At 63.4% G+C, this 55,701-nt stretch carries 50 protein-coding genes (2 of these 50 cut by a window edge); 28 read left to right on the top strand and 22 right to left on the bottom strand.

What is annotated here, in order from left to right:
- Together glgX and msrB are read left to right on the top strand one after the other, a co-directional pair.
- On the top strand, positions 1-1,237 hold the 3' portion of the coding sequence (glgX, locus tag ACZ9IL_RS14100; RefSeq protein WP_476004071.1) for a glycogen debranching protein GlgX. It extends 905 nt beyond the left edge of the window; the window shows 1,237 of its 2,142 coding nt (coding positions 906-2,142); the start codon falls outside the window, past its left edge; the stop codon is at positions 1,235-1,237.
- A gap of 145 nt (positions 1,238-1,382) precedes the next feature.
- Entirely contained in the window at positions 1,383-1,772 is a 390-nt protein-coding gene (msrB, locus tag ACZ9IL_RS14095) for a peptide-methionine (R)-S-oxide reductase MsrB (protein WP_476004070.1), read from the top strand.
- A gap of 79 nt (positions 1,773-1,851) precedes the next feature.
- Here the strand turns inward: msrB and chrA are convergent, their stop codons facing one another.
- The 4 genes from chrA to ACZ9IL_RS14075 form a co-directional block, all read right to left on the bottom strand.
- Complete coding sequence (gene chrA, locus ACZ9IL_RS14090; protein WP_476004069.1) at positions 1,852-3,015, bottom strand: chromate efflux transporter; 1,164 nt, start codon at positions 3,013-3,015, stop codon at positions 1,852-1,854.
- 115 nt (positions 3,016-3,130) lie between these two features.
- Positions 3,131-3,574 (bottom strand): nucleotide triphosphate diphosphatase NUDT15, encoded by a 444-nt coding sequence (locus ACZ9IL_RS14085; RefSeq protein ID WP_476004068.1) that lies wholly within the window; start codon positions 3,572-3,574, stop codon positions 3,131-3,133.
- A gap of 412 nt (positions 3,575-3,986) precedes the next feature.
- Positions 3,987-4,991: an NADP-dependent oxidoreductase gene (locus ACZ9IL_RS14080; RefSeq protein WP_476004067.1), complete on the bottom strand. Its 1,005-nt coding sequence runs from the start codon at positions 4,989-4,991 to the stop codon at positions 3,987-3,989.
- On the bottom strand, positions 4,988-5,416 hold the full coding sequence (locus ACZ9IL_RS14075) for an organic hydroperoxide resistance protein (RefSeq protein ID WP_476004066.1): 429 nt from the start codon (positions 5,414-5,416) through the stop codon (positions 4,988-4,990). Before ACZ9IL_RS14075 ends, ACZ9IL_RS14080 begins: the two co-directional genes overlap by 4 nt.
- Before the next feature lie 142 nt (positions 5,417-5,558).
- Here ACZ9IL_RS14075 and ACZ9IL_RS14070 point away from each other — a divergent pair, with 142 nt between their 5' ends.
- Entirely contained in the window at positions 5,559-5,984 is a 426-nt protein-coding gene (locus tag ACZ9IL_RS14070; protein ID WP_476004065.1) for a MarR family winged helix-turn-helix transcriptional regulator, read from the top strand.
- A gap of 256 nt (positions 5,985-6,240) precedes the next feature.
- On the top strand, positions 6,241-6,558 hold the full coding sequence (locus ACZ9IL_RS14065) for a hypothetical protein (protein ID WP_476004064.1): 318 nt from the start codon (positions 6,241-6,243) through the stop codon (positions 6,556-6,558).
- A 106-nt stretch (positions 6,559-6,664) separates the two neighbouring features.
- On the opposite strand, the gene ACZ9IL_RS14060 is transcribed toward ACZ9IL_RS14065, so the two are convergent.
- Both ACZ9IL_RS14060 and ACZ9IL_RS14055 read right to left on the bottom strand, forming a co-directional pair.
- Positions 6,665-7,141: an Lrp/AsnC family transcriptional regulator gene (locus ACZ9IL_RS14060; protein WP_033129694.1), complete on the bottom strand. Its 477-nt coding sequence runs from the start codon at positions 7,139-7,141 to the stop codon at positions 6,665-6,667.
- A gap of 308 nt (positions 7,142-7,449) precedes the next feature.
- The gene (locus ACZ9IL_RS14055) at positions 7,450-8,070 is read right to left on the bottom strand and encodes a helix-turn-helix transcriptional regulator (RefSeq protein WP_476004063.1); all 621 of its coding nucleotides are present in this window, start codon (positions 8,068-8,070) and stop codon (positions 7,450-7,452) included.
- Positions 8,071-8,258: 188 nt separating this feature from the next.
- On the opposite strand from ACZ9IL_RS14055, the gene ACZ9IL_RS14050 reads away from it, so the two are divergent.
- Positions 8,259-9,497: an MFS transporter gene (locus tag ACZ9IL_RS14050; protein ID WP_476004062.1), complete on the top strand. Its 1,239-nt coding sequence runs from the start codon at positions 8,259-8,261 to the stop codon at positions 9,495-9,497.
- A 164-nt stretch (positions 9,498-9,661) separates the two neighbouring features.
- A complete protein-coding gene (locus ACZ9IL_RS14045; RefSeq protein WP_476004061.1) occupies positions 9,662-10,483 on the top strand; it encodes a Cof-type HAD-IIB family hydrolase in 822 nt (273 codons plus the stop codon).
- Between the two features lie 232 nt (positions 10,484-10,715).
- Here the strand turns inward: ACZ9IL_RS14045 and ACZ9IL_RS14040 are convergent, their stop codons facing one another.
- Entirely contained in the window at positions 10,716-11,279 is a 564-nt protein-coding gene (locus ACZ9IL_RS14040; RefSeq protein ID WP_476004060.1) for a DUF2799 domain-containing protein, read from the bottom strand.
- Between the two features lie 195 nt (positions 11,280-11,474).
- Between ACZ9IL_RS14040 and ACZ9IL_RS14035 the strand changes: the two genes are divergently transcribed.
- The 3 genes from ACZ9IL_RS14035 to ACZ9IL_RS14025 all read left to right on the top strand — a co-directional run bounded on the left by ACZ9IL_RS14035 (position 11,475) and on the right by ACZ9IL_RS14025 (position 15,588).
- Complete coding sequence (locus tag ACZ9IL_RS14035; protein ID WP_476004059.1) at positions 11,475-12,314, top strand: isopenicillin N synthase family dioxygenase; 840 nt, start codon at positions 11,475-11,477, stop codon at positions 12,312-12,314.
- A gap of 211 nt (positions 12,315-12,525) precedes the next feature.
- Entirely contained in the window at positions 12,526-13,839 is a 1,314-nt protein-coding gene (locus ACZ9IL_RS14030) for a sodium-dependent transporter (RefSeq protein ID WP_476004058.1), read from the top strand.
- A gap of 435 nt (positions 13,840-14,274) precedes the next feature.
- Positions 14,275-15,588, top strand: coding sequence for a sodium-dependent transporter (locus ACZ9IL_RS14025; protein ID WP_476004057.1), 1,314 nt, complete (start codon positions 14,275-14,277; stop codon positions 15,586-15,588).
- Positions 15,589-15,734: 146 nt separating this feature from the next.
- On the opposite strand, the gene ACZ9IL_RS14020 is transcribed toward ACZ9IL_RS14025, so the two are convergent.
- Together ACZ9IL_RS14020 and ACZ9IL_RS14015 are read right to left on the bottom strand one after the other, a co-directional pair.
- Complete coding sequence (locus ACZ9IL_RS14020; RefSeq protein ID WP_476004056.1) at positions 15,735-16,199, bottom strand: hypothetical protein; 465 nt, start codon at positions 16,197-16,199, stop codon at positions 15,735-15,737.
- A gap of 28 nt (positions 16,200-16,227) precedes the next feature.
- Entirely contained in the window at positions 16,228-17,601 is a 1,374-nt protein-coding gene (locus ACZ9IL_RS14015; RefSeq protein WP_476004055.1) for an aminotransferase-like domain-containing protein, read from the bottom strand.
- A gap of 117 nt (positions 17,602-17,718) precedes the next feature.
- Here ACZ9IL_RS14015 and ACZ9IL_RS14010 point away from each other — a divergent pair, with 117 nt between their 5' ends.
- From ACZ9IL_RS14010 to ACZ9IL_RS13995, 4 genes are all read left to right on the top strand, one after another.
- On the top strand, positions 17,719-18,315 hold the full coding sequence (locus ACZ9IL_RS14010) for a LysE family translocator (RefSeq protein WP_476004054.1): 597 nt from the start codon (positions 17,719-17,721) through the stop codon (positions 18,313-18,315).
- A gap of 102 nt (positions 18,316-18,417) precedes the next feature.
- The gene (locus ACZ9IL_RS14005) at positions 18,418-19,008 is read left to right on the top strand and encodes a LysE family translocator (RefSeq protein WP_476004053.1); all 591 of its coding nucleotides are present in this window, start codon (positions 18,418-18,420) and stop codon (positions 19,006-19,008) included.
- A gap of 74 nt (positions 19,009-19,082) precedes the next feature.
- Entirely contained in the window at positions 19,083-19,775 is a 693-nt protein-coding gene (locus tag ACZ9IL_RS14000; protein ID WP_476004052.1) for an aspartate/glutamate racemase family protein, read from the top strand.
- Positions 19,776-20,049: 274 nt separating this feature from the next.
- Entirely contained in the window at positions 20,050-20,928 is an 879-nt protein-coding gene (locus tag ACZ9IL_RS13995) for a hypothetical protein (RefSeq protein WP_476004051.1), read from the top strand.
- A 59-nt stretch (positions 20,929-20,987) separates the two neighbouring features.
- Here the strand turns inward: ACZ9IL_RS13995 and ACZ9IL_RS13990 are convergent, their stop codons facing one another.
- On the bottom strand, positions 20,988-22,778 hold the full coding sequence (locus ACZ9IL_RS13990; RefSeq protein WP_476004050.1) for an AMP-dependent synthetase/ligase: 1,791 nt from the start codon (positions 22,776-22,778) through the stop codon (positions 20,988-20,990).
- A 182-nt stretch (positions 22,779-22,960) separates the two neighbouring features.
- On the opposite strand from ACZ9IL_RS13990, the gene ACZ9IL_RS13985 reads away from it, so the two are divergent.
- Positions 22,961-23,506, top strand: coding sequence for a thioredoxin domain-containing protein (locus tag ACZ9IL_RS13985; protein WP_476004049.1), 546 nt, complete (start codon positions 22,961-22,963; stop codon positions 23,504-23,506).
- 117 nt (positions 23,507-23,623) lie between these two features.
- Here the strand turns inward: ACZ9IL_RS13985 and rimI are convergent, their stop codons facing one another.
- Positions 23,624-24,085 (bottom strand): ribosomal protein S18-alanine N-acetyltransferase, encoded by a 462-nt coding sequence (gene rimI / locus ACZ9IL_RS13980; RefSeq protein ID WP_476004048.1) that lies wholly within the window; start codon positions 24,083-24,085, stop codon positions 23,624-23,626.
- Between the two features lie 137 nt (positions 24,086-24,222).
- Positions 24,223-24,624: a DNA polymerase III subunit psi gene (locus ACZ9IL_RS13975; protein WP_476004047.1), complete on the bottom strand. Its 402-nt coding sequence runs from the start codon at positions 24,622-24,624 to the stop codon at positions 24,223-24,225.
- Between the two features lie 229 nt (positions 24,625-24,853).
- On the opposite strand from ACZ9IL_RS13975, the gene ACZ9IL_RS13970 reads away from it, so the two are divergent.
- Both ACZ9IL_RS13970 and viaA read left to right on the top strand, forming a co-directional pair.
- The gene (locus tag ACZ9IL_RS13970; RefSeq protein WP_476004046.1) at positions 24,854-26,461 is read left to right on the top strand and encodes an ATPase RavA domain-containing protein; all 1,608 of its coding nucleotides are present in this window, start codon (positions 24,854-24,856) and stop codon (positions 26,459-26,461) included.
- Positions 26,462-26,564: 103 nt separating this feature from the next.
- On the top strand, positions 26,565-28,019 hold the full coding sequence (gene viaA, locus ACZ9IL_RS13965; protein WP_476004045.1) for an ATPase RavA stimulator ViaA: 1,455 nt from the start codon (positions 26,565-26,567) through the stop codon (positions 28,017-28,019).
- 48 nt (positions 28,020-28,067) lie between these two features.
- On the opposite strand, the gene ACZ9IL_RS13960 is transcribed toward viaA, so the two are convergent.
- Positions 28,068-29,072, bottom strand: coding sequence for a diguanylate cyclase domain-containing protein (locus ACZ9IL_RS13960; RefSeq protein ID WP_476004044.1), 1,005 nt, complete (start codon positions 29,070-29,072; stop codon positions 28,068-28,070).
- A 198-nt stretch (positions 29,073-29,270) separates the two neighbouring features.
- Here ACZ9IL_RS13960 and ACZ9IL_RS13955 point away from each other — a divergent pair, with 198 nt between their 5' ends.
- The 3 genes from ACZ9IL_RS13955 to ACZ9IL_RS13945 all read left to right on the top strand — a co-directional run bounded on the left by ACZ9IL_RS13955 (position 29,271) and on the right by ACZ9IL_RS13945 (position 33,517).
- Positions 29,271-31,145 (top strand): diguanylate cyclase, encoded by a 1,875-nt coding sequence (locus tag ACZ9IL_RS13955; RefSeq protein ID WP_476004043.1) that lies wholly within the window; start codon positions 29,271-29,273, stop codon positions 31,143-31,145.
- Positions 31,146-31,400: 255 nt separating this feature from the next.
- Entirely contained in the window at positions 31,401-32,990 is a 1,590-nt protein-coding gene (gene prfC / locus ACZ9IL_RS13950; protein ID WP_476005356.1) for a peptide chain release factor 3, read from the top strand.
- A 188-nt stretch (positions 32,991-33,178) separates the two neighbouring features.
- The gene (locus tag ACZ9IL_RS13945; protein ID WP_476004042.1) at positions 33,179-33,517 is read left to right on the top strand and encodes a nuclear transport factor 2 family protein; all 339 of its coding nucleotides are present in this window, start codon (positions 33,179-33,181) and stop codon (positions 33,515-33,517) included.
- A 127-nt stretch (positions 33,518-33,644) separates the two neighbouring features.
- Here the strand turns inward: ACZ9IL_RS13945 and ACZ9IL_RS13940 are convergent, their stop codons facing one another.
- From ACZ9IL_RS13940 to ACZ9IL_RS13930, 3 genes are all read right to left on the bottom strand, one after another.
- Entirely contained in the window at positions 33,645-34,106 is a 462-nt protein-coding gene (locus ACZ9IL_RS13940) for an acyltransferase (protein ID WP_476004041.1), read from the bottom strand.
- On the bottom strand, positions 34,103-35,029 hold the full coding sequence (locus ACZ9IL_RS13935) for a GNAT family N-acetyltransferase (protein ID WP_476004040.1): 927 nt from the start codon (positions 35,027-35,029) through the stop codon (positions 34,103-34,105). The genes ACZ9IL_RS13940 and ACZ9IL_RS13935 overlap by 4 nt, the downstream gene beginning before the upstream one ends.
- 298 nt (positions 35,030-35,327) lie before the next feature.
- Positions 35,328-36,365 (bottom strand): alkene reductase, encoded by a 1,038-nt coding sequence (locus tag ACZ9IL_RS13930; RefSeq protein WP_476004039.1) that lies wholly within the window; start codon positions 36,363-36,365, stop codon positions 35,328-35,330.
- 173 nt (positions 36,366-36,538) lie between these two features.
- Here ACZ9IL_RS13930 and ACZ9IL_RS13925 point away from each other — a divergent pair, with 173 nt between their 5' ends.
- Together ACZ9IL_RS13925 and ACZ9IL_RS13920 are read left to right on the top strand one after the other, a co-directional pair.
- A complete protein-coding gene (locus tag ACZ9IL_RS13925) occupies positions 36,539-37,111 on the top strand; it encodes a TetR/AcrR family transcriptional regulator (RefSeq protein ID WP_476004038.1) in 573 nt (190 codons plus the stop codon).
- A gap of 92 nt (positions 37,112-37,203) precedes the next feature.
- Complete coding sequence (locus ACZ9IL_RS13920; protein WP_476004037.1) at positions 37,204-38,616, top strand: DUF2252 domain-containing protein; 1,413 nt, start codon at positions 37,204-37,206, stop codon at positions 38,614-38,616.
- A gap of 114 nt (positions 38,617-38,730) precedes the next feature.
- Here ACZ9IL_RS13920 and ACZ9IL_RS13915 read toward each other — a convergent pair whose 3' ends face one another.
- On the bottom strand, positions 38,731-39,642 hold the full coding sequence (locus ACZ9IL_RS13915; RefSeq protein WP_476004036.1) for a LysR family transcriptional regulator: 912 nt from the start codon (positions 39,640-39,642) through the stop codon (positions 38,731-38,733).
- Positions 39,643-39,789: 147 nt separating this feature from the next.
- Here ACZ9IL_RS13915 and aguA point away from each other — a divergent pair, with 147 nt between their 5' ends.
- On the top strand, positions 39,790-40,887 hold the full coding sequence (aguA, locus tag ACZ9IL_RS13910) for an agmatine deiminase (protein ID WP_476004035.1): 1,098 nt from the start codon (positions 39,790-39,792) through the stop codon (positions 40,885-40,887).
- A 280-nt stretch (positions 40,888-41,167) separates the two neighbouring features.
- Positions 41,168-42,871 (top strand): amidase, encoded by a 1,704-nt coding sequence (locus ACZ9IL_RS13905; RefSeq protein ID WP_476004034.1) that lies wholly within the window; start codon positions 41,168-41,170, stop codon positions 42,869-42,871.
- Positions 42,872-43,025: 154 nt separating this feature from the next.
- Here ACZ9IL_RS13905 and ACZ9IL_RS13900 read toward each other — a convergent pair whose 3' ends face one another.
- On the bottom strand, positions 43,026-44,450 hold the full coding sequence (locus tag ACZ9IL_RS13900; protein ID WP_476004033.1) for a DASS family sodium-coupled anion symporter: 1,425 nt from the start codon (positions 44,448-44,450) through the stop codon (positions 43,026-43,028).
- Here ACZ9IL_RS13900 and ACZ9IL_RS13895 point away from each other — a divergent pair.
- Together ACZ9IL_RS13895 and ACZ9IL_RS13890 are read left to right on the top strand one after the other, a co-directional pair.
- Positions 44,449-44,658 carry a hypothetical protein gene (locus ACZ9IL_RS13895; RefSeq protein WP_476004032.1) on the top strand — a complete coding sequence of 70 codons (210 nt, stop codon included), beginning with the start codon at positions 44,449-44,451 and terminating at the stop codon, positions 44,656-44,658. The two genes, ACZ9IL_RS13900 and ACZ9IL_RS13895, sit on opposite strands and share 2 nt — an antisense overlap.
- 181 nt (positions 44,659-44,839) lie before the next feature.
- Positions 44,840-46,132: a lipopolysaccharide biosynthesis protein gene (locus tag ACZ9IL_RS13890; RefSeq protein ID WP_476004031.1), complete on the top strand. Its 1,293-nt coding sequence runs from the start codon at positions 44,840-44,842 to the stop codon at positions 46,130-46,132.
- Between the two features lie 72 nt (positions 46,133-46,204).
- On the opposite strand, the gene ACZ9IL_RS13885 is transcribed toward ACZ9IL_RS13890, so the two are convergent.
- From ACZ9IL_RS13885 to ACZ9IL_RS13875, 3 genes are all read right to left on the bottom strand, one after another.
- Complete coding sequence (locus tag ACZ9IL_RS13885; RefSeq protein WP_476004030.1) at positions 46,205-47,461, bottom strand: DEAD/DEAH box helicase; 1,257 nt, start codon at positions 47,459-47,461, stop codon at positions 46,205-46,207.
- Between the two features lie 168 nt (positions 47,462-47,629).
- Positions 47,630-49,117 carry a GGDEF domain-containing protein gene (locus ACZ9IL_RS13880; protein WP_476004029.1) on the bottom strand — a complete coding sequence of 496 codons (1,488 nt, stop codon included), beginning with the start codon at positions 49,115-49,117 and terminating at the stop codon, positions 47,630-47,632.
- 329 nt (positions 49,118-49,446) lie between these two features.
- Complete coding sequence (locus ACZ9IL_RS13875; RefSeq protein ID WP_476004028.1) at positions 49,447-49,905, bottom strand: hypothetical protein; 459 nt, start codon at positions 49,903-49,905, stop codon at positions 49,447-49,449.
- 172 nt (positions 49,906-50,077) lie between these two features.
- On the opposite strand from ACZ9IL_RS13875, the gene ACZ9IL_RS13870 reads away from it, so the two are divergent.
- A complete protein-coding gene (locus ACZ9IL_RS13870) occupies positions 50,078-50,986 on the top strand; it encodes an SAM hydrolase/SAM-dependent halogenase family protein (protein ID WP_476004027.1) in 909 nt (302 codons plus the stop codon).
- A 174-nt stretch (positions 50,987-51,160) separates the two neighbouring features.
- Positions 51,161-54,199 carry a cytochrome c peroxidase gene (locus tag ACZ9IL_RS13865; protein WP_476004026.1) on the top strand — a complete coding sequence of 1,013 codons (3,039 nt, stop codon included), beginning with the start codon at positions 51,161-51,163 and terminating at the stop codon, positions 54,197-54,199.
- Positions 54,200-54,273: 74 nt separating this feature from the next.
- On the opposite strand, the gene ACZ9IL_RS13860 is transcribed toward ACZ9IL_RS13865, so the two are convergent.
- Positions 54,274-54,834, bottom strand: a complete 561-nt coding sequence (locus ACZ9IL_RS13860) for a gamma carbonic anhydrase family protein (RefSeq protein WP_476004025.1) — start codon at positions 54,832-54,834, stop codon at positions 54,274-54,276.
- A gap of 235 nt (positions 54,835-55,069) precedes the next feature.
- Between ACZ9IL_RS13860 and ACZ9IL_RS13855 the strand changes: the two genes are divergently transcribed.
- On the top strand, positions 55,070-55,701 hold the 5' portion of the coding sequence (locus tag ACZ9IL_RS13855) for a ribonuclease T2 family protein (RefSeq protein WP_476004024.1). The gene runs 10 nt beyond the window's last position; only the first 632 of its 642 coding nucleotides appear in the window; the start codon lies at positions 55,070-55,072; its stop codon lies beyond the right edge, outside the window.

Here is a 55,701-nt window from a genome sequence, read left to right as displayed (position 1 = left end):
CAATCTGGATCACCCCAACAGCCTGCGGCTGGTGCTGGATGCCCTGCGCTACTGGGTCACCGAGATGCAGGTGGACGGTTTTCGCTTCGACTTGGCGGTCACCCTGGCGCGGGAGGCGGGGGAGTTCGATCCCATGAGCGCCTTCTTCAAGGCCATGCTGGCGGATCCTGTGCTGGCGCGGGTCAAGCTGATCGCCGAGCCCTGGGACATAGGTCCCTTCGGCTATCGGCTCGGCCAGTTCCCGAGCCAGTGGCTGGAGATCAACGACCGCTATCGCGACACGGTGCGCGCCTTCTGGCGCGGGGATGCCGGCAAGATGGGGGACTTTGCCACCCGGCTGGTGGGCTCGCGGGATCTGTTCCCGAAGAACTGGCGCGCCCCCCACACCAGCGTCAACTATCTCTGCTACCACGACGGCTTCACCCTGGAGGATCTGGTCTCCTACAACCAGCGTCACAACCAGGCCAATGGCGAGGACAACAGAGACGGTCACGGCAACAACCTCTCCTACAACCACGGGGTGGAGGGACCGACGCTCGACCCCAGAGTGAACAACCTGCGCCAGCAGCAGAAGCGCAACCTGATCGCCACTCTGCTGCTCTCCCAGGGCACCCCGCACTTCCTGGCCGGGGACGAGATGGGCCGCAGCCAGCTCGGCAACAACAACGCCTACTGTCAGGACAACCAGATAAGCTGGGTCAACTGGCAACTGCGACCGGAAGATGAGCGGCTGCTCGCCTTCACCCGGCAGATGATGGCGCTGCGGGCGGAATCCGGGGTCTTCTCCAACCTGCAACTGAGCGACGACAGCTGGAATGGCGCCGCCGTCAGCTGCCACAAGGTCAACTGGTACCATCCCGACGGCCATCAGCTGACGGATCAGGACTGGCATGCTCCCATGGGGCAGGCGTTCGCCATGGACATCGGCATGCTCGAGGGGGATGGGGAGCGCTGGTACGTGCTGTTCAACGCCAGCGACTACGATATCCAGTTCCGCCTGCCGCCACCCGGCACCGGATTGGAGTGGGTGCAGGTCATCGACACCGCCACCAACGACGGCCTGCCCTTCCTGCCGGACGACATCAAGCGCCAGGTGTCGGTGGGGCGTGCCCACTCCCTCAAGCTGCTGGAGCGCGTCGCCCTGTCGGCGGTGGCGTTGGCAAAGGAGGGGGTGATGGCGGCGCCGGATGTTGCCGTCGTGTTGCCAACGGGATCACAGTTCCCGCTCGCGGGGTAGAGTGAAACGGCCGGACTGGGTATGCTGGGCGCCGTTACCTATGGCAAGGAGTCCGTATGAATGGCAACAATCCTGAACGGTGGCGCAGCAATCCCGAGAACCGGGCAGTATCATTCCTGCCCGGCAAGCATCACGAGGAGTCAGTATGAGTGGCAATAATCCCGAGCAGTGGCGCAGCAAGCTGAGCGCCGAACAGTTTCGCGTCTGCTGGGAGAAAGGCACGGAGCAGCCCTACAGCGGTGCTCTGCTCCACAACCGCAAGAGCGGCGACTACCTGTGCGTCTGCTGCAAGAGCGTGCTGTTTCACTCGGATGCCAAGTTTGATTCGGGCTGCGGCTGGCCCTCGTTCGATCGGGCCATCGAGGGGACTGTGACCTACACCGAGGATCGCAGCCACGGCATGGCGCGGGTGGAGATCACCTGCAGCCAGTGCGGTTCCCACCTCGGTCACGTCTTCCCGGACGGGCCGACCGAGACCGGCCAGCGCTACTGCGTCAACAGCCTGAGTCTGGACTTCGATCCCGACGCCGAGTAAGCCTGCCTCGCACGACATGAACACGGCGCCTCTGGTGAAAGAGGCGCCGTTTTTTTTATGGTGAAGGATCCTTGCCGAGTCAGGCCGGCAGCGTGGCGGCGCCCACCAACAGGGCGGCCAGCGCCAGGATGGGCAGCTTCAATACCCGCAGCAGATAGAAGCCGAGGGCGGCTAGCGCCAGATCCCGCGGCGTCAGCACGGCGCTTTGCCACACCGGCTGATAGATCGCCGCCAGCAGCAACCCCACCACGGCCGCATTGATACCGGTGACGGCGCCCGCCAGCCGGGGATGGGCCAGCCAGGCTTGCCAGCAGGGCCCCATGGCCCACAGCAGCAGGAAGCCCGGCAGGAACAACGCGAGGGTCGCCAGCAGGGCCCCCGCCAAGGGGCTGGCGGGCAGCAGCAAGGCGCCGAGGTAGCTGGCCAGGGTGAACATGGGGCCGGGCACCAGCTGGGCCAGGCTGTAGCCGGTCAGCAGTTGCTGCTGGTTGAGCGCCTGCCCTGCGCTCTCGGCAAGCAGGGGCAGCACCACGTGGCCACCGCCGAACACCAGGCTGCCCGCCCGATAGAAGTCGGCTGTCAGCTGACCGAGCGGGCCATCGGCCAGCAGTGGCAGGCCGACGAACAGCAGGGCAAACAGCAGCAGAGCAGGCCAGTGAGGTTGGCTACCGACGACGGAGGAGGGCGGCGTCGGCTCCGATGCTCCCGCTGCGGTCGTGGGCCGGTGCGCGGGCTGCGCGCACAGCAGGGCCGCCCCAACCAGCATGATGAGCTGGGTCAGCAGGCCGGGCTGCCACCAGAGGGCGGCGGCGGTGGCCACCATGATCCCCTGCTGCAAGGGGCGTTGGCAGAACTGGCGGCTCATGGTGAGCACCGCATCCGCCACCACCACCAGAGCCAGCAGCTTGAGGCCGTGCAGGGCCGCCGCCAGCCAGAGGTTGGCGCCGGCTTGGCCGAGACCGATGGCCGCCGCCAGCAGCAACAGGAAGGAGGGGAGGGTGAAACCGAGGAAGGCCGCAAGGGCGCCCCCCAGCCCCGCGCGCTGACGACCGATGGCGAAGCCAAGCTGGCTGGAGGCCGGCCCCGGCAACAGCTGGCACAGCGCCAGCAACTGGGCAAATTCGGCCTGAGTCAGCCAGCCAAGGCGGGCGACGAAGGTGCGCTGGAAGTAGCCGATATGGGCGGCGGGCCCGCCGAAGCTGATGCAGCCCAGCCACAGAAATTGAATGAATACCTGTCCCACGTCGTCACCCCTTCGTTGTCATCATCGACCCGGATCATATGACAAAGCGGTGACTTTTTTATGACAGTTCGGGTTGCGGCAGATAGCAACGTCCCGCCAGCCGGCAGGCGATGGTCTAGGGGGTAGGCTGGCTCGACGCCGGCAGATGGCAACGTCCCGCCAGCCAGCAGGCTATCGACTGGCGGCTGGCATCGAAGTGGGGCTCGGGCAGTTCGCGGGGATCGCACCAGATCCAGCCCTCGCACTTCTCGGGCTCCAGCAGTTGTGGCTCCCCCTCCACCTCGGCCAGCAGGGTGATCGAGATGTAGTGCAGCCCGCTCTCGCGCCAGGTCTCCAGGTTGTTGGTGACGGCGATGACGCTGGGGGCCTGGATGATGAAGCCCGTCTCCTCGGCCACTTCCCGGATGGCGGCGGATTCGAAACTCTCGCCCAGCTCCAGGTGGCCGCCGGCGATGGACCAGTAGGGCGCGTGGCTGCCCTTGCGCTTGCCGAGCAGCACCTGGCCCTTGGCATTGGTCAGGATGACGCCGACACCGACGCGGGGATGGGGAGTGGACATCTGAGGGCTCCTTGTTGTGGCTGTACTGTCATTGCAATCTGGTTGCACCCTGGCTGACCAGGGGGCGCGAGACGAGCCGGATGGACCGGGATGCTGCCGTGATCGACCCCGACGGGAGACATAAAGGCGCCTTGCCGAGACCAGATAGCACCATAAAAAACGGGCCCACCTTAGGGCGGATGGGCCCGTTTCGCAAGTCACCGGCCGGTGAGCTCGAAGGCAATCGTCAGGTTGCGTCGATTCTCTATCTGTCCAGTAGATAGATGGTGCGAGATAGCATCTATTCAAACGATGGAGTAAGGCGGCAAACGCCGGAACAGCCGGCCCGCGGGCATGCCGTCATGGCCGTTGTCGGCCCGTCTCCTGAATGAAGATCCGGGCCGATTGCCTCATCTCGATGCCGATCCGCCACTCAATCGAGCTTGACCAGCATCTTGCCGGTGTTGCGGCCCTCGAACAGCCCGATGAAGGCCTGCGGCATGCTGGCCAGCCCCTCGCTGACGGTCTCCTCGGCCTGCAGGGCCCCGGCCTCGAACGCCGGGATGGCCTCGGCCAGGAAGTCCCCGTAGTGCTGCCAGTGATCGGAGACCAGCAGCCCCTGCATCAGGATGCGCTTGCGGATCATCTGGGCGAGGTTGCGCGGGCCGCTCGCGCCGCCGTTGCTGTTGTACTGCTCGATGAGGCCGCACAGGACGATGCGACCATGGACCGTCATCTGGTTGAGGGCCGCCTCCAGCATGGCGCCGCCGACGTTCTCGAAGTAGACGTGGATGCCCTCCGGGGCTAGCCGGGCCAGCTCGGCATCGAGATCCGGCGTCTCCTTGTAGTTGATCACGGCGTCCACCCCCAGGGTCTGGAGGTAGGCGACCTTGTCGGCCGAGCCAGTGGAGCCTATCACCCGCGCCCCGGCCCGCTTGGCGAGTTGCACCGCCATGGTACCGACCGCGCCGGAGGCGGCCGAGACCAGCAGGGTCTCACCGGCCTGCAGCTGGGCGACCTTGTGCAGGCCCGCCCAGGCGGTCATGCCCGGCATGCCGAGGGCGCCGAGGAACAGCTGGGAGGGCAGGGAAGTCGCTGGCAACAGGGTCAGCTGCTCCCCCTTGGCGACGAAGCTGTCGCGCCAGCCCAGCATGCTGCTGACCCTGTCGCCGACCTTGAAACCGGGGTGGCGCGAGGCCAGCACGGTGCCGATGGCGCCGCCATCGAGCGGGCCGTTGAGCGGGAAGGGCGGCACATAGCTCTTGGCCTCGCTCATGCGGCCGCGCATGTAGGGATCCACCGACAGCCACTGGTTGGCGACCAGCACTTCTCCTTCCAGAGGCGCGGGTAGCGGGACTTCCCGCAGGATGAAATCGGCCGGGGTGGGCAGGCCGGTCGGGCGACGCAGCAGCTGGATCTGATGGCTGAGCTGACTCATGGTGTTTCCTCCAAGGGGGTGCCGTTGAGCGAGAGATGGGTGATGACGTTGCCCCGGATGGCGTTGGAGAAGGGGCAGGTCTGGTGTGCCAGACGCACAATCTGTTCAGCCTGCACTCCCTGAAGGGAGACGTCCAGTGCGATGGCAAAATTGAAGCGACCATCGTCCAGCGCCAGCAGCTCGACGCTCGCCTCGACCGGGGCACTGCGAAGGGGCGTGCCGAGCTGTTTGGCCACGTGGAGCAGCGCGTTGGAGAAACAGGCGGCATAGCCGGCGGCCAGCAGCTGCTCCGGGTTGTTGCCCTGGCCGTTGCCACCGAGGGCGGTCGGCAGGGCCAGCGCCAGTTGCAGGCTGTTGTCCAGGGTATGGACTTCGCCGTTGCGGCCGGCCTGGGCGATGGCCTGGGTACGATAGAGTGTCTTCATGTCGGTGCCTCTGAATTGATTTGCGTGCAAACTAAAGCGAGACTAATCCCGAACCCGGGGGCTGGCAACTGTTTTGTGTGCAAATTATTCAGCCCTCCCTTTTACTGAGGTATACTGGCCCCACTTGTCAGCGAGGTGCCCCATGAGTGAATTGAAAAAGCAGGTCTGTTTTGCCCTCTACAGCGCCTCCAATGCGGTGATGCGCGCCTACCGGCCGTTGCTGGACAAGCTGGACCTGACCTACACCCAGTATCTGGTCATGCTGTCGCTGTGGGCGCGCGATGAGGTCAGTCTCAAGGAGATAGGACAGGAGACCGGGCTGGATGCGGGCACCCTGACCCCCATCGTCAAGCGGCTGGAGAGCAAAGGCTGGCTGACTCGCAGCATCTCCAGCGAGGATGAGCGCCAGAAGTGCATTCGCCTGACCGAGGCGGGCCGCCAGCTGCAGCAAGGGGTCAGGGACTGTTGCCTGGTCGACAATCTGCGCAGTCAGCTGGATCTGGATGATGGCGAGCTGGCGCAGCTCAAGCAGCTCTGCGACCGCCTGGCCGGGCAGCTGGGGCGCTGAGTCCGGCCCAAGTCAGGCGGCCGGGCGCCATTCGCGGCGACAGCTGCGCGCCACCGCCTTTGGATGAAAACGCTGCAAGCTGAACCTGTGGTAGATAAAGTCGCCAAAATAGTGTGACGCAGACACCATAAAATGACATAACCGGTCTCTTTACCGGTTTTTTTCGCGATCTCGCCTGCACTTTGGCGCCTTGTTCATGGTGCGCTCATTTTTATCTTCCCATACTGGCCCCACAGTGCCATTTAAGGAGAGAGAGATGCAGTCATCCATCGTCGGACTCTCCATTCTGTGGGGGCTGTCCAGTTTTGGTGTTCAGGGGGATTTCATCGAGAGCCGTGATTCCGTTGCGCCGTCCTGGCAGGCCGAGTCCAGAGTGGAGATGGAAGGGTATTTGATAGAGCCGTTGGGCGCCGATCGCTGGCTGTTCGACAACGGTAACGAGAGTCTGCTGGTCTCACTGCCCGAGGGGCACTGGGTACCTGCCGGTGAGCGGCTGCGGCTGAGTGGCGAGCCCCAGCAGGAGCAGGCAGGCTGGCTGCTGCAGGTGCAGGACGTCAGCCCGGTGAGTGTCTGAGCTCATTCGAGCTAACACCGAACAAACAGAAGAGGAGGCCCGGGCCTCCTCTTGTTTTTTGTGGTCTCTGGCGCCTTGCCCAGGGTGATGAAGGGGCCGCGCTGGCTTACCCCAGATGGTTGAGGGGCAGCGCCGTCTTGTGCTTGATGCGGCGCAGCACGAAGCTGGAGCGCACGCCGGTCACGCCGGAGATGTGGGTCAGCTTGTCCAGCAGGAAGTGCTGGTAGTGCTCCATGTCCCGCACCACCACCTTGAGCTGATAGTCGGCGTCGTTGCCGGTGATGAGGTCGCACTCCAGCACCTCGGGCAGCTCCTGAATGGCCCGATCGAAGTTCTCGAACCGCTCCGGGGTGTGCCTGTCCATGGAGATGTGAATGTAGGCGGTGAGCGTCAGCCCCAGCTGGCGGGCGTTGAGCAGGGTGACGTGGGTATCGATGAGACCGGCATCTTCCAGCGCCTTGACCCGACGGGAGCAGGGGGAAGGGGAGAGACCGACCAGCTCGGCCAGCTCCAGGTTGCTGATGCGGCCATTCTCCTGCATCAACTCCAGAATATGCCTGTCGATACGATCAAGTTTCAGCATTATCCGTTCCTCGTTGCAATTACTGATTCACTTTCCCTAGATTAAGGGTGAACTATTGCAAAAACAACTGTAAATACTTGCTACTTCACAACCACTCACCGCGCCGGGGAGGGTACCATGGTCCTATCTTCCGGTGGCAAAGCAGATACCCGACCAGGTCTCTGTGGTGAAGGACCTTACCGGGTCAAGAGCCCCATCAGCCGTCCGACTCTATCGGGAAACGACAGGCTGGAACGAGAGCATCTCCTCCCCGAAGGCAACAAAGCAGGCATCCCGGCGCCTGCTTTGTTGTTTCTGGCGTTTGCGCATCAGGGCTGCGGCCTGATGCGATAGAGACAGCGTCTATCCCCCTCCAGCAGATATTGTTCCCGCTCCACCTCGGCGGGGGCCAGCAACTGGCGAAACAGCGCCAGCTCGCTCCTGCAAAATCCCCGGCAGGCCCGCGCGGCGGCGCAGATGGGGCAGTGACTCTCCCACCACAACCAGCTGCCATCCTCCTCCTGACTCATGTCCGCCATGTAGCCCTCGCGGCTGCGCAGCGTCTTGAGCCCGGCCAGTTTCTCCGCCAGCGTTGGCTGGTTCAGCTCGGCCCGATAGCGGCTCAGCATCTGCTGCTCCCGTCGCGCGATGAGTTGTTCCATCCCTTCTTCGCCAAACAGCTGTTGAACGTCGTCGATGAGCTGCAGGGTCAGCTCGCTGTGGGTATCGGGGAAGCGCTGCCAGGCCTGCTCGGTCAGCTGCCAGAGCCGCACCGGACGGCCCCGGCCACGAGCCTCGTCGCTGAAACTCACCCAGCCTTCGGCCTCCAGCGCGAGCAGATGCTGGCGGGCGCCCATGGAGGTCATCTGCAACTGCTCGCCGAGGGCGGCGGCGCTCTGGGGTCCGTGACTCTTGAGCAGAAACAGTATCTTGTCGGTGCTGGCGTTCATTGGGTGGCTCTCGTTATCGACAGGCGTGTACCGGGGAGATGGCGTGAATGGAAACAGAAGCTGGTCGGCACTGGCGTTGATGGAGCCATTATGGGGAGCGGGGTCATTTAAATCAACAATTCGCTTTACTTAATCACGCCTCTCCATTCAGTATAAATAAACAAATAACTTTATTTAATGGGGCGTACATGGAAGGAATCAAGACGCAGGCCAGTCTCTGGGTGCTGGTGATGACGGTGACCCTGGCGGTGGCGGGCTTCAGCCTGCCATCCCCGGTGCTGGCGCCGCTGATGCTGGATCCGGCCCAGGGCATGCTGACCCCGGAGGCGTCCGACTGGAGCCGCAAGCTGTGGCTCGGGGTCATCATGGGGCTCTACCCGCTGTTCCAGCTGCTGGGGGCGCCCTGGCTGGGCAGGCTGTCCGACCGCCATGGCCGCAAACCCATACTGACCCTCTGCCTCGTCGGCGTGCTGGCGGGCTATGCCCTGATGGCGCTCGGGATCGCCTGGCGCTCCCTGCCGCTACTCTTGCTGAGCCGGGTGTTGGAGGGCTTCTTCAACGGCGACATCGCCATCGTCCAGGCCATGGCGGCGGACATGAGCACCCCCAAGACCAAGGCGCGCAACTTCGCCAGGATCAACATCGGCATGAACCTCGGCTGGGTGCTGGGCCCGATGATCGGGGGCTACGCCGCGGTGATCTCGGGGGATTACAGCCTGGCGGCCTGGCTGGCGGTGGCCATGACGGCGGGCAACCTGCTGCTGATCCTCTGGCTGTTGCCAAAGCGACCACCGGTGGTGGCGGAGCAGACCCTGGCGCCACTCTCGAGCTGGCAACTGCTGCAACAGCCCCGGCTGCTGCCCTACTTCGTGCTGACCCTGCTCAGCTACGGCGCGGTGCAACTCTATTTCACCTACTTCAACGTCTGGTTGGTGGAGCGGCTGGCCTGGGATCCGGTGCAGCTGGCGCAGGGGGCCGTGCTGGTGAGCGTGCCCATGATGCTGGGCTCCTGGCTCGGGTCCCGGCTCGCCCACCACTGGCGTGGCAGCACGCTCGGCATCGTGGGCCACCTGGTGATGGCGGCGGGCATGCTGATGTTCGTGTTGCCGAGCCAGTGGTGGGGGCTGGCGCTCACCTTCATCCCGGCCGGCATCGGCATGAGCCTGGGGGAGCTGGCCACCTCGGTTGCCGTTTCCAACCGCAGCCACGTCAGCCAGCAGGGCCAGGCGATGGGGCTCTACCGTGGCCTGGCGGTGGGCAGCGAGATCCTGGCGGTGCTGGTGGGCAGCGCGGCGCTGCTGGCAGGCACCGAGTGGCCCTTCTATCTGGCGACGATCTTCGGGGTGATCTGTGCCCTCGGCTTCTATGGTCTACGCAGACGAGCGGATCGGCGTGAACGGCTGGCCGCCTGTGCCGAGCCGGGTTGATCCCGGGCGACAGGTGGATCACAGATTGGAGGCGGGGCGGCAGGGGAGGCTTGCATAGTCGCGGCGAGTCTGGGACGGTATGACTCTTTGCTTCGCATTACCCGATCGCTCGGCGACCCCTTGCTCAGTCATGCGCCCCGCGATGCCCCGTTTTTGGAGGTGATATGAGAGAGTTTCAGGCCATTGCTTTAGATATGGATGGCACCCTGTTGACCCGGGATCACAAGATCTCGTCCGCGACTCGGGCGGCGCTGGCGCAGGCCCGCGCCTACGGCATCAAGGTGCTGCTGGTGACCGGCCGCCACTTCATGACGGCCCGCCCCTTCCACCACGAGCTGGCGCTGGATACCCCCATCATCTGCAGCAACGGCGCCTATCTCTATGATCCGGTGCAAGACCGGATCCTGGCGGGGGATCCGCTGGCGGTGGCGCCGCTCACCGCCTTGCTGGCGCAGGTCGAGGCGCAGCAGATGGGGGCCCTGTTCCACCTCGATGAAGGCATCGGCTACCTCGGCTGCGACGAGCATGTGAACCGGATGCGGCGCTGGTCGGCCAATCAGCCGGATCACCTCAAGGTCTCCCTGCTGCCAGCCGAAGATCTCGCCGCCTGGCTACAAAAACCGGTCTGGAAGTTGGAGCTGTTCAATCAGGACCCGAGCCGCCTGCACCGCTTCGTGGGCGAGGTGGTGCAGGCCCTGCCCTTTACCCAGGACTGGGCGGCACCCTATGCGGTGGAGCTGGTGCAACCCGGGTGCAGCAAGGGCAACCGGCTGGCCCAGTGGGCCGCGAGCGAGGGCATCGCGATGGAGAATGTGGTGGCGTTTGGCGACAACAACAACGACATCAGCATGTTCGAGCAGGTCGGGCTGGCGGTGGCCATGGGCAACGCGGCGCCCCAGATCCAGGCTCATGCCCATCAGGTCACCGCGGATCACAACGAGGACGGCATCGCGCTGGCACTGCAGCGCTGGGTACTGCCTTCCTGATCGCTTGGCAGTCCGGAACATGATGGGGTGGTCTCGGCCACCCCATCATCCTTTGAAAACCGGTTCATGATCTTACTGCGAGGCCGTGATCAAGGCTCATGTGCTGCTCGGAATCCTCATGTATTCACATACACTCCGGTTCCTGTGCTGCTCTTTACCTTGCTGCCAACCTCTCGTCACAGATCGTGAACAGGTTCTAAGAAACGGGGAGGGGGAGGGCTCTCCCTGACGCTCAGCTACCGAAGGAGAACTGGATCACCCGATCCGGGAAGCGGATCCGGTTGTACTCCCGGCTAACCCCTTCGTAATGACGGATGGCCCGATCGCGCTGGGCACGGTAGTAGTCCCGCTGCTTGGCGTCGCTCTCGCCCCGGATCTGCTGATCCAGCTGGTAGATGGTGCGCTCGGTCCGCTCCAGCTCCTGCTGCAACTCACTCAGGCGCTGTGCCAGCAGGAACTCCTTGCGGCCGCGCTCGAACTGGGTGAGGAACGTCGTGTCATTGGGGCAGACCCCCAGGTACTCGCTCCCCTCCCGGCCCTTGCTGTAGGCGAGCTCGGGGATGCAGTAGAGCTCCAGCCCCTTGGCGTAACCCCGCTGCCACTCCGCCTCGTCCACCTTGAGCCCATATTCGCCGCAGGTCTTGCTGTAGCCGCCGCTGGCCGCCCGGGTCTTGCCCTCTGTCCCGTCCTGATAGCCTTGGTTGTACCAGCTCATGGCGCGGCACTCCTCTTCCGACAGCGAGCTGCAACCGGCGAGCAGCAGGGGCAGGGTCAGCAACAGCATCCTGGGGGACATGGGAAGGGCTCCTTAGGTGAAAGTGCAGGCATTCTAGAGAGGATGGAGAGCAGGACAAGTCTCCGCCAAAGTCGTGGCAACATGATGTTTTTATCAATATTTTCAAGCTGTTGTGACCATGACTTAGGCGACCTTTCCTTGCCGGGGTTGGCAGGGTAAACTGCGCCTACTTTTAACTGGCACGTAACAAAAACAATGAAAGTCCTGACCGTCGATTACCGCTCCCCCGATGCGGCCGAGCGTTTCACCGAATCCCTGCGTACCACCGGCTTCGGGGTGTTGACCAACCACCCCATCCCGAAGGAGCTGGTGCAGTCCATCTATGACAACTGGTATCGCTTCTTCATGAGCGAGCAGAAGCAGGAGTTCCTGTTCAAGCGCGAGACCCAGGACGGTTACTTCCCGCCCTCGGTCTCCGAAGTCGCCAAGGGCAACACCCAGAAAGATCTCAAAGAGTACTTCCACCTCTACCCCTGGGGCCAGATGCCGGCGGAGCTGAAAGAGCAAGCGATGGAGTACTATGCCCTCGCCAACAACCTGGCCGCCGAGCTGCTGGGCTGGGTCGAGCAGTACACCCCGAAGGACATAGCCGCCCACTACAGCTGCCCGCTCTCCTCCATGATCGCAGAGAGCCAGAAGACCCTGCTGCGAGTGCTGCACTACCCGCCGTTCGACGGCACCGAAGCGCCGGGTGCCATCCGCGCCGCCGCCCACGAGGACATCAACCTGCTGACCATCTTGCCCGCCGCCAACGAGCCGGGCCTGCAGGTGAAGGGCTCGGACGGGGAGTGGATGGACGTGCCCTGCGATTTTGGCACCCTCATCATCAACATCGGTGACATGCTGCAGGAGGCCTCCCGTGGCTACTACCCCTCCACCACCCACCGCGTGATCAATCCGACCGGCGGCAGCGCCGCTAAATCTCGCATCTCCCTGCCGCTGTTCCTGCACCCGCGCCCGGACGTGGTGCTCTCCGAGCGTCACACCGCCCACAGCTACCTGATGGAGCGGCTGCGGGAATTGGGTGTTATCTAATCTGACGCCTCATTGATGAGACCGAAAACCGGAGCAAACAGGCTCCGGTTTTTATTGGGTGGCATCTTTGGGTATTAATTCGAGTTTTATTGGTCATTGCTGCCAATAAAGCGGTTTTATGCCGGATATACGCCGAGTGATTGCGCGCCGCCGGGCGTACTCTGGGCGCCATTTCGGGCCCCTGTGGGCGGGCCCCTCGCTCGGAGTTCTTATGCAGCAGTCCCAATGGTCATCCCGGCTCGGTTACATCCTGGCCGCCGCGGGTTCCGCGGTCGGTCTCGGCGCCATCTGGAAGTTCCCCTATGTCACCGCCGCCAACGGGGGCGGCGCCTTCCTGCTGGTGTTCCTGCTGTTCAGCTTCACCCTGGGGGTGGCGGTATTGATGGGGGAGACCCTGCTCGGCAGCCTGAGCCGGCGCGGTGTGGTGGGGGCCTTCGGCACGCTGCTGGGCCAACGCTGGCGCTGGGTCGGTGCCATGGGGCTGTTGTGCAGCCTGTTGATCTTCTGTTTCTACAGCGTGGTGGGCGGCTGGACCCTGGGCTATACCGGCATGGCGCTGGCGGGTGAGCTGCGCCAGGGGGACGGCGCGGCGCTGACCGCCCGCTTCAACGACTACGTCGGGGATCCGCTCTGGCCGGTGCTGACCCACCTGCTGTTCGCGGGCCTCACCTGGTGGTTCGTGCAGGGTGGGGTGCAAAAAGGGGTGGAGCGCACCCTGCGCTGGATGATGCCGGCCCTGTTCATCATGATCCTGCTGCTGGTGGCCTTCGGCCTGACCCTGCCCAACGCCATGGCCGGGGTGCGCCACTTCCTGCTGCCGGACTTTGGCAAGCTCGGCATGTCCGGGGTGCTCGATGCGCTCGGGCTGGCGTTCTTCTCCCTCTCCATCGGCCTCGGCATTCACACCACCTATGGCGCCTATCTGCCGGATAGCGACGGGGTTGGCCGCTCCAGTCTCTGGGTGGTGCTGCTGGCCAGCCTCATCGCGGTATTGGCGGGGCTGATGATCTTCCCGGTGCTGGCGGCGACCGGCATCGATCCCGCCTCGGGCCCGGGCCTCACCTTCATGACCATGCCGGCGGTGTTCCAGCAACTGCCCTTCGGCCAGGGATTGGCGGTGGTGTTCTTCGCCCTGCTGGTGGTGGCGGCGCTCTCCTCTTCCATCTCCCTGCTGGAGCACCTGCAATGTTTCCTCTGCGAGAGCCTCGGCTGGTCGCGGCGGGCCTCCTGCAGCTTCATCACGGCGCTGGTGATGGCGGGGGGCATCCCGGTCAGCCTGTCGTTCGGTCCCTGGGCTAGCCTGACCCTGTTTGGCAAGAACATCTTCGAGCTGCTGGATTTCATCACCTCCAACTTGCTGATGCCGCTGTTCGGGCTGGCCCTCACCCTGCTGCTCGGCTGGCAGCTCGGCCGCCGGGCGCTGCCCGAGGGGCTGGCTCCCCACTGGCGCCGGCTGGTGATGGGCTGCTGGCGCTGGTTGGCGCCCCTGCTCATCGGCGGCATCCTGGTGCGGGGCCTGCTCTGAGCCTCGGCGGCGGGTCTCTGGCCCGCCCCCTTGTTCAACCGTGGAGCCATGGCTGCCAGAAGCGTGCCGATGAATCGTATATGGCGGTATTGACCCTGTTGAAAAGTCCGTAAAATGTGGATTTATCGGTATTTTCGATTGTTGATTTGGCATTGTATGTCGTCAATACTCTGTTTTATGGGGCTTTAGAGACTATTAACTGTCAACCTCTCTTTCCATGGTTTAGGCTGTGCCCCCTGTTTTGCATTCAGGTTGCGCCCTCATGTCACTCCTCATCGCGCCGTTCCGCCGATTTTTTAGCTCGCAAGAGAGGTGACCTTGCGCGCGCAGTCTGTCTGAATGTTCATCGCAAAGGTCGCCAGAGGCGGCCTTTTTTATTGTCCGTCATTTTATTGCCAGGAGTATTGATTCGATGTTCTCTTCCCCGGAGGTTGTATGAGCCAGGTTCAGTGGTCTTCCCGTCTCGGTCATGTGTTGGCGGCAGCCGGCACCGCCATCGGCCTTGGCGCCATCTGGAAGTTTCCCTATGTGACGGCCACCAACGGTGGCGGCGCCTTCCTGCTGGTGTTTCTGCTGTTCAGCTTCACTCTGGGGGTGGCGGTACTGGTGGGGGAGACCCTGCTCGGCAGCCGCAGTCAGCGCGGGGTGCTCGGCGCCTTCAACAGGCTGGTGGGGCCGAACTGGCGCTGGATGGGCTACATGGGGATACTGTGCGGCTTCTTCATCTACAGCTTCTACAGCGTGGTGGGGGGCTGGACCGTGGGTTATGCGGTGCTGGCGGTGATGGGCAGGCTGAACCTGAGCGAGGGCTCGGCGCTGACCGCCCTGTTCAACGGCTATGTCAGCCACCCCTGGTGGCCGGTGCTGACCCATCTGGTGTTCGCCGGGCTCACCTGGTGGTTCGTGCAGGGGGGCATCCAGAAGGGGGTGGAGCGGGCGCTGCGCTGGATGATGCCAGCCCTGTTCGTGATGATGTTGCTGCTGGTGGGGGTGGGGCTCTCCATGCCGGGCTCCCTGGCCGGGGTGCGCCAGCTGCTGCTGCCGGACTTCTCCATGCTGACCGGCCAGAGCGTGCTGGACGCGCTGGGGCTCGCCTTCTTCTCCCTCTCCATCGGCCTCGGGGTGCACACCACCTATGGCGCCTACCTGCCGAGCAGCGAGGGGGTGCTGAAATCCGGGGTCTGGGTGGTGACGTTGGCGAGCCTCATCTCGGTGCTGGCGGGGCTGATGATCTTCCCGGCGCTGGCGTCTACCGGTATTGACCCGACTGCCGGGCCAGGCCTCACCTTCATGACCATGCCCGCCGTGTTCAGCCACCTGCCGTTTGGCCAGGGGCTGGGGGTGGTGTTCTTCCTGCTGCTGCTGGTGGCGGCGCTCTCCTCCTCCATCTCCATGCTGGAGCATCTGGTGCGTTTCACCACCGAGGAGTGGGGCTGGTCCCGGCGTGGTGCCTGCCGGGTGCTGACCCTGCTGATCATGGCCTCCGGCATCCCGGTCAGCCTGTCATTCGGCCCCTGGAGCGAGCTGACCCTGTTTGGCAAGACCATCTTCGACTCGCTGGACTACCTCACCTCCAACCTGATGATGCCGCTGTTCGGCCTGGTGCTGACCCTGCTGCTGGGCTGGCGACTGGGAGACAGCATACTGCCCGCCGACTTGTCGCCGCTGCTGCGCGGTTGCTTGCTCTGGTGCTGGCGACTGGTGGCGCCGCTGCTCATCGCCGGCATTCTGGTGCGGGGTCTGCTCTGAGGCACATTGGGTTGCCGCTCGCCAGGGGCTGGCGGCCGCTGATGTCATGTCCGAGCGCCGGGATCCTGCGGGGTATCGGCTAACCGGCGGGAAGGGATGACGCGAGAGGGGTTGGCCAGTGGCCAACCCCTCTTCGTATCGGGCGATTATTGCAGGCCGGGGCCCTTGGCGGAGAAGGGGCAGTCGGCCTGATAGATGAGCCTGCGCCCCTGATGATCATCCGCCTGCCAGGCGAGATCGAGCTGGCCGAGCCGGCCGAGGTGGCGCAGCTCGAACTCGTAGCGCAGGCAGGGGTTATCGAGGGGAAGCTGGGCCATGCCCGCCGGCAGGCGATAGTGGTAGCGCAGCAGGGGGCCATCCTGCAGCGCGCTCTGCTCGGGTACCAAGCCTTCCGCCGTGGGGGCGGGGGCACTCAGGTAGCGGCGCAGGGCGATGGGGGCGTCGATGGCCTTCTGGTAGTGGAGCCCGTTCATGGCCGCCAGCTCCTCTTCCAGCCGTGTCAGCTCATCTTCCAGTCCGCTCAGGGCCTGGCCGAGCTGCTGATGGGCGGGCGAGGCGCAGCCTCCCAGCAACAGGGTCATGAGTAACAGGGCGGCACGGGGTGGCAACATGAAGACTCCTTCTGGGCGGGGCCACTGACTATAGCAAGGGATTGGTCGGCGGCGCAGCGCGCAGCAGGCCGGCGAGACGCTCCAGCCCCTCGGCGACGCGGGCGTCGGTGGCGGGCTGGCTCAGGCTCAGGCGAACCCCTTGCGGCGCGGCAAACTGGCCGGCGGCGAAGTGTTCCCCACTGGCGACCCCGACGTCAAGGGCGTTGGCGGCCTCGGCGAACTCCTGACTGCGCCAGGGCTCGGGCAGAGGCAGCCAGGCATGCATGGAGCCCGGCTGCCAGCGGGCGCCTGGCAGCAGGTGGCGCAGCAACTCGCCACGGCGCGCCAGGATCCGTCTCTGCAGCTCGATCAGCGGCATGATCTGGTGCTGGCTCACCAGCTTGCAGGCCAGCTCGATGAGCAGCGGACTGACCATCCAGCTCGACAGCCGCATCGCCTGGGCGAAGCCGTTGCGCAGGGCCGGCGGTGTCAGCACGAAGCCGACTCTCAGGCCGCCGCAGGCGATCTTGGCCAGGCTGCCGAGGTAGATGACCCGCTCCGGTGCCAGGTTGACCAGCGGTGGCAGCGAGGTTTCCGGCAGCAGGCCGTTGACGTCGTCCTCGATGATCAGCAGATCGTGGCGGCGGGCTATGGTGACGATGGCCTCGCGCCGCGCCAGGCTCATGATGGCGGTGGTGGGGTTTTGCAGGGTCGGCGTCAGGTAGAGCAGCTTGGCCCGGCGTTGGCGGCAGGCCGCGTCCAGCGCCGCCGGGATCAACCCCTCCTCGTCCAGCGGCAGGCCCACCACCTGGTTCTTCAGCTGGCGGGCGTTGCCCAGCATGCCGGGGTAGCTGAGCCCCTCGCACAAGATGGTCTCTCCCACGCAGCCGGTGGCGAGCAGGGCCAGCATGATGCCGTGCTGGGCGCCGTGGCTGAACAACAGGTGCTCCTGCCGGCAGTTGACTCCGAGACTCAGCAGCCAGTCGACGAACAGCTGGCGCTGCTCGGGTCGTCCCGCCTCCTTGTCATAGCCGAGCAGGGCGTTGAGATCCCCTTCCGCCAGCTCGTTCAGCATGGGTTTGATGATGGCGGCCCTGTCCAGCTGGACCGGCAGGTTCTGCCACAGTTCGATGCGGTGGCTGTCTTCGTTGCGGATCACCCACTCGTTGGCCGGATCCGCCTCCCCCCTGACCCAGGTGCCGTGACCAACCCTGGCGGCCAACAGACCGCGCCGCTCGGCTTCGGCGTAGGCACGGGTAACGGTGCCGACTGTCACGCCGAGCTTGTCCGCCAGCGCCCGCATGGTCGGCAGCCGGGTCTGGGGTGGCAGGGTGCCGCCGTGAATGGCCTGCTCGATGGCCTTGACCAGCTTCAGGTAGATCGGGCCTTCGAAGGCATCGAGGTTGGGAGTCCAGATTGTCATGGTGACAATAAATCCATTGATCGCAAAATTGTCTCAATATAGCGTGAATATCAGCCGTTAAACAACCGTGATACACACATTGTATCGATACAATCTAACCCTGTAGGAGATACACCCATGACCATGGAATGGTATGCCACCCTGTTTGGCTTCGCCCTGCTCACCTGTGGCACCCCGGGCCCGAACAACCTCATGCTGACCGCCTCCGGCGCCAACTTCGGCGTGCGCCGCACCCTGCCTCATCTGATCGGGGTGGTGGTCGGTCAGCCGGTGTTGCAACTGGTGCTGGCGCTCGGCTTCTATCCGCTGTTCGAGCGTTGGCCCTTGCTCAAGCTGAGCCTGCAGGTGCTGGGCAGCCTCTATCTGCTGTGGCTGGCGTGGCGCATCGCGGTGGCCGGGGCGCCCGGCGATCCGGCGCGGCGCTCCCGTCCGCTGACCCTGCTCGAAGGGTTGGGCTTCCAGTTCCTCAACCCCAAGGCCTGGATGATGGGGATCTCTGCCATCAGTTTGTTCAGCCTGCCGGGGAGCGATTACTGGTCGAGCATGTGGGGCATCATGTCGGTCTTCCCCATGGCGGGACTGCCGGTCTGCTTCGCCTGGGTGCTGTTCGGTCATCAGCTCAGCCGCTGGATCAATTCGGACAAGGGCTGGCGCCGTCTCAACGGCAGCCTGGGCGCCCTCACCGCGCTCTGCGTGGTGATGCTCTGGTATTGATGAGTGACTGATTATTAATGCAAAGAAAGTGCATTGCTGACCTTGTCGTCAGGGCGCCGGCTCTGCATATTAGGGAGCTTGCTGTTACTTTATGAGGTTGAGATGGATCTGAACTGGTTGCTTCCCCTGGCGGGCTTTGCCCTGATCACCTGCGGCACGCCGGGCCCCAACAACATGCTGCTCACCAGCGCCGGGGCGGCCCAGGGCTTTCGTCGCTCGCTGCCACTGCTGGTGGGGGTGGTCGGCGGCATCAATCTGATGATCCTGGCCATGGCGCTGGGGCTGGGGGGGGTGTTCGAGACGCTGCCGCTGCTGCACGAGGCGCTCAAGCTGATCGGCTCGGCCTATCTGCTGTGGCTGGCCTGGAAGGTGGCGACCGCCAGCGGCCCGGCCGAGGGTAGCCGACCGCTGATCCCGGCCCATCAGGGCGCCATGCTGCAACTGCTCAACCCCAAGGCCTGGATGATGGCGCTTTCCGCCATCAGCGGCTTTACCCTGGCGGGAGAGAACTACTGGCCCTCAGCCAGCTGGGTGCTCGGCACCTTCTTCATTACCGGCCTCTATACCGGTGCCTTCTGGGTGTTGTTTGGTGCCCAGGTGCGCCGCCTCATCCGCACCGCCAGGGGCTGGCGTCGCTTCAACCTCGGCATGGGGGCAGCCACGGCGGCCTGCGTGCTGATGATCTGGATTTAGGTGCCTGTACCTACCCTTCTGTCTTGTTGGCCCTGCGGGGCCTTTTTTATCTCTATGACCGTCAAGGAGTTGCCATGAAATGTATCGGTCTGCTGGGGGGCATGAGCTGGGAGTCCAGCGTCAGCTACTATCAGGCGCTCAACCGGGGCGTGCGGGCCCGGCTCGGTGGCCTGCACTCGGCGCGGGTGCTGCTCAACAGCGTCGACTTCGCCGAGATAGAGCGGCTGCAACATATCGGTGACTGGCCCGCCACCGCCCGGCTGCTGAGCGTCGCCGCTCGGGATCTGCAGGCCGGTGGGGCGGATTTTCTGCTGATCGGCACCAACACCATGCACAAGGTGGCGCCCGAGATAGAAGCCGCCATCGAGATCCCGCTGCTGCACATCGCCGACGCCACCGCCAGACGCCTGCAGGCCGACGGGGTGACCCGGGTCGGCCTGCTCGGCACCCGCTTCACCATGGAGCAGGATTTCTACAAGGGGCGGCTGACAGAGCAGTTCGGATTGGAGGTGCTGGTGCCGCCAGAGGCGGAGCGGGAGCGGGTGCACCGCATCATCTATGACGAGCTCTGCCTCGGGCAGATTCTCGCCCCCTCGCGGGTCGAATACCTCGCCATCATCGCCGGGTTGGCCGAGGCGGGCGCCCAGGCGGTGATCCTGGGTTGTACCGAGATCGCCCTGCTGGTGGGGGATGCCCATGCCGCGGTACCGCTCTACGACACCACCGCCATCCATGCGGAGGCGGCGGTGGAGTGGGCGCTGGGCTAAGTCCCATAACTAGAACACGCAGCAAAAAAAACATAAAAAAGAGGTGCCGATGCGCTTCTTTTTGCTGTGGGGGGAAGCCTTGGCCGAAACACTGAGCGGATTAACGGTCTTGGGTCCTATCTTCTGTTATTAGCCCATAGGGGCCTTTTTACCAATCATGTTATTAGATAGGTACATTTTAAAATACAGCAGCCCAACAATGTAAACCCTCCATATGAGTCCTCGATCGAGAGCGTGAAGCAATATAACATTCTGTTTTTAATATGGAGGTTATATGAAGCTCGCTATACTTTCACTTTTAATCCCAATTGGTGTGTCAGCTGTAGAACAAGATTATAGACTTACAGTAGACTCTTGGGTTGATGGTGCCTTGGATAAAAGTACAGCCTCATCATCTACAATAGTAGTGAATGTTGAAAATGGAATAATATCACCAGGTAATAGTGGTGATTTGATAAATGGTAATTTCGTTGATAACGATAAGATCATAAATTTAAAACAAAGTGTAAATCAAAAAAACACTCACTATCTTGGCAAGCGAATAGATGAACGGCAATACCAAGGCGTCTGGTATGACAATGATGGCAATGGTGGTGACTTCCACATTGAGTGGGGTGAGGAGGAAAAACCGGATTGCCGTCTAGCAACTGAGACTGGTTGGCATCACGGTTTATACTGTAATGCGGAGATTGATGGCGGTGGATGGCAACTGGTTGCTGTGAGGTTTAATAAAGAAGCACATATTCCTGTTGAAAAAATCACTGAATTAAATAGTAATCAATACCTTAATCCTGGTGCATGGATGCAATTAAAAGATGAGTCGACAGAGATTTTATTTGTACAGCCGGATACAAATCTATGGGGAGTGATGGGGATATTACAAGCAAGTAACCCTAAGTTTTGTTCACCATTGAATGATAACTTAAGTAAGAAGGTTTTGGTTCACGCAGAAAAAGAAGGTTGCTCACTTCAAGATCTAGATTATACAGTTGTTGGGCACCCTAGTAGTTCAGATTATCAAGGAAGTTTCTATAAATATAAAAAAGGTGTTTGGAGTGCAAACTACCCTGACTTATGGGTTAAATCAAACTGGGCACATCAACAGGATGCATCATTTAGCTATAGTGGCCAATTGATGGTTTTTGTAAGATAAATAATGGCCACCTCTGGGTGGCCTTTATTTATATGATGTATATCAAAATATTTAATTACTTATACGTGGCTATACATCGCCTCGATCTCGCTCTGGTACTTGGCCTCGATGATCTTGCGGCGCAGTTTCATGGTCGGGGTGATCTCCCCGAGTTCCATGGAGAAGGCGCTCGGCAGCAGGGTGAATTTCTTCACCTGCTCGAACTTGGCCAGCTCCTGCTGCAGCTCATGGATGCGCGATTCGAAGAATTCCACCACCCGGGAGTGGCGCAGCAGCTCGGTCTTGCACTGGTATTGCAGGTTGATGGAGCGGGCGTACTCCTCCAGCGACTCGAAGCAGGGCACGATCAGCGCCGACACGAAGTGGCGGGCGTCGGCCACGATGGCGATCTGCTCGATGAAGCGATCCTTGCCGAGCGTCCCTTCCACCAGCTGCGGCGCCACGTACTTGCCGTTGGAGGTCTTCATCAGCTCCTTGAGGCGCTCGGTGAAGTAGAGGTTGCCCTTGTCGTCCATCTCGCCGGCATCGCCGGTGCGCAGGAAGCCATCCTCGGTCATCACCTCGGCGGTGGCCTGTGGCTTGTTGTAGTAACCGCGCATCACGGTGGGGGAGCGCACCAGCAGCTCGTTGTTCTCACCCAGCTTCACCTCGATACCGCTCAGCACAGTGCCGATGGAGCCCAGCTTGAACTGCTGATCCTCGAAGCAGCAGACGGTGGCCGTGGTCTCGGTCATGCCGTAGCCGTACTTGAGGTTGAGCCCCATGGCCTGGAAGAAGAGGTTGACGTCGTCGGCGAGGCGGGCGCCCGCCACGGGCAGGAAGCGGGTACGGCCGCCGAAGCGGGCGCGCAGCTTGCGAAACACCAGGCGCTCCGCCAGGGCGAGCTTGACGTAGAGCAGCGGCGAGGCGGACTCGCCCGCCTGACGGGTGGCGACCATCTGCTGGCCGACCCTGGTGGCCCAGCCGAACAGGGCGCGGCGCAGGCGCGGAGCCTGGGCCACCTTGGCCTGGATCATGGCGTAGGCCTTCTCGTAGAGGCGTGGCACGGCGCACATCACGGTCGGTTGCACCTCGCCGATGACGTCCATCACCTTCTGGGGATCACGGATATAGACGTTCTCGGCGCCGCAATAGAGCACGTAGTAGGTCCAGACGCGCTCGAACACATGGCTGAGCGGCAGCATGCACAGGGACACGTCGTGCTGGTTCAGATCCAGGCGCTTGTCGTGCATCTCGAAGCAGGCGGCGACATTGGCAAAATCGAGCATGACCCCCTTGGGCTCACCCGTGGTGCCCGAGGTGTAGATCAGGGTCAGCAGGTCATCCATCCGGTAGTGCTGCTCGCGAACGCGCAGCTCCTGCTCGCTGGGCTGGTGATTGCCCGAGGAGAGGAAGGTCTGGAAGTGACACGCCTCGGCGCAACCGCGCAGATCGACGCCGCCATCCAGGGTGACGATCTGGCGGATCTCGCCATTGTTCAACAGCTGGAGCGCCTGATCGAACTGCTGCTGCTCCCCCACGAACAGCAGGCTGATGTTGGCATCACGCACTATGTAGCGCAGTTGCTCCAGGGTGCTGGTGGGGTAGATGGGCACGCTGACGCCGCGGGCGGCGAGGATGCCGAGGTCGGCCTGGGTCCATTCCGGCATGTTGCGGGCATAGATGCCGACCATCTCGGTGGACTGGTGGCCGGTACGGATCAGGGCCTGGGCACAATAGTCCATCGCCTGACCCAGGGTGCGCCAGCCGATGGCACGCCACTGGCCGTCCTGCTGGACGCGCAGGGCGGCCTTGTTGCCAAGGCGGGCAATGCGTTCCCGCATCAGTCGAACCAGATGAAACTGCGGCATCCTCAAACATCCTCAAGTAACAGTTGTACGCCCGTGAGGGCACTCAAAATCGCGCTGGAGTGTAAACTCTAGCATTACAGCTTACAAGTGTGCGCCGTTTGTCCTGGATCACAAAGTCGTCAACTTGGATCGACTCAGGCATGATGGGGCAAAGAGATCGGATTCGTTCAGGGAGGGGAGCCATGAAGTTCGGGATCAAGAGCCTGATCACCGGGGTCTTGCTGCTACTGGCGGGGGTCGGGGTGCTCTGGTTTGTACTGGGAGGCTTGCCTGCGGGGGAGGACAATCCCTGGCTGAGCGGGGCCGAAGGTTACGAGAAGGCGCAGCAACTGGCGCTGAGCGAGGGGATCCCCCTGCTCTATGTGATCGAACACGCCAAGTGCCGTCGTTGCAAGGCCCTCGATACCCTGCTGTGGCGCGACCCCGAGCTGCAATCCAGCCTGGCCGGGCTGGCCAAGGTGCGGCTAAATCCAGATGCGGGGGATGGCAGCGCACACATCCTGCGGCGCTTCCCGCCGGTGGCGACGCCCCCCGGTATCTATCTCCAGCGACCGGGGGAGCCGCTGCGGCCGATCAGAGTCGAGGTGGAGGATCAGCAGATCTGGATGCCGGGGGTGACCTACGGCCGTGGCTTCTTCATGCCGCTCTCGGCCGCCGGCTTCGATGCCGTGGTGCGGGTCACCCTCAGCCTGGAAGATGCCGCCATCGACAATGCGCCGCTGCCTTGATCCCGTTGGTGTCTTGGCCGACACCAGCCAAGACACCGGTAGGGCATATTCGCTGTCTTGACCTAAGCCGGGCTGACGGGACATCGACAGGGCATCCATCCTGTTTCGATGGGGGTTTTAACCGAAATCGAACAGGCGGGACATCAGCACGGCGTCCTCCCGGTCCTGACCGGTGCCGTAGTAGTCGGCGCGGCGGCAATACTCGGCAAAGCCCTCGCTCTCGTAGAGGCCGATGGCGCGCTGGTTGCCGGCCCGTACCTCCAGGAACCAGGCTTCCGCCTTCCTGGCCTTGCTGCGGGCGAGGTACTCCTTGAGCAGCGCCCGGCCCAGCCCCTTGCCTTGAAGGTCGGGGTGCACGCAGATGTTCATCAGCGAGCTGTCCCCCGCCACCAGATCCGAGATATAGAAGCCGGCGGGGCGGCCGTCCAGCAGCATCAGGCCGTTGAGATAGCGCGGCCCGAAGCAGGAGAGCAGGTTGGCCTGGCTCCAGGGCTCTCGATGGGCGGCCTGCTCTATGGGGTAGATGAGCGCAAAATCGGACTCTTGCAGGGGACGAAAGCTGAGGTTGGCGTCAGACATGGTAACTCCGGGAACGATTCGCTCTTGCGATACAGGGCATGCCCATGCCATGGTCGTTGGCATGGGCGCCGGGCAGCGCAAGTCTGGGTAACTGGGATGGTGCCATGAACCGGGGACAAGTCGGGCCATGGCGTTGCTCAGCCGGGCTGTCGCTGCCGACACTGTTGCCACAGGGCCCGCTTGTGCGCCGCATCGGGCTTGAGCGGGCAGATCAGGGCGTCGGGCCAGCGGGAGTCGGCCGCCGTCAGCCAGAGCAGGGGCGGAGTCGCCCCTTCGGGCAGCTCGCCGAGCAAGGAGACCTCGTCCGGCCCGATGCCGAGCAACTGGCAGATGTCTGTCAGCAGGCTCGGGGCGGGCAGCGCCTCGGCCCGCAGCCACAGCTTGCCCGTTGGTGCGGGGGACGGCGCCTGAACGGTATTATCTGCCGTCGTCGGTGCGGGCTCGCCACCCGGCAGGGTTGGCGCCCTTAGCTGCCAGACTGGAATGCCCATCCGGGCCAGGATGCGCTGGCGTAATGGGTCCAGCAGGGGATCGTGCATGGCGAAGGCTCACTCTTGATCTGCATTGGGGTAAATTCTGATGCGCAGAGTACACTCTCGCCGGATTTGCTGCACCCTTTGCGCGTCTTGGCCCGCCCCGGAACGGGATTGCCAGCGGGGTCATCGGCGCCTTGCGGCAAGATGACCAGACTCAACACATATCGCAGTGGTGCGCGGCCAGAGGCCGGACCGCGTGCCACCTTTGACCACCAGCTTCGGAACTGTGCCCATGTCGCCTTTAGCCCAGAATACTGTTCGTGCCGTCCCCATCCATGAGCGCCTGCCACGGTTGCTGGCCGCCCTCGGAGAGGGGCTGTACGAGCGACAGGATGCCCTGCGGCTCGGCCTGCTGGCGGCCCTCAGCGGCGAGAGCGTCTTCCTGCTCGGCCCCCCCGGTATCGCCAAGAGTCTGATTGCCCGGCGTCTCAAGCTGGCGTTCCACGATGCCCGCCATTTCGAATACCTGATGACCCGTTTCAGCACGCCGGAAGAGGTGTTCGGGCCGCTCTCCATCCAGGCGCTGAAGGAGGATGGCAAGTATCTGCGGCTGACTCGTGGCTATCTGCCGGAGGCCGAGGTGGTGTTTCTCGACGAGATCTGGAAGGCGGGCCCCGCCATCCTCAACACCCTGCTCACCGCCATCAACGAGCGCCAGTTTCGCAACGGCGACAGCCAGCACCCCATCCCCATGCGCCTGCTGGTGACCGCCTCCAACGAGCTACCCGCGCCGGACAGCGGGCTGGAGGCGCTCTATGACCGCATGCTGGTGCGGATCTGGATGGACAGGGTGCAGGAGAAATCCAATTTCCAGGCCATGCTGGCGAGCGATGGCCAGTCCCACCAGAACCTGCCCCCCTCGGTGCAGATCCAGGGGGAGGAGTACGAGGCCTGGCAGAGCCAGATCGAGCAGGTGCGCCTGCCGGACGCCTGCTTCGAGCTCATCTATCAGCTGCGCCAGCAGCTCGACAGCCAGCTTGGCCACGGCTGCTACGTGTCGGACAGGCGCTGGAAGAAGGCGGTGCGGCTCATCAAGGCGAGCGCGTTTTTCAATGGCCGCGACGAGGTCGCCCCGCTGGATCTGCTGCTGTTCAAGGATTGCCTCTGGCACGACGAGGCCTCCCGCACCGCCTTGCTGGAGATGATCGGTGAGTTCTCCCGCCTCTATGGCTATCAGCAACTGGCCATGACCCGCCAACTGCTGGCCTTGCGCGAACAGTTCAAACAACTCAAGGGGGCCGTCTCCCTGCGGCTCGGCTGCAAGGCAGTCAAACGCAAGCAGTGGTTCGGCCGCCGCGCCCGTGGCACCGAGCTGCCGCTGGTCAACGCCAAGCCCTTCGGCAAGCTGGTGCACTTCCACCTGCTCACCCCGGCGCCGCTGGATGGCGGGGATCCCGAGCGCCTGACCGGCACCCTCACCTTCGATCGCACCCTGCTCTCCCATTGGCACCCGACCGGCGAGGCGCTGGTGGGCTGGCCGCTCGGCAACCCCAAGGAGGGGCACTACGAGCTGGTGCTCGACGCCGAGCTGCGGCTGCACGTGCTGGATATCCAGCGTCAGCAGGTGCCGCTGGTGCTGGTGGAGCGTAGCGCCATCCCCGAGGTGGTGATCGTCCCCTGGCAAGCCGAATTGAATGACCTGGCGGAGCAGGTGAGCCGGGTACAGCAGAGCCTCAAGGTGCAGCGGGGGCTGTTCGATCGGCACCAGCCACACCTGTTTGTCGGGGCGCACTGGTTGCAGCAGGTGGAGGACAGTTTCTTCGTGCTGAACCGGGATCTGGAGCGGTTGCGCGCCGAGTTGCTGGAATGGCGTGACCGCCTGCCCGGGCTGGATGCGTGATGGTTTTTTATGCTGAAATAATCATGCATTACCAATCCAACGCGCTGAAAATCTGTCTGTGTCAGCATGATGCTTTGCTGTCTCGGCGACACAAGGAGATCCCGTGCTCGAAATCGGCATGATGGATCTGGGGCTCCTCATTGGGGAAGGGGAGCTGGCGGGGGAGATGGCGCTGCTGCTGGCGTCTACTCCCAAGATCTCCGAATTTCTCAAACGCTCCCCGCTGCAGGGCAAGCTGCTCAAGAAACGCATCCAGAGCTGGAGCGAGCAGCTCGGTGAGGAGATGCGCCACAAGCCGGTGCCGGTGGCACTGGAGCAGGAGTACCGGCTCTATCAGGCGCACCGGTTGCTGCCCATGACCGAGCTGGTGGGTCGGCTGCCCGCCCTGCTGGAGGCGCTGGATCAGCACAGTCCCTTCGCCGGCGATGCCCGCAGCCTGGTGCGCCAGATCATGGTGCAGCCCACCGAGAGCCTGCGTCAGCTGTTTATCGAGAAGTGGCGGGCCAGTCTGGTGGGCAGCCTGCTGCAGCTGCAGCAGCAGATCGCCGAGGCGGAGCGGGAGAAGCAGCGCCAGGAGATAGAGGATCAGTTGCTGGCGAACCGCACTCTGGCCGATGCGCTGGATCCGCACCAGATCTCCGCCGGCGGCCTCTGGGATCTGGCGCAGGGCAGCTGGCACAAGCGCAGCCTGGTGCTGGTCAAGCAATACGCCCGCATGTTGCAGCGCGAGCCCCTGCTCGGGGAGATCGCCGACCTGCTGGGGCGCAGCGAGCGGGAGCGGCGCACCGATTCACGGACCCAGCCGCCGGTGCCGGTGCATGAGCTGGAAGAGGTGCAGACCGACGACGTGCCGGACGATCTGGTGGGGGTGCACCCGGCCAGCGACCTGATGCGATTGCTGCCGAGCGAGGCGGTGATGCTGGCGCTGCCGGAGCTGGAGCTGGAGTTCTATCGCCGCTATCTGGAACGGCGGCTGCTGAGCTATCAATCGCGCGGCACCCTGCCGCGCCAGCGCCTGATGTTGCGCACCCCGGAGCAGGGGGGCGAGGAGCCACAGCCGCGCGGGCCCTTCATCGTCTGCGTCGACACTTCGGGCTCCATGGGGGGTTATCCCGAGGAGTGCGCCAAGGCGCTGTTCCTGGCGCTGCTCAAGGTGGCGATGGACGAGAAGCGGGGCTGCTATCTGATGCTGTTCTCCACCGAGGTGGCGACGCTGGAGATCACCGCCGAGACCGGGCTCGACAAGGCGGAACGCTTCCTCTCCATGAGTTTCCACGGCGGCACCGATCTGGTGCCCTGCCTCGAACAGGCGCTGACCCAGCTCGATAAGCCGGATTTTGCCAAGGCCGACGTGCTGGTGATCTCCGATTTCATCGCCCAGAGCCTGCCCCACGCCCTGCTCGACAAGATGAACGGACGGCGCAAGCAGCAGACCCGCTTCCACGCCGTCGCCATGTCCAAACACGCCAAACCGGCGATCCTGCGGGTGTTCGACAACAGCTGGTTGCTCGACTGCGGCCTGCGTGGCCGGTTATTGCGGCGCTGGCAGCGCAGCTGAGGGGCCGCTTCCCTTCATCCTTCAGATATCGGCGAGGTCATCGGGCGGTCAGGCATCTGGTCTGTGGTGCAGCCCTCGCTCGCTCACCTGCTCCTGATCCAGCAGCGGCTGGCCGCTCGGCTGGGCGATGTGGAAGCCCCGCTTGCCGCCGCGTTTGACCCGGTACATGGCCTGATCGGCCCGGGCCAGTGCGGTGCTGAAGTCATCCTGTGGCCGAATGGCCGCTATCCCCATGCTCAGCCCCACCGCCACCTCCCCGTTGGGCAACTCGAACGGGGTGGCGATGGCGTTGATGCACTGACGGGCCAGGTGGCTGGTCCTGGGATCCTCGGATGACCAGGGCAGCAACAGCACGAACTCGTCCCCGCCGAGCCGACCCAGCCTGATCTCGTCGCCACAACAGTGGCGCAGCCGCTGACTGAGGGCGACCAGCAACTCGTCACCGGCGCGATGGCCCAGGTTGTCGTTCACCTGCTTGAAGTCGTCCAGATCGATGAAGCAGATGGCCTGATATTCCAGCGGGAACTGGCGCTGCAGGGCGATGCGGTTGAGCAGGCCGGTGAGGGGATCCCGGTGGGCGAGCCTGGCCAGTTGCTGCTCGTACTCCTTCTCGTGGGTGATGTCGATGTGGGTGCCCATCACCCGCAGCGGGTTGCCCTGTTCATCCCGCTCCACCACCCGGCCCCGGTCCAGCACCCAGGTGACCTTGCCGTCCTTGGCGAGCATGCGGTGCATCACCTGATAGAATGGGCTCTTGCCCTCCAGATGATCGAAGAAGGCCTGCAACACCCGCTCCCTGTCCTCCGGGTGCAGGTGGGCACGCCAGACGTCGAAGTGGGCCGACAGCTCCTTGGGCTGATAGCCGAGCATGGCCCCCCAGCGCCGGTTGAAGATGATGAGCTTGCCGGTCGGCACATGGTTCTGCCAGATGCACAGGCCGGTGCCGTCCATGGCGGCATCCAGCTTTTCACGGGCATCCTCGGCGATCCGTTTCAGCCGCTCGTTCTCCAGCAACAACCTGTCATGGGCCTCCAGCAGCTCCTCGTAGGTCATTCATCATCCCTTCCCTTGTTTGAATCTGCCTATAGTCGATGCAGATTTTCCTTCTGTAAAGAATGAGATGGCAGTAGTGAACACCAAGCCGAGATTGGGCTCCTCGTCAGACGGTGGCTGTGCACCCGCGACAAGGAGGGATATTATTGGCACTGTGGGTGCGGCATGCGTGCCATCGAACGGGGAGACGGAGTCGGCATGAAGATCCTGATGAGCTGGAGTCTGCTGTTATGGCTGGGGGTAGCCCCGGTCTGGGGGGCGCAAGCACCGCTCAGCGAACCCGGCTTGTCCCGGGAGTTGCAGCAGTTGGAAGATGATGCGCCGCCGGTGCGGGAATTTCGTGTGCGGGTCGCGATCCTCGGGGGGCAGCGTGGCGACTATCCGCCCGAGGTGCAGGGGCGCATCGCCCGGCTGCAATGCTGGGCCCAGCCCGCCGAGCGTGATGAAGACTTTGCGCGGGCGGTGCAGTTTGCCGAAGGGGAGCTGGCTCTCGCCCGTGAGCGCAGGGACAGGGTCACCGAGAGCGGCCTGCTGGCCTGTCGCGGTTTTCATCAGCAATTGCTCGGCAACATGGCCGAGGCCACCCAGGATTACAGCGACGCGCTGACCCTGGCGCGCCGGCTGGGGGATGAGCGGCAACGGGCCGATATCCTCAGCCTGCGGGGGGACATGTACTCCTATCAGGGGGAGACGGCCGAGGGCCTGCTGGAGCTGATGGATGCCCATCGCCGCTATGAGGGGCTCGGGCTGGAGAACAAGGGGCGCGAGGTGCTGGCCAGGATCGCCAATACCTATCGCCGGATGGGGCTCTTTGAGCGGGCACAGGGCTATTTTCAGGAGCTGGAACACGACTATCGGGTCGCGGGTGATCCGGAGCGGTTGATCGACATCCACACCCAGCAGGGATTGCTCTATGTGGAAACGGGGGAGTACGACAGGGCACTGCCGCTGATGACCGAGGCCGAGGGCTACTACCTGGCCCAGCAACAGGAAGGAATGCTGGCCTGGATCCGGATCGAGATGGCCACCATTTTGCTCAATCAGGGCAAGACGGCCAGGGCCATGGACAAGCTGGAACAGGCCTCCACCTTGCTGCATCAGGGGCTGGGAGCGGACAGCGTGACCCGCGGCCACTGGGAGATAGTGATGGCCACCGTGCTGGAGGCCACGGGGAAACCGGCCGAGGCGCAGCCGCATCTGGATCGGGCCGAGCGGGTGTTCGCCAGGGACCATAATCTGCGTTTCCTTGCCTGGATCCATGAGGTGCGGGCCCGGCTGCTGGAGCGGCAGGGGCATATCAAGGAGGCGCTGGCCAGCCTCAAGCAGTTCGTGCAGACCCGGCATGAGCTGGAACAGATACTGCGGGAGCAGCGTACCTTGCGGCTGCGCTTCGAGTTCGATCTCGCCCGCAAGGAGCTGGAGAACCAGACCCTCAGATCCAGCCAGCAGTTGCAGGCGGAGAAGCTCAAGCAGTTGCAGGAGCGGCGCTACTGGCAGTATCTGGTGGTGACGCTGCTGATCCTGGTGATGGGCATATTGGTGATCCACCAGCGGGGTCGCACCCGCAAGATGCACCGCCTCGCCATGACGGACGAACTGACCGGCATCCACAACCGGCGCCAGATCCAGGCCAAGGGACGCAAGCTGTTCAGCCAGGCGCGCGAGGATGGCAAGCCGTTTTGCGTGCTGCTGCTGGATATCGATCACTTCAAGAAGGTCAACGACCAGCTGGGTCACCATGTGGGGGATCTGGTGCTGACTGCGGTGGCCCAGTGCATTGAGGATCAGCTGCGCAGCCTGGACAGGGTGGGGCGCAACGGGGGCGAGGAGTTCCTGGTGCTGCTGCCGGACACCCTGCTCGACGAGGCCGCCGAGGTGGCGGAGCGGATCCGCGAGCAGGTCGCCCGATTGCGGATCGAGGAGGTCCCCGAGGATCACCCCATTCATGTCAGCATCGGCTGTGCCCAGTACCGACCCCAGGACGGCAATCTGGGGGAGCTGGTACGCCGTGCGGACGAGGCGATGTATCAGGCCAAGCTGACGGGCCGCAACCGGGTGGTGAAGGCACAATGATCCCGGCCGGGGTCTCGCCCTTTCCTGTTAAGCCGGGCTGGGTATTTTTCACTCGCGCGGGTATAATGTCGCGCAATTTTGCTTTGACCCAGGCGAGAAGACCCATGTAGCGCAGCGCTCTTTCCTTTCCCACCGGCTGGCCAGATGGCCCGTGCGGGTGGCGCCGTTGTGTGCATGGGGGCCCCGAGTCTGAAGGTGGCATCCGCATTTATTCCCACGGGGGCCTGAGGCCCTCGCTCAATAGAAGAACATTGAATTATGTCTGCTGAATTTCTGAGTGAAGTCTCCAAGAGACGCACTTTTGCGATCATCTCGCACCCGGATGCGGGTAAAACCACCATCACCGAAAAGGTCCTGCTGTTCGGACAGGCCATTCAGCGCGCCGGTACCGTCAAGGGCCGTGGCTCAGGCCAGCATGCCAAGTCCGACTGGATGGAGATGGAGAAGCAGCGCGGCATCTCCATCACCACCTCGGTGATGCAGTTCCCCTACGGCGACTGCCTGGTCAACCTGCTCGACACCCCGGGTCACGAGGACTTCTCCGAAGATACCTACCGTACCCTGACCGCGGTCGACTGCTGCCTGATGGTCATCGATGCCGCCAAGGGCGTCGAAGATCGGACCCGCAAGCTGATGGAAGTCACCCGGCTGCGGGACACCCCCATCCTCACCTTCATGAACAAGATGGACCGCGAAGTGCGCGATCCCATGGAAGTCATGGACGAGGTGGAGCGCGAGCTGAAGATCATGTGCGCCCCCATCACCTGGCCCATCAGCTGCGGCAAGTCCTTCAAGGGTGTCTATCACCTCTACAAGGACGAGGTCTATCTGTACCAGACCGGTCAGGGCCACACCATCCAGGAGAAACGGGTGGTGAAAGGGTTGCACAACCCGGAACTGGACGCCGCCATCGGCGAGGATCTGGCGGCGCAGCTGCGCGGCGAGCTGGAGCTGGTGCAAGGGGCCTCCCCCGAGTTCGATCACGAGGCCTTCATCGCCGGCGAGATGACCCCGGTCTTCTTCGGTACCGCGCTCGGCAACTTCGGCGTCGACCACATGCTGGACGGCCTGACCGACTGGGCCCCCGCGCCCATGCCGCGCAAGGCCGAGAGCCGTGAGGTGGCCGCCACCGAGGAGAAATTCTCCGGCTTCGTGTTCAAGATCCAGGCGAACATGGACCCGAAACACCGCGACCGTATCGCCTTTATGCGCATCGTGTCAGGTACTTATTCCAAGGGCATGAAGATGCGCCACGTGCGCATCGGCAAGGACGTGAACATCTCCGACGCCGTCACCTTCATGGCCGGTGATCGCGAGCAGGCCGTCGAGGCCTGCGCCGGCGACATCATCGGCTTGCACAACCACGGCACCATCCAGATCGGCGACACCTTCACCCAGGGCGAGGATCTGAAGTTCACCGGTATCCCGAATTTCGCCCCCGAACTGTTCCGCCGCATCCGCCTGCGCGACCCGCTCAAGCAGAAACAGCTGCTCAAGGGACTGGTCCAGCTCTCCGAAGAGGGTGCGGTGCAGGTGTTCCGTCCGCTCATCAGCAACGACCTCATCGTCGGTGCGGTCGGTGTGCTGCAGTTTGACGTGGTGGTCTCGCGCCTCAAGAGCGAGTACAACGTCGAGGCCCTGTACGAGGCGGTCAACGTCTCCACCGCCCGCTGGGTGGAAGGCACCGACGTCAAGAAGTTCGAGGAGTTCAAGCGCAAGAACGAACTGAACCTGGCGCTCGATGGCGGTGACAACCTCACCTACATAGCCCCGACCATGGTCAACCTGCGGCTGGCCCAGGAGCGTCACCCGGACGTCCAGTTCCGCCAGACCCGCGAGCACTGATATCCGTTCGCAGGACTTGAAGACTGACAATAAAAAGACCCCGCCTCGGCGGGGTCTTTTTTTATGACGCTTTGCCATCGAGGTCGCGTGAATGAGGTTAGGGCCACGAAGATGACTCCGGGGGGCGTCGACAGCGGCCGCAAAGCGCCCTATAAAGGGAGTCGTTGCTGATTATCAGGGAGTTAGCCATGTCAACGGAACTGCCCGTCGCGGCGCAATTTGCCGCCTACAATGCCCACGACCTCGAGGCCTTTCTGGCCTGCTTTGCCGAGGAGTTCAAGGGTTACCGCATGCCTACCGAGAGCCCGAGTACAGTCGGCAAGGGGGCGCTACGGGCCTTCTATGCGGAGCACAGGTTCAACAACCCCGCCCTGAGAGCCGAGCTGTTGTCGCGCACCGTCATGGGCAACAAGGTGTTCGATCACGAGCGGATTTATGGCCTCACCCCCGAGCCCATCGAGAGCATGGCGGTGTTCGAGGTAGAAGCTGGCCTGATCCAGACCGCCTGGTTCTATTTCCCTTCCTGAACGCCCTCACCCTAGCCCTCTCCCGGAGGAAGAGGGGCGCGACGACAGCCAGCTTGTTTGCTCCCTCTCCCCTTGCGGGAGAAGGGCTGGGGATGGGGGAGAGGCACATAGTTACCGCAGTGACTGACTAGAAGGCACGCAGCAGTCGGGCCGGATTACCGGCATAGGTGCCGGGGATCAAGATGTCGCGAGTCACCACTGCGCCGGCACCGATGACGGCCCCGCGGCAGATCCGCACTGGCAATATGGTGGCGTTCGAACCGATGGAGACCTCGTCTTCGATGAGGGTGCGCCCCCAGTTCGCAGAGTCCGGATCCGGGGCTCCAGCCCGAAACAGGTCGTTGGCGAAGATGACGCCGTGACCGATAAAGCAGCGTTCACCTATGGTCACATGCTCACAGATAAAGCTGTGGGACTGTATTCTGGTCGCGCGCCCTATGTTGACGTTCGACTGGATCTCGACGAAAGGGCCGACGAATACATCGTCGGCCAGCGAGCACTCATAGAGATTCACGGGCTCCACCACCTTCACCCGCTCACCGAATTGTACCTGACGTATGCCCGCCGACAGCAGGATGGGGCCGCTCATGCCCGCGTCTCCGGCCCGAGCGCCAACACCATGCAGATCTCGCAGGCGTCGTGGCCGGTACAGCCTAGCGGGCCAGGCAGGTGCTCGAAGCCGAGGGATTCGTAGAGGCTGGTGGCCTCACGCAGATCGGCCGTGGTCTCCAGATAGCAGCGCTGGTAACCGAGCGTGCGCGCCTCGGCCAGGGCCTGCAGTACCAGCCGCCGCCCCAGCCCCAGCCCGCGCAGGGCGGGCAGGAAGTACATCTTCTGCAGCTCACAGATCTCTGCTTCCCCCGCCAGGGGGGCGATACCGCCACCGCCGAGGATGGCACCGTCCGGTCCTTCGATGACCCAATAACGGCTGCGCTCACCCTGATAGGTCTCGTGGAGGAAATCGAGATTCGGGTCCGCCACCCCGTAGCCCTTGTCGGCGGTGAGGCCGTATTCGGCGGAGACGGCGCGCACCACGGCGGCGATGGCGGCATTGTCATCGGGCGCGATGGGTCTGATGTGATAGCCCTGCTGGCGGCGGGCCCGGGAGAGGGCGCTGCGATACAGGCGCAGGCCGCTCCACAGCTGCTCGCACTCGGCGGGGCTGAGCTGGGCCAGCGCCAGCTCGGTGGCGCTGTCCATCTCCCGGTGCAATGCCAGCAACTGCGCCTGGCCGGCCTGGGTGAGACGGGCCTCCTTGCTGCGCCCATCGGAGGGATGCGGGTGCCAGCCGATGAGGTCACGCTCGACGAGGCGAGCCAGCGGACGGCTGGCGTTGGATTTGTCGATGCGCAGGCGCTCGGCCAGTTGCTGATTGGTGGCGGGGCCGTTTTCGAGTTCGATCAGCAGGTGAGCCTCGAGCGGGCTCAGGGCCAGGGCGCCGCACTGTTGGGAGAGCATGCCGAGTTCACGTACCAGCTCCCGTGACAGGGCGCGCAGGGGACGGGGATCCATGTGTCTTCATCCTTTTTGGTTGTCATCAGCAACCAATATAACCAACTAGTTGTTGCTAGCAACTTTTTTCTTCGGCGGGATGATGAGGGCTGGCGGAGGGCTGGCGGGCACAAAAAAGGGCCCGGGAGTGGGGCCCAAACATTGGAAACCCGCGCCAGGGCGCGGATCCCATCCTTGGTCAGTCAGGTCGCCAGTCAGGCCCGCCCGGTATTGGCTCTCGGTGCCACCAGGGGGCCGGTTTTTTAGGCCAGCCCGGTCAGCATGGCATTAGTGCGGGGGGGGGGCTGGGGCTGATTTTTTAGACCAGCTCGGCCAGCATGGTGTCGGCGTAGGGAACCAGCGGCTCTGCCTTCTTCACCCTGGCGAGGTAGTCCGGGTTGGCGATGAGCGGGCGACCGATGGCAACGAGGTCGAAGCGATCCGCCTTGATGGCCTCGGCAGCGCTCTGTGCGCTGTAGTTGCCGACCCCGACCAGATGACCGTCGTAGTGGGCGCGCAGGTAATCGGAGGCGTGACCATCCAGGTAGTCGAAGGTGAGGCTGTCATCGAAGATGCCGAGGTGCACATAGGCCAGGGTGCGGCCATTGAGTTCGGCCAGCAGATAGTCGAACACGGCGCGGTCCCGTGCGTCGCCGGCCAGGTGCACATAGGCACCGGGAGAGAGACGCAGGCCCACCCGATCGCCGCCGATGCGGGCACTGATGGCGTCCACCACTTCCAGTGCGAAGCGGCTCATGTTCTGTGGCGTGGCGCCGTACTCGTCGCTGCGCAGGTTGCTGGAATGATGGAGGAACTGATCGATGAGGTAGCCGTTGGCACCGTGGATCTCCACTCCGTCGAAACCGGCCTCGATGGCGTTGGCGGCAGCCTGGGCGTAATCCTCCACCAGCTGTGCTATCTCGGCGACGGTCAGGGCGCGCGGCACCTGATAGACCAGCTCGCGCATGCGCGGCACAGTGCCGTCATGGGCGACGGCAGACGGCGCCAGCACCTCGGCATGGTGGAAGAAGGGGTGGGAGAGACGACCCACGTGCCACAGTTGGGCGAAGATCTTGCCACCCTTGGCGTGCACGGCGGCGGTGACCTGTTTCCAGCCCTCGACCTGCTCCGCGCTGTAGAGACCCGGGGTATTCGGGTAGCCCTGACCGTCCGGGCGAATGATGGTGGCCTCGGAGATGATGAGACCGATGTCGGCACGGCGGGCATAGTAGGCGGCCATCTGCGCGGTGGGCACCAGACCGGGACCCGCCATGCAGCGGGTCAGAGGCGCCATCATAAAGCGGTTCGCGAGCGTGAGAGTGCCGTTGAGGCGATAGGGTTGAAACAGGGTATCCATGGTCGTCTGTCCTCGGGGAGTAATTCTTGAATGTGCATTCAAGACGTTTTTTGTTTTGTACGCAAGTCTTTTCTGAGCGAGCATTCCACACAAGTTGGTGTTGCCCGCCCGCTGGGGTAAACTTGCCGCCCTTTTTCTCCCCGGCTCGCCGGGACCCAGCCAACGGAGATCCCATGCGCAGCGCCGAGTTTGATCGGGACCATGTCCTGCGACACGCCATGGAGGCCTTCCGCGCCAGGGGCTATGCCAAGACCACCATGCAGGAATTGGTGGCGGCCACCGGCCTGCACCCGGGCAGTCTCTACGCCGCCTTTGGCAACAAGCGCGGCCTGCTGCTGGCGGCGGTCGATCACTATGTGCAGGAGAAATGTGCCCTGCGCCGGCGCTGTTTCGACCGGCCAAGCCCGCTTGACGGCTTGCGTGCCTACTTCAACCAGCTGGTGGACGATGCCCTGCACGGCTCCTGCCTGCTGACCCGCACCCTGATGGAACTGGCGGAGCAGGACGAGGAGCTGCACCTGCGCTTCAAGGCCATCTATGGCGAGCTGGAGGCCGATCTGACGCAGCTCCTGCAGCAGGCGAAGGAGTGCGGCGAGCTAGCCGCCGCCAGCGACATTCCCACCCTGACCGCCTTCTTGCAGATCAACATTCAGGGGCTGGTCACCTTCGCCCAGTGCCGCCCGGACAGCAGCCTGCTCGGCGCCGTGGTGGAGCAACTGATGGCGGCCCTGAGCGCGGCCCGCTAACCTGCCCCGGCGGGCCGATTTTTTCCCGCCCGCCTTGCCCTCAACTGCCCGCTCTTCCATCTTCATGGGACCACCAGAAGAAGGAGAAGGGCATGCCCAAGAAGTCAAAGTCCCAGGCGATGCTGCTGCATTTCACCGCGCCGCGCAGCACCATCGCTGAGCGCTTCGCCGTCGGCAAGCTGCTGCGTGAACAGGTGCCCCGCGAATCGCATGCCGAGCTGCCACCCCCCTCGTTCGAACGGGATCCCATCGCCGTGCTCAAGGCCCAGGCCGCCACCCGGCTGCAACGGCTGGTGCCGGTGCGCCATGCCAGGATGCAGGAGTCGCCCTTCGCCTTCCTGCGCGGGGCGGCCGCCATCATGGCCGCGGATCTCGTGGCTACCCCGCGCTCCGGGCTGATGGTGCAGGCCTGCGGTGACATGCATGTGGCCAATATCGGCCTCTATGCGAGCGCCGAGCGCAACCTGGTGCTGGCCATCAACGACTTCGACGAAACCCACCTCGGCCCCTGGGAGTGGGATCTCAAGCGGCTGGCCGCCAGCGCCCTGGTGGCCGCCGACTATCTCGGCGCCGACGCCAGCCGTCAGCGGGAGGCGGCCAAAGTGGTCGCCACCAGCTATCGCACCCGGCTGCGGGAATACGGCAAGCTGGGGTTTATGAGGGTCTGGTATGACCGCATCGATCAGGCCTCGGTGCTCAACGCCTTCTCCGCCGATGCCCACCAGCGGGTCGAGGCCACCTTCCTCAAGGCCCGGGGTCGCAACCATTTGCAGGTGCTCGGCAAGATGACGGATCTGGTGGACGATCAGCACAGGATCCGCGAGATCCACCCCTTCGTCATTCGCGAGACCCACACCGAGGATGGGCAACTGGTGTATGAGGTGCTGGGGGAGCTGCTGGAGGCTTATTTGGCCTCCCTGCCGGAGGACAGACGGATCCTGCTGCAGCGCTACCGGGTGGTGGACGTGGTGCGCAAGGTGGTCGGGGTCGGCAGCGTGGGCACTCGCTGCTGGGTGATCCTGCTGACCGGCGCCGATGACGACGATCCGCTGTTCCTGCAGGTCAAGGAGGCGCAACCCTCGGTGCTGGCGCCCTACTTCAGCTCCGAGGATGACAGCGGCAGCCAGGGGCGGCGTGTGGTGCGGGGGCAGCGCATGATCCAGGGCTCGCCGGATATCTTCCTCGGCTGGTGCGAGCTGCAGGGCCGCCACTTCTACGTGCGCCAGCTGCGGGACATGAAGGGAGGGATCGACATCACCCCCGGGGTGGTGAAGGTTCGCCACTTCATCGAATACTGCCAGCTCTGTGGCTGGGCGCTGGCGCTGGCCCACGCCAAGTCGGGGGATGCGGCGCAGATCGCCGGTTACATGGGCAAATCGGCGGTGATGGACGACGCCATCGCCGACTTCGCCGTCGCCTATGGCCAGCGCACCCGGGAGGATCACGCCACCCTGCTGGCCGCCATCGCCCGTGGCGATCTGCCGGTTGCCAGCGAGGCGCGGTGATGTCTACCGTGCCGGGCGCAATGAATGGCGGTGCCGAAAGGCGCCGCTTATGACATCCGCCACTTGTACCCACCACGCCCTTGCCGTCTTCATCTCCTCACGCCGTCAGCGTCGCTAGCCCGGATTGACCAACTCCCTCATCAGTTCCTTTAGCCAGATCAGTGCAGGCTGCTGGGCGTGCACCGGATGCCAGACGCAGTTGAGGTGATAGTCCGGCACATCCTCGGGCAGCGGCAGGCTCTTGAGGGGCCAATGCGCGGCCAGCAGCTCGGCCACCTTGCGGGGCAGCACCAGCAGGTGATCGCTCTGGCTGACGATGGCGGCCGCCGACATATAGCTCTGGCTGTTGACCGAGATGGTGCGGGATAACCCCCGGGTCTGGAGGAACTTGTCCAGGCTCGCCTCCGAGGTGCCGAGCGGCGAGTGAAACACATGGGGCATCTCCACCAACTGCGCCAGCGTTATCCGCTCTTCGGGCAGCTCGCGGGTGGCGCGCACCAGCCCGGCCAGCGGCTCGGTCAGCCAGGTCTCCTTGCCCAGATACCCCGGCACCTGCATATATTCGTCAAAGCCCAGCACCAGGTCTATCTCGCCGCTCGCCAGCTCCGCCTCCGGCAGGGTGTCGCGCAGGATGCGGATCTCGATGGTGACCCCGGGCGCCCGTTTTTTCAGGCGCGAGATGAGCGGCGGGATCAGCACGCACTCCACGTAGTCGGTGGTGCAGAGCACGAAGCGACGCTTGGAGTGACGCGGCTCGAACAGCTCCTCGTCGCTGAGCTGTTGTTCCAGCAACCGCAGCGCCTGTTGCACTCCCAGGTGCAGCCGCTGGGCGCGCGGGGTGGGCAACATCCCCTGAGGGGTGCGCACCAGTAGCGGATCGCCAAAGAAGGTGCGCAGGCGGCCGAGGGCGTGGCTCATGGCGGGCTGGCTGATAAACAGCGCCTCCGAGGCACGGGTGACGCTGCCTTGTGTCATCAGGGCGTCAAAGGCGAGCAGCAGATTGAGGTCGAGCTGGTGCAATTTCATGGGGGGATTATTCACGCTGTTTATGGGACAATTAATCCTATTCATTTGATTGATGTGAACGCAACTTCTTACACTGCGGCTCACTCTTGTTTTTCCAACGTTCCCGCGTCAATCCGGGGGGCCTCAATCCATGCAAGGAGTCTTGCGATGAGCATCAAGACCATCAGTTCCACCCCGGCCGCCGACGGCTTCACCATGCCTGCCGAGTGGGCGCACCAGCAGGCCGTCTGGATGATCTGGCCATTCCGCCCGGACAACTGGCGGGAGGCGGGCCGCTTCGCGCAAGCCACCTTTGCCAAGGTAGCCGACGCCATCGGCCAGGCTACCCCGGTGTTCATGGGGGTGCCGGCCGAGTTCATGGCGCAGGCCCGCGCCATCATGCCGGCCCACGTCACCCTGGTCGAAATGGCCAGCGATGACTGCTGGGCCCGCGACAGCGGCCCGACCGTGGTCACCAATGCGGCCGGCGAGTGCCGTGGGGTGGATTGGGGCTTCAACGCCTGGGGTGGCCTCAAGGGCGGTCTCTACGCGCCCTGGAATCAGGATGAAGAAGTGGCGGCCAAGATGCTGGCCCAGCACGGCATGGATCGCTACGACGCACCGCTCATTCTGGAAGGGGGCTCCATCCACGTCGATGGCGAAGGCACCTGCATGACCACTGCCGAGTGCCTGCTCAACGAGAACCGCAACCCGCACCTCTCCAAGGCGCAGATCGAGGCGTACCTGCGCGACTATCTCGGCGTGAAGAGCTTCATCTGGCTGAACGAAGGCGTCTATCTGGACGAGACCGACGGTCACATCGACAACATCTGCTGCTTCGTGCGCCCGGGTGAGGTTGCCCTGCACTGGACCGACGACGAGAACGATCCCCAGTACCCCCGCTCCCTGGCCGCCCTCAAGGTGCTGGAAGCGGCGGTGGACGCCAAGGGCCGCAAGCTCAAGGTGTGGAAGCTGCCCCAGCCGGGCCCGCTCTACTGCACCGAGGAAGAGTCTGACGGCGTCGAGAGCGGCAGCGGTGTGCCGCGCGAGGCCGAAGGTCGTCTGGCCGGTTCCTATGTGAACTTCCTCATCACCAATGATCGCATCGTCTACCCGCTGCTGGACGTCGCCACCGACGACGAAGCCCAGCGCATTCTGGAAGAGATCTTCCCGGAGCATAAGGTGGTCGGCGTACCCGCCCGCGAGATCCTGCTGGGGGGCGGCAATATCCACTGCATCACCCAACAGATCCCGTCCGGCAAGTAAGAACCTGGTGACGATCCTGCTGCGAGGCCGTGATCAAGGCTCATGTGCTGCTCGCTTATGTGGAACAAACGGCTCACGTATGTCTATACACTCCGGTTCCTGCGCTGCTTTTCACCTTGCTGACGACCTCTCGCTACGGGTCGTGCACCGGTTCCAAGCCCGCTGAGGCTGGTACTCAAAACCCCACACCGTGGGGTTTTATCTCTTGATGGTGTGATGGTCGCAGGCGCTGATGCGGCGATCATCATTACAAACAGTCACCCTTTTACAGGAGATCCCCATGATCGAAGTGACAGAGGTTTCCATTGCCGAGCTGCGTGCCGCGCTCGAAGCAGGCCGCACCACTGCGGTCGAACTGGTCGAGGCCTATCAGGCCCGGATCGCCGCCTACAACGGCCCCGAGACCGCAACCAAGCTCAATGCTTTGGTGGTGCCCAATCCCGATGCGCGCAAAGAGGCGCAAGCGTCCGATGCCCGCCGTGCCCGTGGTGAGACCCTGGGGCCGCTCGACGGCATCCCCTACACCGCCAAGGACAGCTATCTGGTCAAGGGGCTGACCGCCGCCTCCGGCAGCCCGGCGTTCAAGGATCTGGTGGCCCAGCGCGACGCCTTCACCATAGAGCGGCTGCGGGCCGCTGGCGCCATCTGCCTCGGCAAGACCAACATGCCCCCCATGGCCAATGGCGGCATGCAGCGCGGCGTCTATGGCCGGGCCGAAAGCCCCTACAACGCCGACTACCTGACCGCGCCCTTTGCCTCCGGCTCCTCCAACGGTGCCGGCACTGGCACCGCCGCCAGCTTCTCTGCCTTCGGCCTGGCCGAGGAGACCTGGTCGAGTGGCCGTGGTCCGGCTTCCAACAACGGCCTGTGCGCCTATACCCCGTCTCGCGGCGTCATCTCGGTGCGCGGCAACTGGCCGCTGACCCCGACCATGGACGTGGTGGTGCCCTACGCCCGTACCATGGCCGACTTGCTGGAAGTGCTGGATGTGGTGGTCGCCGATGATGCCGACACTCGTGGCGATCTGTGGCGCCTGCAGCCCTGGGTCAAGATCCCCAAGGCCTCCGAGGTGCGTCCGGCCTCCTACCTTGAGCTCGCCGCCAAGCCCGATGCCCTCACGGGCAAGCGCTTCGGCGTGCCGCGCATGTTCATCAACAAGGATGAGCTGGCCGGTACCAGCGACAATCCCGGCATCGGCGGCCCGACCGGTCAGCGCATCCACACCCGCGAATCCGTGATCGCCCTGTGGGAGCAGGCCCGTCAGGCGCTGGAAGCCGCCGGCGCCGAGGTGATCGAGGTGGATTTCCCGCTGGTCTCCAACTGCGAAGGCGACCGCCCTGGCGCGCCGACCGTGTTCAATCGCGGCATCGTCTCGCCAGAGTTTCTCAACGACGAGTTGTGGGAGCTGTCCGGCTGGGCCTTCGACGACTTCCTGCGCGCCAACGGCGACCCTAAGCTCAACAAGCTTGAGGATGTCGACGGGCCCAAGATCTTCCCCCACGATCCGGGCACTCTGCCGAACCGCGAGGGGGATCTCGCCGCCGGTATGGACGAGTACGTCAAGATGGCCAAGCGCGGCCTCAAGCGCTTCGACGAGATAGCCTCGGTGCCGGACGGCCTGCGCGGCCTAGAGCAGACCCGCAAGCTGGACTTGGAAGACTGGATGGACGAGCTCGGACTCGATGCCGTGCTGTTCCCCACCGTTGCCGACGTCGGCCCGGCCGATGCGGATGTGAACCCGGCCTCCGCCGATATCGCCTGGAGCAATGGCGTCTGGGTCGCCAACGGCAACCTCGCCATTCGCCATCTTGGCGTGCCGACCGTCACCGTCCCCATGGGCGTCATGGCCGACATCGGCATGCCGGTGGGCCTGACCTTCGCTGGCCGCGCCTATGACGACAACAACCTGCTGCGCGTCGCCTCGGCCTTCGAGTCCACCGGCAGCAAGCGTATGGTGCCGCCGCGTACCCCGCCGCTGGGTTGATACCAGCTAGGTTGGTAAAAGTCGGGGTTCGCCCTGTCTGGTGATAACTAGATCTGCACACCCCGCTTCTCCCCCTGTGTATGACAAGATGCGGGAGAAGGGGAAAATCCATTTCGTTGTTTTTCGGACGAGGGTGACAGGCGGCCCCTGCTAGCTAGATCAAGAATTGCCACCAGAGCAGGCCGATGGACATCACCACGGCGAAGCCTGCCAGCGCGATCACCAGGCCGATCCGCATCCACTCGGCGCTGGTGTGATAGCCCATGCCAAGCAGCAGCGGGATGCGGGCATGGGAGTAAGTGGCCAGATTGCAGCCTACGTTGGTGATGGCGGCGATGCTGAAGATCGCCATCTCTTTGGGCACTCCAACTGCCAGCAGGGCGCCGGTGATCACGGGGGCCAGTGCCACCACCTTGGCGGTGCCGGAGGCGAAGGCATAGGAGGTAAAGAGATAGATCCCCATCACCACCACCAGCATGGGCAGGGTGCCAAAACCACCGAGGGTGCTGTGCATGAACTGGGACAGCTCGTTCCCCAGCCAGTCGGTGAAGCCGACCTGTTTGAGGTTGTCGGCCATCCCCATCAACACGCTGAACCAGATCAGGGTATCGAAGGCGGCGCTGTTGCCCTTGACGTCGTTCCAGTTCAGCACGCCGAGCAGCAGCAGGGCGGCGAGACCGAGAAAGGCAACGGTGGTGGCGTCCAGCCCCAGGTTGCTGCCACCGACCCAGAGCACGACCAGACCGATAAATACTCCCAGCAGGCTCTTCTCATGCCGTGACAGGGGACCCATCTTGGTCAGCTCTTCCCGGGCGAAGCGGGGAACGTCCGGGGTAGCGCGGGTCTCTGGCCTGATCACCAGATAGAGCACGAGAGGAATGATCAGCAGCAGGCCGATGGCGGGTGGCAACAGGTAGAGCGCCCATTCACGAAAGCCGACGACAAGACCCGCCACGCTGGCGGCGATACCGACCAGCGCCAGATTGCCGGCGAAGCCGGTGCTGAAGGCGACGGCCGAGGCATCGTTCATGGCGCTGACGCTGGAGAGCAGAAACTGGCCAAGCTTGCGATCCTCCTTGTTGATGGTCTTGGCCAGGGAGTCGGCAATGGGGGCCACGATGGCGGCCCGCGCCGTGTTGCTCGGGGTGGCGGGCGCCAGGATAAAATCGGCGACCGCCAGACAGTAAGCGGAACGCAATGTGGATTGGCCAAAGCGGCTCAGCAGCAAGAGGGCGATCCGTTTGCCGAGCCCTGTCTTGGCAAAGGCGCTGGCAATCATGAAGGCGATGACGATGAGCCAGATCAGTGGGTGGTTGAAGTCGACCAGGGCCCCCTCGATGGCCGCCTTGGGGGTGGCTTCACCTCCGGCGTGGAGCACGGCATAGAGTGCGAGAGAGACAATGGCGATATAGCCAGTCGGGGCGACGTTGGTGACGATGACAAGGATGGTGGCGATAAACAGGATGGCGGTGTGGTAGGCCGCCGACGCGAGTCCTGCCGGGGTAGGCAGTGACCAGCAGAGCGCAGCCAGTAGCACAATACAGAATGCTGCTAGCTGGGATGGGGTGGGTCTTTTCATGGTGATTCCCTTGTTTTGTGCGGCATTGGAGACGACTGGAGCCGTCCACGAGCCCACTATAAGAGGCGTGATTGGCCAAATCTGGGAACTTGCCAGCAATTCGATACCTTATATTGATATTTTGATCAAAAGCGTGATGTTCAATATTCAACTCACTCATTTGGTAGTGGGAAGTACTGCATTGGCGGCGCTGAATTGGGCCTTTTGATCGCTGTCCCAGGAGGAGGAGAGGGCTGGGGGGTCGGTTCGAGATGGGGTGATGGCTACGCCCTTATTGCAGCCCTTATCCCCTGCCGGGAAAGGGGGAGGGGATTAAGGCTGTTCAATCCGGGTCTCCCTTTTATAAGATGGCCCTCTCCTTGCTTCTCAGCGACCCGGCCTTTCGAACCATGCAAGTTACGCAAGACGCACCACCCGACTCTCTCACCCGCCTCAAGCAGGCCTTCGTCACCGGCATGTGGGCGTCCCTCGCCAGCATCGTCATCGGTTTCGCCTTCAAGGTGTGGCTGGCGCAGTGGGTCGCCAAGGGGGATCTGGCGCTGTTCAACAGCGTGGTGGACTTGATCTCGCTCTCCCTCATCCTGATGACGGGGTTTCGCTCCTCCATGGTGGTGAGCTACTCCCAGACCCGAAACGATCGAGACATCATCAATATCTTTCGCTACTTCCTGGCAGGCATGGTGCTGCTGACCTGGGGCGTCGTGATCCCCTATATCAAGCACGGGCTCCATATCCGGGTGGAGTATCTGCAACTGGTGGGGCTCATCTTCGGGCTGGGGCTCAAGGTCTATTTCACCAATCTGGTGGCCATGTACCGGATGTACGGCATCTCCAACAAGGTGACCTGGTTGGAGCCGCTGGCCAACGCCCTGATGTTTGTGGTCTGCCATTTTGGGCTCGGGATGGATGCACTCGCCTCGCTGTTCTATGGCTTGACCTTCTCGTCCCTCGGCATCGCGCTTTACATGTATGTCTATCGGCGCCGCGCCATCGCCACCCGGCCGCTCGCCAAGGTGGCGCTCGGCCCCGAGATGCGCAGCTATGTGAAGAAGAGCTTCACCGCATCCTTGGAGGCGGGGGCCAGCATACTGATGATCTACATCACAGTGCTGCTCACCCTTCGCCATTTCAGCCTCGATGAGCTGGGGGATTTTCAGGTGGTGGTGCGCCCCATCTTCACCTATATGACCCTGCTGTTTGTCTTCCCCATCTATCGCTTCGTGCTGCCGGAGCTGGCGGTCAATCTGCGCAGCGGAGACCACCGCCAGATCCGGCTGATCCGTAGCTGGATCTTCCGCCTTAGCGTCGTGGTTAGCATAATATTCTTCACAGTGATGCTGCTGGCGGGCAAGTCGCTGGTGTTGCTGCTGTTCCCCGTCAGCTATGTGGGGGCCGTGCCGGTGCTATTCCACTTCTCGATCTTCTTTATCTTCATGATGCTCAACGGCTACCAGCTCGCCTATATCAAGGCCCACGGCCACTTCACCCAGAGCCTGCTCATTCGGCTGGCGGGCATAGTGGCACTGGTGGCGGCCTATTATCTGGTGGCCGAGTTCACCACCAACGTGGTGGCCATCATAGTGGCGCTGGGGCTCGGTTATCTGGCGATGTTTATTCTGTCGAGCCTGGCGGAGTACCGGATCCTCAAAGCCCTGCCGACCGCCTTGGCTGCCGAGTCTTAGTGTCTGCAATGGCCCGAAGGAAAAACAAAAAACGCCCGACCGGGCGTTTTTTTATTGGGCGCAGGGGGCGGCTTAACGCTTGCCCTTGCCACCCTTGTTGGCGCCGCCGAGGGCCTGCTTTCTGGCGCGCTGCTTCTGGGCGGCCTTGCTGTTCCTGCGCGGCTCGGGTTCCGAGCGGCTGAGATCCGGCTCGAAGCCGGGGAACCACTGCTGGGGCAAACGGGTGTCGAGCACGGCTTCAACCTTTTCGAGCTGCGGCGCGTCGTCCGGGCTGAACAATGTGATGGCGAGCCCCTTGTTGCCGGCGCGACCGGTGCGCCCGATGCGGTGCACGTAGTCCTCGGCCACAAAGGGGAACTCCAGGTTGATCACATAGTTGAGATCGCTGATATCCAGCCCGCGGGCGGCCACGTCGGTGGCGACCAGCGCCTGCAGGGTGCCGGCGCGAAACTCCAGCAGCACCTTCTCCCGTGCACTCTGGGAGAGATCGCCGTGGAAGGCCAGCGCATTGATGCCCGCCTTGCCGAGCCGCTGGGCCAGCTGATCGGCCCCCTGGCGAGTGCGACTGAAGATCAGTGCCGGTGCATAGCCCTTCACCTTGAGCAAGTGCTCGATCAGCGCCAGCTTGCGATCGCTGTCCACCGTATAGACCCGTTGCTCTATCTCGACCGCCGTGGTGTTGCGCGGTGCGACTTCAATCAACTCGGGCTCACGCAGTATCCGTTTGCTCAAGGCGAACAGGTTGTCATCAAAGGTGGCCGAGAACAGCAGGGTCTGGCGATCGTCGGGTACCTGCCTCAGCACTTCCTTGATCTCGTCCATAAAGCCCATGTCGAGCATTCTGTCCGCCTCGTCGAACACCAGGTGGGTGAGGCTGCCGAGGCTCAGGGCGCCCTGCCGCAGGTGATCGAGCAGGCGGCCCGGGGTGGCGACCAGCAGGTCGACCCCGTTTTTCAGTGCCTCCACCTGTGCGGCTATGCTGACCCCGCCGTAGACCAGGGCGCAGCTCAGCCCGGTCTCCTTGCCGTAGCGCAGTACGCTGTCGTGTACCTGCACCGCCAGCTCGCGGGTCGGCACCAGCACCAGGGCGCGGATCGGCTTATTGGCTCCCACGTCGGCGGAGCTTGTCAGCAGCCGTTGCAAGATAGGCAGCACGAAGGCGGCGGTCTTGCCGGTGCCGGTCTGGGCGCCCGCCATCAGATCGCGCCCGGCCAGAATGGTCGGGATGGCGCTGGCCTGAATGGGGGTCGGCTGGATGTAGCCGAGCTCGGTCAGCGTCTGCTGCAGGCGAGGGGAGAGGGCCAGTTCGGTGAAAGAGGCAAGGGACATAGGGCACCAGCATAGGGTCGCGGCGTTGGCCGCGAAGAGAAGGAGGCCGTGGCGGGGGCCACGAGCAGAACAGGATGATGCCGTCATGGTAACAGAAGCCCCCCGCCGGGCAGAAGATGGGAGGGGATCTGCGCAGGAAGCTGGCCGGGCTGGATCCGGCCACGGGCCTCATGTCGCTGGCGATGACGCGGTGGGGGCTCTTCTGACCAGCCGGATCTTCTGCCGGTGGTAGTAGGCGATATTGTGCTTGCCATGCTGCTTGACGTGATAGAGCAGCTCGTCGGCCAGGGTGACGGCCTCGGCCACCGACAGATAATCACGAATACGGATGACCCCGGCCGAGAAGGTGATGGGGGTGGGGAGTTCCGGGATCACGACCGGGTGCGCCAGCAGACGGGCGACGACCTGCCACATCGCATCCTCATCATCCAGCCCCCGGTAGATGACGACAAACTCTTCGCCCCCCCAGCGGATGGCGGTATCTCCCTTGCGCGTGTTGTTGCGCAGGTGGCGGGCGAAGGCGGTGAGAGCGATATCCCCCACGGCATGGCCATGGCGATCGTTGATCGACTTGAAGTTGTCGATGTCCAGGATCATCAGGTAGTTGTGATTCAGCAGCATGGTCTGATCCAGCACGTCCCGCCGCGGCAGCCCGGTCAGTTGATCGGTATGCACCAGGGCGCGCAGGCGCAGCGCGAGTGGCCGCCAACTCAGCATGAGCAGCAGCAGCGCGATCAGATAGAGTTGGAAGGCGGGGCTGTGGATCACCACCACGCGCACGAAATCGCCATAGGAATAGGTCCACTTGAGGTAGAGATCGGCGCCCGCCTTGGTGCGCATCAGCGGCCGGCTCAGGCAGAGGTAGTGGGGGCGGCAGGGCTCGGCGGCATTGAAAGAGATGACGGTGCGGGTCGGGTTGACATCATCATCATAGGGCTGCAACACGTCCTTGAAGGCTGCATTGATGGCGATGTCTATCCCCGTCAGGCCATAGCGATAGGCTTGTGTCCCCTGATCGTAGAAGACGAAGGGGGAGTACATGGTGATGGTTTGCAACTGGGTGAAGGTGTCTGTGTAGATGTCGGATACCTGGGCCTCGTCGGTGCTGCAGGGGGCATAGGTCGTCGTGAAGGAGGCGCAGCCAAAGTAATGAAACCAGGGGCCGATGTTGTCCAGTATGGTATTGGCCGACAGCAGCTGGTCCGGGATATGGCGGTTGTTGGCCATCATGCCGAGCAGGCGGTGATCGTCCAGAATGGCGAAGAGGTTGATGACCTCGGGATAGGAGAGCACATAGCGGTAGGCCGCGAGGGGCTCGCTGGTCGGCGACAGTATGGGGATCTCCGCAAACCGCGTCCGGGTCTTGAAGTCATAGCCATAGACATAGGCCAGGGCATTGCTGTTTTCGCTGAAGATGGGCGCCTTGATGTCCCTGCGATCGATGAACTGCACGAGCTGCGCCGGCGCCAAAATACGGGCACGCTGGTAGAACACCTCGAACACGTCCTGCTGCTTGGCTGTGATGAGCGCCATGTCATGGCGGATGCTGAGATAGGTGTAGTAGAACACGACGACCAGGCCCGCCAGCATCAGCGCCAACAGACCGAGGCGGAGCAGCCACTTGCGGGGAATGAAGCGCATGGGTGATACGGACATGGATAACCTTTCCCAAGTGGCGATAAATGGCTGCCTGCAACCGGCTTGGCCCTGACGAGTCAGGGGATATGCTGAGGTAGTATCAATGCCCGGGAGGATGAGGCATTGATATCAAGGGGGTAAACCGCCATTTCGCGCATATCCAGATATCTTCTCCCCTTGCCGTACAGGGAAAATGTTCACCGGGGGTGAAATTATGACCACGGTTAGCTGATGCAGGCTGAACGCAAACGTCATGACACCCCCGCGGCGACAATAAAAAAAGAGGGCATGGCGCCCTCGCTCTCTCGCATGCGTTGGCCCGGATGACCACCGTCAGACGTTTCCCGCTAATCCGCCAGCAGCACTCGTTGGGTATCCAGATGGTGCATCCACTCCCGCAGGATCAGCAGGGTAGCGGCGAAGTGCCGCGCCTTGGGCAAGTGAGCCGCCGCCAGCGGATCTCCCTCCACCATGGCGGCAAATTGGCTGAACAGCTGCTCGACACTCTCCCGACTCAGCTCATGGCTGCCCAGTGCCTCCGCCAGGGGATAAGGGCTCTGCAGCCGCAGCGTCTGGTGGGATGAAAGCCTGGCCGCCAGCGGCATCAACACGTCTTCCACCACCATGATGGCCTGTTCCAGTTCGAGCGCGGTCGGTGGATCCCGGCGAAACGGGCCCGGCGTCATGGCCTCGAGGCCAAACGCCAGCGGTTGCTCCCAGAGGGTACCGTCCTCCCGGGTCAGTTGCACCCGGCTGCTTCGCTCACCCAGACTCAGCAAGAGTGTGGGAGTGCCGGTTTCTGCCATGCCTGTCTCGCTTGTGCCATCTTGCCAGCCCCATGGATACACCCGTTCGGGCGCTCGGGCCAGCGCTTTCCCCCCATTCGGGCGAGACGGCTTGCAAACAAATCAGGTAATGGCATTCTGGATGTCTAAATGGCTATTTATGCCGTTCCATTCGTTCACAAGGAGTCCTGATATGGATATTCGCACCGCTCCCCGCACCCTGGTACTCGCCCTCTCGCTGGTGGCAGGCTGTGCCCTCGCCAACGAGGCGCTGGTCATCCAGACCGACTTTGGCCTCAAGGATGGCGCCGTGTCGGCCATGAAGGGGGTCGCCTTCGGGGTGGATCGCACCCTGCCGCTCTATGACCTGACCCACGAGATCCCGGCCTACAACATCTGGGAGGCCTCTTACCGCCTCTATCAGACCCTCAACTACTGGCCAAAGGGCACGGTATTCGTGAGCGTGGTGGATCCGGGGGTGGGCACGGCGCGCCACTCAGTGGTGCTCAAGACCAGGAGCGGCCACTACATCGTCTCGCCGGACAACGGCACTTTGACTCTGGTGGCCGAGCACTTCGGCATCGAGGCGGTGCGCCAGATCGACGAGAAACTCAATCGCCTCAAGGGCTCCGAGAAGTCCTACACCTTCCATGGCCGCGACGTTTACGCCTACACCGGGGCGCGACTCGCCGCCGGCACCATCAGCTTTGATCAGGTGGGACCGCTGCTGCCGGCCGAGGTGGTGACCATTCCCTATCAGCCGGCGCTGGCCGAAGCCGATGGTACCCTCAAGGGCACCATCCCGATCCTGGACGTGCAGTACGGCAACGTCTGGACCAACATCGACGAGGCCCTGCTCGCCAAGGCGGGGATCACCAAGGGGGAGCAAGTCTGCCTCAAGATAAGCGAAGGGGACGTGCAGAAGTATGAGGGCAAGGCTCCCTACGTCAGCAGCTTCGGCGACGTACCGGAGGGGCAGCCGCTCGTCTATCTCAACAGCCTGTTGCAGGTGTCGGTGGCACTCAACATGGACAGCTTCGCCGCCAAATATCAGGTGGAATCTGGCGCCAACTGGCACATCAGCCTGAAGAAGTGCGGTTAAACCGGGAACCAGCATGACTGGCAGGACGCAATCAGGGGTGGCCTGTGCCAGCCACCCCTTGTCATGCTCAGGTAGCGAAATTGTTGTTAAAAAACATATTAGCTGGATGGAATTGATAATGATTGTTGTTTGAGCGGATAATCGCCGGCTTGTCCGATCACACCCGTCCACACGATGAAACCCATAATCCTGCTGGCCAGCTTGCTGGTCCTCTGTGCATGCAACGACAACGGTAGCTCGGGCGCGAATCCCGTCCCTCCCATTGTCGAACCCCCAGTCGTCACCCCGCCGGTGATCGATCCGCCGATCGTCACGCCCCCCGTCGAGCCGCCGTTGCAGACCCACACCCGGGCCGATCTGACCCTCGACATCGAGGTGGCCGATCGGCTGGCGCCGGGGGCTGTCCTGCACCTGCGCCAGCGCGCCACCGGGATAGGCACATCCGTGACGCTGACCGGCCAGGGCCACACGGTCTTGACCCTGCCCGCCGGCCTGCTGCTGGCGGCACCGCTCGAACTCAGTGGGGAGCAGGATGGCTACATCCTGCGCGCCAGCAGCCCGCTGGTGGCCGATCTGGCCGCCGGCGAGGCCCGGGCCCGGCGTGCAGCCACACCGACGCTGCGGCTGGACGAGGAGGAGGCGGCGCTCTATCTGCTCAGCGATCTGAACGGTGACGGGATGTTGGACATGAGCGAGTGGGGGCAGGGCGGCGAGATCCGCCTGCAGCAACAGGCCGCGATTCAGGACTACGCCACCCTGCTGCGGGCCCAGCGGCTGGGGGCCGAGCTCAACTATCCCGACAGCTGGCAGATGCTGCTGGCGCTGCGGGGCGACAGCGCCGCCCGCAACTGGTATCGCCGTACCAACGAGGCCGCGATCCAGGCCGCCCAGCTTGCACTGTATCCGAGCAAGCCCGCCATCCCGGGGGAGCCCGAGACCGCCGACTTGCTGCGCCTGGATGAACAGGGCCGACTGCTGACGCAGGGCCGCTGGCACTGCCTGCACGACGTGCGCTCGGTCTCCGGGGTCAAGGGCAGCCAGTACTGGCTGCCGGGGCAGGGGTTTATCGAATCGGCTCCGGTCACCCGCGAGCAACTTGCGCAGCAGCCTGGCAGTTGTGGCCAGCAAGGGTGGCGCCTGCCGACCCTGGTGGAGTTCGAACGCCTGCTCGCCACCGACAAGCAGAGCTGGCGTTATCCTCATACCTTCGCCCTCGTCTTGCCCCAGCAAATCTGGTTGCAGGATGGCGTGCAAGCCCGCCTCTATCAGCCGCTGACGCGCACTTGGCTGGACGAGGGGGAGGGCAGTCTGCTCTGGTATGCGCTGGCACTCTACCCGGTGCGCCCCTCGGTCGAGCGCGGCAGCGACATGCCCGATCTGCGGGCGCTGCGGGCGCAATACGCTGGCGACAGCAGTCAGTGGCCTGTCGCCAATGTGGATGAGGGCGTGCAATGGCAGGAGCTGGGGGCGCTGCCCGCGGTGCCCTTCCCGGCCGACAACCCCTACCGCCGGGCCAAGGTGGTGCTGGGCCAGCAGCTGTTCTTCGACAAGCGGCTCTCCCAGGCCCGCGACATCAGCTGTGCCAGTTGCCACGATCCCCAGAAAGGTTGGAGCGACGGCCTGAGCGTCTCGGTCGGCCATCTGGGTCAGAAGGGCACCCGCAACGCCCCCACCATTCTCAATGCCGCCTACAGCAGCACCCAGTTCTGGGATGGCCGGGTCGGGTCCCTGGAGGAGCAGTCCCTGCACCCCATCAACAACCCGGTGGAGATGGCGCTCGATCACGACGAGCTGCTGGTACGGCTGCGGGCGAATCCGGAGTATCCGGCGGCCTTTGCCAGTGCCTTCGGCGACGAGGGGATCACCCTTGAGCGGGTCGCCAAGGCGATCGCCACCTTCGAGCGCACCATCGTCAGCAGCGAGAGCCCCATGGAGCGCTTCGTCAAGGGGGATGCGCAGGCGCTGAGCGACAAGGCGCTGTGGGGCATGCACCTGTTTCGCACCGATGGCCGCTGCATGAACTGTCACTCCGGCCCTCTGCTGAGCCAGCATCAGTTCGAGAGCGTGGGACTGACCTATTACGGTCGCAATCTCGAGGACAGGGGCCGCTTCCTGCAGACCCGCCAGAAGGCGGACATGGGGCTGTTCAAGACCCCGAGCCTGCGGGACGTGGCCTTCACCGGCCCCTATATGCACAACGGCGTCTTCCCGATCCTGGCGCAGCGCCTCGGTGGCTCGGTGCAGGGGGTGGTGGCCATGTACAACTTCGGGGTCACCAAATGGAGCAGCGGGGTCGGCTTCCCGACCGGGGCGGATCAGCACGATCCCTTCTTCCCCAAGGCCTCCGATCATCTGCATGCGCTGGGCCTGTCCAACGACGAGCTGGAAGCCATCGGTGAGTTCCTGCGCAGCGCCTCCGCCGAGCCCAGACGCACCCCGGCCAGCGTCGCCGAGCTGGGCTTGAGCGAGGTGGATGACGCCCGCCCGATCGGTCCCATCCCGGTCGATCTGGTGGTGACTCCGGCGCTGCCCCAGCTGGAAGTCGGACAAACCCTGTCATTGCAGCTCAATATGCGGTTAAGCGATGGATCTGTGGCGCAACTGGCTGACCCTGCCCAGTGGCAGAGCGAGTTGCCCGCGCTGGCGAGGGTCGATGGTCAGGGGGCCGTGACCGGCCTCGCCGTCGGTCCGGCCCAGCTGCGTGTCACGGCCGCGGGTCGCTCTCTCGCGGTGCGGGTACAGGTGGTGGATGCCCAGCCGGACTTCAGTCAGGGCTGTCATCAGCCCGAGCTGGCCGCGGGCAAGCTCTCCTTCGTCTGCCCCTTGACCCGGAGCGAGGCGGATCGACTGGGGATCGTCTATGACGGCGTGGCGAATGACGAGGACGGGGAGTACAACCCCTTCAGCGCCGACTACGCGATGATGAGCCAGCAACGGGCGCGCGATTATTGCCAGCAACTGGTAGCCCGTGGCCACGACAACTGGCGTCTGCCGGGCGCACAGGAGCTGGCGAGCCTGTTCGCTTCCTATCACCAGAGTGGCGAGGAGATGAAGCTCCTGAGCGAGAAAGGCTGGCCGCTCTACAGCCGCTTCTGGAGCAGCGATGCCAGCAACGGGGATGGTGAGGCGCCGCTGCTCGATCTGGGCACCGGCGAGCCTCTTACCGATCTGCCCGAAGAGGCCCATGCTGCCGCCTGTGTGCGGGCGCTCTAGGCAACCGGCACAGCTTCACCGCAATAAAAAACGGGCGCCCTGGCGCCCGTTTTGCTGTCTGGATGAAAGGAGAATCAGAACTCGTTGGAGAGCGCCTTGTAGCCTTTGACCAGATCGATGTTGGTGTGGGCCACATCCTCCGAGAACTCGGTGGCATCCACGGTGACCCGCGGGATCTGGGCCAGATCGCTCTGCTGGTTGATGCGGGTGGTGGAGGGCACGTAGAAGCCCGGGGGCAGATCGCAACCATCGACCACCGAGTTGTGGCGTACCACCGAGCCTTCGCCAATGTGGCAGTTGAACAGCACGCTGTTGAAGCCGATGAAGACCCTGTTTCCCACTTCGCAGGGCCCGTGCACTATGCTGCGGTGGGCGATGGAGCTGTATTCGCCGATGGTGACGGCGGCGCCGGACTTGGAGTGGATGACGACCCCGTCCTGAATGTTGGAGTTGGCACCGATGACGATGGGTTCCATGTCGCCATGTTCATCGACCTCGTCGGCGCGGATCACGGCATAGGGGCCGACAAACACGTTTTCCTTGATGATCACCTTGCCGCAGATGATGGCGGTCTTGTCGATGTAGGCAGATTCGTCGATGACGGGCAGGTGACCTGAGGGATTCTTGCGGATCATGTTACGTCCTGTTGCAGATGAATTCGGAGACGGTGGCGGGACGCAGAGGCTCGCCGGAGAATCAGCTTACGCCTCTGATCCGGGAGGGGAAACCCTTTACTGGTCAGACCCTTTTTCTGTAAGGGTATTTCGGATGGTTGTTCTTTGACTCCCTTGTATGGGAGCATGAGAGTCGGCAGCGACGGGGATCCTCCTCGCCCTGGCGCGGCAAGGTGCGATGAAGGAGGCGAAAAAGATGAAGCAGATGATGGTGTTACTGACTGGAGCCCTGTTGCTCGTCGCGGCCGTGCAGGGCAAGGGGCGGGCGGGTGAGTTTGACTACTACGCACTGGCGCTTTCCTGGTCACCGCAGCACTGCGCCGTCAAGCCGGGCGACCGGGAGCAGTGCAGCAGGCCGCTGGGGTTCGTGCTGCACGGTCTCTGGCCGCAATATCAGCGTGGTTATCCGAGCGATTGCGGCACCGAACGACTGGATCCTGAGATGGAACGTGAGTTTGCCGGGCTCTATCCCAGTCGCTTCCTCTATCGCCATGAGTGGGAGAAGCACGGCACCTGCGCCGGGCTCAGCCAGTCGCAGTTTCATCAGTTGGCGAGCGAGCTGCGCCAGCGGGTGAAGGTGCCGGCCGCCTATCAGGCCCCCAGCGAGCCGCTGCGCAAGAGTCGCTTCCAGCTCAAGGCGGATCTGGCCGATGCCAACGAGTGGTTGGCGCCGGACAGCATTACCCTCGCCTGTGCCGACGGTGGCCGCTTCCTGCGGGAGATCTACGTTTGCATCGACAAACAAGGGAATGGTGCTGTGCCTTGCTCCGACGAGATGCGCAAGCGAGAGGCGCGCTCCTGTGGTCAGCCAGATTTCCTGCTGAGAAA

The organism is Aeromonas sp. TECH754 (assembly GCF_056279295.1).
The sequence above is the reverse complement of the archived record's forward strand: the minus strand, read 5'-3'. Positions and strand labels throughout refer to the sequence as shown.

What these genes read in the sequence shown, in the direction of transcription:
- msrB (WP_476004070.1), top strand. Translation starts at nt 1,383, where the DNA reads ATGAGTGGCAATAATCCCGAGCAGTGGCGCAGCAAGCTGAGCGCCGAA.
- ACZ9IL_RS14085 (WP_476004068.1), bottom strand. Translation starts at nt 3,574, where the DNA reads ATGTCCACTCCCCATCCCCGCGTCGGTGTCGGCGTCATCCTGACCAAT.
- ACZ9IL_RS14080 (WP_476004067.1), bottom strand. Translation starts at nt 4,991, where the DNA reads ATGAGTCAGCTCAGCCATCAGATCCAGCTGCTGCGTCGCCCGACCGGC.
- ACZ9IL_RS14075 (WP_476004066.1), bottom strand. Translation starts at nt 5,416, where the DNA reads ATGAAGACACTCTATCGTACCCAGGCCATCGCCCAGGCCGGCCGCAAC.
- ACZ9IL_RS14070 (WP_476004065.1), top strand. Translation starts at nt 5,559, where the DNA reads ATGAGTGAATTGAAAAAGCAGGTCTGTTTTGCCCTCTACAGCGCCTCC.
- ACZ9IL_RS14065 (WP_476004064.1), top strand. Translation starts at nt 6,241, where the DNA reads ATGCAGTCATCCATCGTCGGACTCTCCATTCTGTGGGGGCTGTCCAGT.
- ACZ9IL_RS14060 (WP_033129694.1), bottom strand. Translation starts at nt 7,141, where the DNA reads ATGCTGAAACTTGATCGTATCGACAGGCATATTCTGGAGTTGATGCAG.
- ACZ9IL_RS14055 (WP_476004063.1), bottom strand. Translation starts at nt 8,070, where the DNA reads ATGAACGCCAGCACCGACAAGATACTGTTTCTGCTCAAGAGTCACGGA.
- ACZ9IL_RS14050 (WP_476004062.1), top strand. Translation starts at nt 8,259, where the DNA reads ATGGAAGGAATCAAGACGCAGGCCAGTCTCTGGGTGCTGGTGATGACG.
- ACZ9IL_RS14045 (WP_476004061.1), top strand. Translation starts at nt 9,662, where the DNA reads ATGAGAGAGTTTCAGGCCATTGCTTTAGATATGGATGGCACCCTGTTG.
- ACZ9IL_RS14040 (WP_476004060.1), bottom strand. Translation starts at nt 11,279, where the DNA reads ATGTCCCCCAGGATGCTGTTGCTGACCCTGCCCCTGCTGCTCGCCGGT.
- ACZ9IL_RS14035 (WP_476004059.1), top strand. Translation starts at nt 11,475, where the DNA reads ATGAAAGTCCTGACCGTCGATTACCGCTCCCCCGATGCGGCCGAGCGT.
- ACZ9IL_RS14030 (WP_476004058.1), top strand. Translation starts at nt 12,526, where the DNA reads ATGCAGCAGTCCCAATGGTCATCCCGGCTCGGTTACATCCTGGCCGCC.
- ACZ9IL_RS14025 (WP_476004057.1), top strand. Translation starts at nt 14,275, where the DNA reads ATGAGCCAGGTTCAGTGGTCTTCCCGTCTCGGTCATGTGTTGGCGGCA.
- ACZ9IL_RS14020 (WP_476004056.1), bottom strand. Translation starts at nt 16,199, where the DNA reads ATGTTGCCACCCCGTGCCGCCCTGTTACTCATGACCCTGTTGCTGGGA.
- ACZ9IL_RS14015 (WP_476004055.1), bottom strand. Translation starts at nt 17,601, where the DNA reads ATGACAATCTGGACTCCCAACCTCGATGCCTTCGAAGGCCCGATCTAC.
- ACZ9IL_RS14010 (WP_476004054.1), top strand. Translation starts at nt 17,719, where the DNA reads ATGACCATGGAATGGTATGCCACCCTGTTTGGCTTCGCCCTGCTCACC.
- ACZ9IL_RS14005 (WP_476004053.1), top strand. Translation starts at nt 18,418, where the DNA reads ATGGATCTGAACTGGTTGCTTCCCCTGGCGGGCTTTGCCCTGATCACC.
- ACZ9IL_RS14000 (WP_476004052.1), top strand. Translation starts at nt 19,083, where the DNA reads ATGAAATGTATCGGTCTGCTGGGGGGCATGAGCTGGGAGTCCAGCGTC.
- ACZ9IL_RS13995 (WP_476004051.1), top strand. Translation starts at nt 20,050, where the DNA reads ATGAAGCTCGCTATACTTTCACTTTTAATCCCAATTGGTGTGTCAGCT.
- ACZ9IL_RS13990 (WP_476004050.1), bottom strand. Translation starts at nt 22,778, where the DNA reads ATGCCGCAGTTTCATCTGGTTCGACTGATGCGGGAACGCATTGCCCGC.
- ACZ9IL_RS13985 (WP_476004049.1), top strand. Translation starts at nt 22,961, where the DNA reads ATGAAGTTCGGGATCAAGAGCCTGATCACCGGGGTCTTGCTGCTACTG.
- rimI (WP_476004048.1), bottom strand. Translation starts at nt 24,085, where the DNA reads ATGTCTGACGCCAACCTCAGCTTTCGTCCCCTGCAAGAGTCCGATTTT.
- ACZ9IL_RS13975 (WP_476004047.1), bottom strand. Translation starts at nt 24,624, where the DNA reads ATGCACGATCCCCTGCTGGACCCATTACGCCAGCGCATCCTGGCCCGG.
- ACZ9IL_RS13970 (WP_476004046.1), top strand. Translation starts at nt 24,854, where the DNA reads ATGTCGCCTTTAGCCCAGAATACTGTTCGTGCCGTCCCCATCCATGAG.
- ACZ9IL_RS13960 (WP_476004044.1), bottom strand. Translation starts at nt 29,072, where the DNA reads ATGACCTACGAGGAGCTGCTGGAGGCCCATGACAGGTTGTTGCTGGAG.
- ACZ9IL_RS13955 (WP_476004043.1), top strand. Translation starts at nt 29,271, where the DNA reads ATGAAGATCCTGATGAGCTGGAGTCTGCTGTTATGGCTGGGGGTAGCC.
- ACZ9IL_RS13945 (WP_476004042.1), top strand. Translation starts at nt 33,179, where the DNA reads ATGTCAACGGAACTGCCCGTCGCGGCGCAATTTGCCGCCTACAATGCC.
- ACZ9IL_RS13940 (WP_476004041.1), bottom strand. Translation starts at nt 34,106, where the DNA reads ATGAGCGGCCCCATCCTGCTGTCGGCGGGCATACGTCAGGTACAATTC.
- ACZ9IL_RS13935 (WP_476004040.1), bottom strand. Translation starts at nt 35,029, where the DNA reads ATGGATCCCCGTCCCCTGCGCGCCCTGTCACGGGAGCTGGTACGTGAA.
- ACZ9IL_RS13930 (WP_476004039.1), bottom strand. Translation starts at nt 36,365, where the DNA reads ATGGATACCCTGTTTCAACCCTATCGCCTCAACGGCACTCTCACGCTC.
- ACZ9IL_RS13925 (WP_476004038.1), top strand. Translation starts at nt 36,539, where the DNA reads ATGCGCAGCGCCGAGTTTGATCGGGACCATGTCCTGCGACACGCCATG.
- ACZ9IL_RS13920 (WP_476004037.1), top strand. Translation starts at nt 37,204, where the DNA reads ATGCCCAAGAAGTCAAAGTCCCAGGCGATGCTGCTGCATTTCACCGCG.
- ACZ9IL_RS13915 (WP_476004036.1), bottom strand. Translation starts at nt 39,642, where the DNA reads ATGAAATTGCACCAGCTCGACCTCAATCTGCTGCTCGCCTTTGACGCC.
- aguA (WP_476004035.1), top strand. Translation starts at nt 39,790, where the DNA reads ATGAGCATCAAGACCATCAGTTCCACCCCGGCCGCCGACGGCTTCACC.
- ACZ9IL_RS13905 (WP_476004034.1), top strand. Translation starts at nt 41,168, where the DNA reads ATGATCGAAGTGACAGAGGTTTCCATTGCCGAGCTGCGTGCCGCGCTC.
- ACZ9IL_RS13895 (WP_476004032.1), top strand. Translation starts at nt 44,449, where the DNA reads ATGGTGATTCCCTTGTTTTGTGCGGCATTGGAGACGACTGGAGCCGTC.
- ACZ9IL_RS13900 (WP_476004033.1), bottom strand. Translation starts at nt 44,450, where the DNA reads ATGAAAAGACCCACCCCATCCCAGCTAGCAGCATTCTGTATTGTGCTA.
- ACZ9IL_RS13890 (WP_476004031.1), top strand. Translation starts at nt 44,840, where the DNA reads ATGCAAGTTACGCAAGACGCACCACCCGACTCTCTCACCCGCCTCAAG.
- ACZ9IL_RS13885 (WP_476004030.1), bottom strand. Translation starts at nt 47,461, where the DNA reads ATGTCCCTTGCCTCTTTCACCGAACTGGCCCTCTCCCCTCGCCTGCAG.
- ACZ9IL_RS13880 (WP_476004029.1), bottom strand. Translation starts at nt 49,117, where the DNA reads ATGTCCGTATCACCCATGCGCTTCATTCCCCGCAAGTGGCTGCTCCGC.
- ACZ9IL_RS13875 (WP_476004028.1), bottom strand. Translation starts at nt 49,905, where the DNA reads ATGGCAGAAACCGGCACTCCCACACTCTTGCTGAGTCTGGGTGAGCGA.
- ACZ9IL_RS13870 (WP_476004027.1), top strand. Translation starts at nt 50,078, where the DNA reads ATGGATATTCGCACCGCTCCCCGCACCCTGGTACTCGCCCTCTCGCTG.
- ACZ9IL_RS13865 (WP_476004026.1), top strand. Translation starts at nt 51,161, where the DNA reads ATGAAACCCATAATCCTGCTGGCCAGCTTGCTGGTCCTCTGTGCATGC.
- ACZ9IL_RS13860 (WP_476004025.1), bottom strand. Translation starts at nt 54,834, where the DNA reads ATGATCCGCAAGAATCCCTCAGGTCACCTGCCCGTCATCGACGAATCT.